Raw genomic sequence first — 56,081 nt, 5'->3', positions numbered from 1 at the left:
GGTGGTGCCAGAGGATGGGCCAGGCGAAGCGGCACTCGTTGCTGGCGCTGCGGTGCAGCAGGCTCAGGTGCAGCTCGCCCGCATCGACGGGCAGCTGAATGTGTTCGCCGTGCCGCGTGGTGGCGAGCCGCCAGGCATCGGTCTCGCGCAGCAGCGCATTGAAGAAGCAGCTGGCGGCCGGATCGGTCTCGGCGGAGGAGCAGGGGCTGGCGGGTGTCGTCATCGAGCAACCTCTTTGATATTAATCTGAAGACAAATGATAATAATTAGCATTAACTTTTGTGGCAAGGGCTTTCCGGTGAGGGCACCTCGGGTCAGTCGTTCGACGGGGGGGTGGAGGGGGCCGGGACCGGCCGCGCGAAGTGCGTCCTGGCCGCGGGCACGAGCAGCAGCAAGAGCAGGGCCGCGACCAGGGTCAGCATGAGCAGGCGCGAGGGGGCCACCAGGCTCACCACCAGGGTCGCCGCCCCGTAGCCCAGGGTATGGGACATGGCGAGCATGCCGGCGCTGGCGCCCGGGGCGCCGCCGCGGGTGGCGGCATCGGTATAGCCGGGGACGGCCATGGCGGTGCCGATGCTGGCGACCAGCACGCCCGCGGCGAAGCCCGGCATGCCATCCGCCTGGACCAGCAGGGCGTAGCCGGCCACCAGGCACAGGGCGCCGAGGAACAGCAGGGCGTAGCCGCCGAGCCGCTGATGGCGTGTCACGCCGAGCTGGATGGCCAGGGCGCCCAGGGCGCCGAGCGACAGCAGCACGCCCATCAGGTGGCCGGCACGGGTGGCCTCGATGTCGAGCCGGGCCTGCAGGGCATCGGGCAGTCCCAGTTGCATCAGGGAGACCGACATCGCCAGCAGCAGGGCCATGGCCAGGCAGGGAAGACGCTCGAGGAGCGGCTGGGCCGGCGGCGCCGTCCGCTGGCCGGCCGCCGACACTCGGGGATGCGGCACGCCGCACACCAGGCCCAGGGCCAGCAGGCCACCGCCCAGCATGACGCCGAAGGGCGCATAGGCGGAGAGGCTCAGGCTGGCCGCGGCGAGCAGCGGGCCGAGCAGGCGGCCGGCGCTGAGACCGGCGCTGACGGCCGCCAGGGCGCGCAGGCGCTCCTCGCCCCCGTGCAGCGCCAGGGACCATTGCTGGCAGGCCGGCACCATGCCCGACACGGTCAGGCCATAGAGTACCCGGGCGATGACCAGCAGCGGCAGCAGCCAGCCCTCGGCAAGCGAGCCGCGAGCCGCGGCCCAGAGGGCGATACCGATCAGGGTGAAGCTGGCCAGATAGCCCGACAGGGCCTGGATCACCACCAGGCGCGGTCCGTGGCGATCGGCGACGCGTCCCCAGAAGGGGCTGCCGACCAGGAACAGCATCGATCCCAGCAGGATCAGGCCGGCCCACTGTGACAGCGGCAGGCCGAAGCGCTCCACCAGGACCGGCAGCGCGACCAGCAGGCCGTTCTGGCCGAGCCCGAGCAGGGCCGCGCAGGCGCTGATTCGCCACAGGGAAGGGAAACGCATGGATCACCTCTTATTCATTGATATTGAGAATTATTCTTATATAAGGAGGTGTTGTCAAGCCGCGGCGGTGTAGCGCGCTGGTGGGGGCGAGCGTGGCGGCGCGAGCAGGCGCGCAAGAAAACGCCCACCGCAAGGGTGGGCGCAGGACGATCGAAGCGAGCGCGTCGGTGGATCAGTAGTTGAGCGACCAGTTCAGGGTGTAGGTGCGGCCGCGTCCCTGGTAGTCGTAGAGGTATTCCGGCCCGTAGTAGGGGGAATAGAACATCGCCGCGCGCTGCCCCCAGACGGTGGAGTACTGCTTGTCGAGCAGGTTCTGCACGCCGAGGCTGAACCTGCCGAACTCGGTCTGCTGGCCGAGGGTCAGGTCCACGGTGGTGAAGCCCTCGATCTTGCGCTCCTCCTCGTCTTCCAGGTCGAAGGCGCGGCTGGCCTGCAGGCGCGCCGAGCGGTCGAGGTCGGACCAGCCGACGAAGGCGGTGGCGGAGGAGAGCGAGGCGTAGCGGGCGTCGCGCTTGTCCCAGGCGCCGTCGGCATTCTTCTGCTCGGAGCGGACCAGGTGCAGGGTGCCGCCGGCCTCGAAGCCATGGTCGAAGTAGCGGGTCACGGCGCCCTCGAGGCCGTAGTCGCGCTTCTCCTCCTCGACCACGACGACGCTGAGGTCCTCGTCATTTTCCACCGCCTTGTCGGACCAGGCGTAGTAGACCGCCGCCTGGCTCATCCATTCCGCCCCGTTGTAGCGCCAGCCGAGCTCGACCTGGTCGGTCTCGATGGCGGAGAGCGGGTTCTCGTCCACGCTCACCTCGGCGCTCTTGCCGTAGTACTTGGCCGGGTCCGGCAGCTCGAAGCCCTGGCTGTACTGGAGCCAGCTCTGGTGACCGTTGCCGAAGTCATAGAGAGCGCCGGCATTGGCCAGGGTGGCGTCGTAGTCGTTGGCGCCGCCGGGGACGCCGTTGAAGTCGTCGACCTCGACGTCGACATGCTGCCGGCGCACGCCGGCGGAGAGCTGGAGGCCCTCGGTGACCTGCCACTCCCCCTGGGCGAAGGCGGCGAGGGTGTCGATCTCGTAGCCGGGATAACGCGGCTCGACGCTGGACTCTTCCTGCACCAGGCCACCGCTGGCATCGGTGGTGGCGCGGTCGAAGATCATCTGGTTGGCATCGAAGGTTTCCCGGTCGTAGTCCACGCCGTAGGTCACCGACAGTGCATCGCTGGGGGCGGCGTCGAACAGCGCCTTGAGGCCTTGCACCTCGGTGTTCTGCTTGGAGGTCCGGAACTCGTAGAAGTCGGGGGCGCTCCAGCTGGGGTCCGGATAGGGGAAGGCGTGGAAGCTGGCCTCCTCCTCGCGATGGAAGGCCTGCAGGTAGAAGTCCTGGCCCAGCAGGTCGGCATGATGGTACTGCAGGTTGGCCATCGTGCGGTCCGTGGCCGGGTCGCGGTCGGACTCGAGGCCGTCGCGGATCTCGGCGTCGTTCAGGTTGGGGCTCGAGGCATCCAGGTTCGGGAAGTAGACGCCGCGGTCGCCTTCGAAGCGCGAGCGATAGAGCTGGGCGCCGAACTTGAGGGTCTGTTGCTCGGCCAACTGGACGTCCAGGCTGCCCATGACGTCGATGCTGCGGTTGTCCTGCAGGTCGGTCTGGGCGATATCGGGGAAGATCTCGTCGCCGCTGGCGTCGAAATGGCGGCCGTTGTCCTGGTAGGCCACGGCGAGACGCCCCTTGACGAACTCGTTGCCGCCGCCGATCGACTGGGCCAGGCGATAGTCCAGGTCGTCGCCATCGTTGAACCCGGTGGTCAGCCCGGCCTCGCTGGAGAGCTGGGGGCCGTCGCCTGCTTCGGGCCGCTTGGTGATGATGTTGATGAGGCCGCCGGTGGCCCCGCCGCCGTAGAGGCTGGTGGCGCCGGAGAGCACTTCGACGCGCTCGATGTTGAAGGGATCGATGGCGTCGAACTGGCGGGAGAGGCCGCGGGAGCTGTTCAGGGAGACGCCATCGATGAGCACCTGGACACTGCGGCCGCGCATGTTCTGGCCGTAGTTGGTGCGCCCCTGGGGCGCCAGGTCCAGGGCCGGGACCAGCTTGCCCAGGGCGGTCTTCAGGTCGGCGCCGGTACGGATCTGCTCGTGCAACTGCTCGCGGTCGATGACCCAGACCGCGCCGGGAATCTGGCTGATCTCGGTGGGGGCCCGGGAGCCGACCACCACCATGGTGTCCTGGACGTCCGGCTCCTGGGTTCCCTGGGCGAGTGCCGGGCCGGCCAGGGCGCCGGCCAGCACCGAGAGGCTGGCGGTGAGATGGCGTGAGTTCATGATGTCCCTTGATGAATGATGCGGTATTGGATGTATTAGCGGCGCCCGAGTGTAATGAAAGATGACACAAATGAGAAGTATTTTGATTTAGATGCAGCGATAGCGTGGCGCCTGGCGTGACACCAAGGGATCGCCGCCGACGCCGTGAGCGCCGCCGGGCGTCGCGTTCGACGGGCGTGGGCCAGGCCCGCGACGGCTGGTTGCCGCCCGATGCAGCGGACGAGAGGGGGATAAGGGCCGAAGGTGGAAGGATGCCGGGGCGTCAGCGGTCGATCAGGGTGGCCTCGAGGCTGACCGGCACCTCGTCGCCGATCTGCTCGTAGCCGAGCAGCAGGATCACGGTGCGCAGGGTCGGGTTGGCCATCAGCTCGCGGCCGTCCACGGCGATGCGCTCGGCATTGGCCACCCGGATGCGATCCGCCGCCACGCGGGTGAAGCGCAGCGCCAGCGGCTCCTGGCGGCGGACGCCCTCGGCGTCGACGCGAAAGGACAACGTCTCGGTCAGCGACTCGCCCACCGCCAGGCCATCGAGGCGCGCCGGCGGCAGCCGGGTGACCAGGGTCGCCAGGGGCCGTTCGGTCATGCCGTCGAGCCAGGGCGGCAGGGGGCCCAGGCGCTCCAGCACATCGGTCTGGTCGAGCCGCAGCGGCAGGCGCAGGGTGCCATCGGCATCGATGCTGCCCGAGAGCTCACGCACCTGGTGGCGGTGGGGCACCGGCCCGGTGGGGGTGATCTCGATCACGGTGGCCTCGAGCCGTGAGCGTGACGGCTCCAGCTGCCAGGCCGCCTGGGCGGGCAGGGCCACCAGCCCGGACAGCGCCAGTGCCAGTGACGCCACTCGCCAGGCGAGGCGGCGGGATCGTGCAGTTTGTGTGATCATCGGGGGGGATGCTCCCGGCGGGCATGTTAGCGTGATGGTCTCGAGAGTAATCAATGCCGGAGGCAATCGCGATGCGTAGCGCCAGGATCCTGCAACAAGGCACCATCCACTGTTTCCCCGCCGGCCTGCGCGACGAGCGGGGCGAGATCGTCAACGCCGAGATCTCCGCCGTGCTCTACGACGGCGAGCGGCTACTGCTGGCCAGCGACAAGCCGGTCCCCGGCGAGGAGCGCTCCGCGGTGTTCGCCCTGCCGCTGACGCCCGAGGGCCCGGATGACACGCGGCTGGAATACCTGACCGCCGCGCGGCTGCGGCAGGCGGTGAAGTACGAGGACTTCGCGCTGACCACCGACGGCCGGCACGTGCTGGCGGTGACCGGCTTCGATCGCATCGACGACCAGAGCCATGCCCTGAACGACTACAACCACCTGCTGATCTGGCCGCTCGGCAGGCCCGACGAGGTACAGGTGGTGGACCCCGATCCCCGCGACGGCGTGGAGGGCTCGCTGGAGCTGCGCCGCAAGCTCGATGCCGCCATCGGCTTTCCCTACTACAAGATCGAGGGCCTCGCCGCGGTGCCCGGCGACCACGGCGATGGCCTGCTGCTGTTCGGCGTGCGCGAGCAGGGCAACGCCCATGACGACTTCCATTACGTCTCCCGGGTGGTGGGCGCCCACTACCAGATCACCGAGGGCGGCAACATCGAGTTCATCGATGCTCTCCGCGAGTACTTCCGCTTCGACCCGGATGCCCGGGAGGGCGTGCGCTTCGCCTGCGGGCTCTCGAGTCTCGAGTACGATCCCTATCACGCCCGGCTCTACCTGCTGACCAGCTTCGAGATGGAAACGCACGGCGAGGAACACATCGGCGGCTACCTCTGGGTGATGAGCCTGGAGGACTTCCGCGCCGGCAAGGCCCCGGCGATGGTGACCACGCCGGTGGGCACGGCGCTGGAGTTCGAGCACAAGGCCGAGGGCCTGGCCGTGCTGGACCGGGAGCGCTTGTTCGTGGCCTACGACAACGACCGCCACCTGGCCCTGGGCAGCGTGGACGAGCGTGACGAGCGCCACGCCTGCGAGGCGCCCTACACCATCCTCCGCATCGACTGAGCGCCGCGCCGCTGGCCTCGGCCAGCGGCTTTCGCTATCATACGCCCGCGCTTCCGGGCCTATAGCTCAGTTGGTTAGAGCAGGGGACTCATAATAGAGGGTGCCAATAGGTCGCAGCGAAAGAAAACTAGAGAAATTACAATCGCTTACATGCATGACCAGTGGTTCGGCAAGCTGCCATGTAAGACACATGTAAGCGTTTTGCAAGGTTCGGGCCTATAGCTCAGTTGGTTAGAGCAGAGAACTCATAATTCTTTGGTCGCTGGTTCGAGTCCAGCTGGGCCCACCAGACAAAGCCCCAGGCCATTCGGTCTGGGGCTTTTCTGTGCGCTAGCCCTTGCAGTGTAGCGCGTCACATATTTTGCCATCCGAAGACGATCGGTGTGTGTGTGGCACCTAAGGCCTGGTGGGTCACCATCCTCCACCAAAGGTGGAGTCTGTAGTCACCGCAAAGTCGGGCATCTCCTTGACCTCAGCTACGTTCTTACAGGTCTGGCAGAAGTACCTATACTCATCCTCCTGGAGGATCGAGAGCCGACCATCCTGGCGGCACACGGCACAGATGGCATGAGCTGGCTCATCCTCGGTGACGTGCTCTTCCTTGAGCGTGTGGACGAAGTGCCCCATCGGTGTCTTGGAGAGGCGGTAGCGCTCGAACTGTTCCTCCTTGGCTAGCTTCTCCTTCAAGTGCCTGTTCTCTTCGACCAGTTCCTGCTGCTGCACCAGCAGCGAGACCAGGTCTGACTGGGCCGTGGCCAGCTTCTCCATGACCTCGCTCATCGCGGCATTGAACTGGGCCTGGTCATTGACGTCCTTGGCGGCCCTTGCAGCTTCGATGGCTGCCCTGACGGCTGTGACAGCTGCTCCTACTTCCATTTCACCCTCCGGCTTCGGGTCTGGTGTCTGACCATCCTACCGAAAGCGGGCGAGGTTGCTTACCACTTGACCTTGACATAGAATCGCAGGACCGTGCATAAAATTTGACCTTCATGCATGAGCGATGTAGTCTGTGCATGAAATCGGTGAGATGAGAGGTGGGGCATGGCTTTTCGAGCGGATGAAGCGGCAGCAAGAGAGTTTGAGAACCTAAAGACTTATTTTGCATCTAGTAGGAACTTGGATGAACCTCAAAGGAAACGCGCCATAGAGGAGCTGTCAGAGATCGTTTTTGAATACGGTCCTGTAGTGGAAAGTTACCCTACTTGGCATCCATTAGTCTCTAATCACGATAGCTGCGATGACCCAATTACACATCCAGGCAGATCTTGTGGTTATAGAGGCCTCGACCATACCCGATATTTTGCAAACGCATTCATCACTTGTCCCTATGGTGATGGTCAAGAAGTCATAGACTCTGTTAATGAGTTGCCATCACACCCTTTAGCCATTTTCAGCGCAGAGAGGCTGGATTTTCAGCTATACCATCCCAATGCCACTCCTGTATTGGTCAAGTGCCATTGGCAAAAGCATTTTGAGGGCGATAGAACAATCCCGCTTTCCATCGCCATGCCCCTACTCTTGGAGAAAGAGCTTCCTTGTTGGAGGAATGCTCAAGTCGCCGAAACATGGGAGACCATGCGTCCCTATTTCCTTGGTAGGCCTCATGGCAGCCGCTCATCGCTGTTCGTTAACCAAGAGACCGGGCAAGGGATCAAGAAAGTGTGGAATGCAGTGATCTACACAGGCATGTACGGTCCGATCAAGATCTGACGAGCAGCCCGCTAGGGCTTGAGAGCTGGCCAACGCACACCTTAGCGGCGGTGGCCAATCGATCGTCGCCTGCGCCGCCGCTGCGGGCCGCATACAACAACGCCCAGTGGCAAGGGAGCCAGCTGGGCGCTGAGGGCCAGGGCACGGCGCGGAGTGATCGTCGCTCTGGCTGGTTCCGTTTGATTTTCGTGCAACGGTTTCCTATGGCACGGCCCCTGACCGGGTTATCTGCTTCCCGCTGAAAAGAGTCGGCTGGTATCCGCTTCGTCATACTGAGGTGGGCAGTCCTTCTTGATATTTGCCTTGAGCTCGGCCTGCATGTTGGTGGCAATAGCTCCCCATTCATCAAGAGCCAGTAGGCTCGGGAACAGCGCGACCACCTTCCTTTGGCCACGCTGCTGTTCCAGAGCCTCAAGGCGCTTGAGGGTTGCCGTTGAGGCTCGCATGCGCATCAGTGATCGGTCTCCTTAGTCTGAAGGCGTTCTGCCACGATGCCCAGTGCTGATACTCGGGTCTCATGACGCGGATGATTGGCGCCGATGAAGGCTAGCGGCTGCTCGACGTAGAAGCGAACTTCCTGCGCCGGTACTTGGCATTCGATCACTTCAGCCTGGACTCTTGGATCAAGGTGCGGGCTAAGGATTGGGCGGATGTTGGATTCTGGTCCAGCGGGCACCACACGTATCACGCCATCCCCCCGCTGAACGAAGTAGACAGTGTTGGTTGGCCCTTTGTTGTGCTGCCAGTGGAGCTGGCCCTTGTCTCGGAAGAATGTGGTCAACGTCGCTTCCGGCCAAGGGCAATTTTTTAAGTAGGGTGGCTTGAATCGCTCCATGCCTTTAATGGGAATGTTGAAAGACGCTATTTCCTGTTTATTGGCCTGCATATCGATTCCTCCAGTTAACTGATTGAGCTTTACTTCCACTTCCTCGATGTATCCCAGATAGGGGAGGCGTCCATCATCCCCATGTGCGAGGAGCATCTGTTCCACTGCATTATGGATCAGAGATTCTAAATAGATGGGGTCAGTACCCGATGGAGGTGGGAGGCAGTGGGCCGGGATGGGTCTGCATGATATATTCATCAGTGGCTCTCCAAGGCTTTAAGTCGCGCCTCGATGTCATCCATCTGGCGAATAGCCCCTAGGGCTCCAATGACCTCGATGATCCGTTTGGCGTTGTCAGGGGCTATCTCGCCCTCTGCGGTAGCTGCCAGCACTTGCTCGACCTGTTGCGCGAGAGGGGCTGAGGTGTCGAGGTTGAACTGCACCTTTTCCGCCTGCGCGGCCAGCGTGGGCATGACCCGTGCCAGTATCAGTGAGGCTGCCTGAAGGTCGCCTTCCTTGGCCTTCTCAATGACCACGGTGGCAATCTCCTGAGCATCATTCAGAAGCGCCTGTGTCACCTTGTGACGCTTATCAACGATACCTTTTGGCCTACCCTTTGGGTTCGGACTTTTCATGCCCTTGTGCCAGCCAGGATTTCCCGTCTTTGGAGCATCTGGATCGGGTTTCCAGTCTTTCGCCCATTCAGGCTGCGCGTTAGAAGTCATCATCGATACCTTTGATTACATCATCTAGTGATCACTATTCTTGAGGTGCAAACTCTTTCATCACCAGCGCCGCCTCTGCTTCGTTGCTCGCGGCCTGAAGGCGCTCTACATCGGAACGGCTGGCCCCGACAGCTTTCTCCAACTCCTTGACGAATATGGGATGGGCTCTCTCAAGCTTGTCGAGAGTTGCCTTCATCACTTCGATGCGGGAAGAGAGTTCGGGTGATTGATGTGAATGGTAGCGACGGGTGAAATGTTCATGCTCCACGCCTGTCATGCCTGACAGATAGGATGGTGCTCCCAGCACGCTCTTGAGCGTCCTCTGGTCGCCACGTTTCAAAGCTTCACTGAGGAAGTTCATCCGGTCCCCCTGGGACATGTTTTTGACGTGGGCTCGAATTTCAGTAGCCACATTGCCGATGCCCGCGAATTCCTCAACAGGCTGGGTCAGTTCCCGCTCGGTGTGCTGGATGGCGGCATTCAACTTGTTCCAGCTCGACTCGAACGTCTTCTGGAGACGGGCGGAATACTTTTCTGCGAGCTGAGCAGTCATCAATACCTTGGCACGGTTCGTTCGACTTTCATCAAGTTGGAGCTTCTTTCTCGCCTCATGAACTGCATCTACTGACTGGTAAGCTTCATCTAGGGCAGTGACTGCATGGGAGACGTATCCCCTTGCTTCTTCATACCCTTCAATGCGGGTGATATTAAATGGGTGAAGGGTCGGGGATACATTCGTCTTCGCTTCGATGTTGGCGGCCATTTGAGTGCTCCTTTTAGGTGCGAAAAGTTACATGGGCAGTACAAGCATGCGCGAGAACAAAAGACATCTACAAATATTTTATTTAAAAACAAGTGTCTATCAGTCAAAAACAAATGAAGCCCATATAACTACCCGTTTCTGGTTCTGTGTCAGCGCAACTAGTGGGATGTGGCCACAGCAAAAGGTGTTAAATATGTTTAAAGGAAGTGTTAAATAGAGCGAAGCCGATTTTTATAGAGTAAATACAGCCGCTTGTGTGAATTTCTCGAATAAAATTAAAAATTAAAAGGCCCATAACACAAACTTTCTATATTCCTGTTCAGATAATGTGCAGTACAAGAAAAGGGGTATATTTTAATTTTTAATTTTTTATTTTTACCCATACCCTTTGCATAACAACTAATTATCAGCCACGAGTCATTAAAACCAGCTTTTACACAGTAAAAAAATCGCTGTGTCTCGCTGTGCTGGCCCGTGGGCCGATTTGCAGGGTCACTGCCGCACAGCTACTGGTCCGCACTCGATCGCGGCCCACACCGCTGCTGCGGGCCGCGTAGCTGGCGACCTGCTCCCTGTGGTCAGGGCGTTCCTACCCCGCACTCACGAAAGCGGGGCCATATCGGCCCCGCCGACCATCATGAACATCACTCGATGCTCAACACTCGGAAGCATCTACCGTGGAAGCCATAGCTCTCAACTGCTGCCGGTTTTGCTAGTTCCATCAAGTTCCCGTTGTCGATCAGGTTTTTGATTGTCGCGTCAAGTGCTGCCACGTGTCCCTGAGGGTGTGAGTTGAAGGCCTGGTTGTTTATGCCAATTCGATTTTGAAGGTAGAAGCGTGGCAAAACCCCCTGTTCAATCATTCGTGGGTCGACCTTATAGCTTGGGGACACCTTGCCCTTTATGTAGTCGGTCATGATCTTTTTGACCTTGAGGGTCCGGGCGTCGTCGTTCTTTCCTACATCTCCTGACTCCTTGCGCTCTACGAAAGCTGCAATATCGCGTCTAATCACCCCAATGGCCCACTCAGCGTGGTCATTGAAGATCATTGGTCGCTCGGGGTTATCCGCTATTGCAAGCAGGCTGGCGATCTTGAACGCCTTGAGGGCTGCGCGGTTGTAAACCTGTCGCTCCGACTCGTCTTCGATGTTGTGAAGCATCGTCCCGCACTCGGTCTCGAACCTCTCTAGACGATCCTTCGTCGAGTCACTTCCGTACTCAACTTGAATGCGTCTCTCTGGAGTGTGGACCGTGCCCTGGTAGGGTAGGGCACGGCGAATTATGGCTCGCCATTTTTCAAGGTGATCAGGGGTGAGACGATAGGGGCTGCGATCACGGTTAGGTTGCTGCCAGTCCCCGTCATAGGTGATGATGTTGAACCTAGACAGTGTTCCATCTTCCATCATGTCCGGTGTGAGTGCTTCGGTAAAAGTTCCAGGTGTCGTCTCACCGAGAAAAGAAAGGGCGGGCCATTTAACTTTCGGGAGGTTTTTCTCATTGTTGCTATATTCGATGCCATCCATCATGTCTTTAGAGTAAGCCCTAGTCATCACATTACGAAGTTCTTGCATTGGGGCGTCTTTCAGGCTCGACATACGACGTAACTTCTTGCCGAACTCACCTTGCAAGTTGAGGAATCCCGGCGTAGCAAGGATGCGCTTCTGGAGTGCAGGTCCGCTAGCAAAGTCTACCGGCTGAACGAAGTAGCTTGCCTCTGGTATTTCGCTTAGCTCGATCATAGCCGGGATGCCTTCGTGTATAGCTTCTTTCCCGACACCACTCTTGGCCACGAGGATGATGTAGAGGGCGCAGTCTTTCCCGGTCGGGATTTCAAAGGCCCTGCCACATACCCCAGCTAGAAGGCCCAGCGAGGCAGCAACGGCGATCTCAGAGGCCGGCTGGTAGCTCCCCTGCAAGATGGCGTCGGCTAACACACCGGCAAATCCAGGAGGTGGGTTTTCTAGCCTGTAAGTTTGACGACAAGACGCAAGGCATCCACCTATGTCCTGCTGATCGTGTTCGGCTTGTTCTGCGTGGTCAAAGTTAGCCAATAGGGTAGCCACAGTGACGTACATATCAGCGACTACAGCGGCCCACTCCTTGGGTGTGCGTTGCCTATGCAGCTCTTCAACTTCAGCCTCCGTACGCTTGCGGAAATTATCTAGCTTTTCCTCGGCGAGCTGCCCTATAGTGTTAGCGCTTGGCATTTAACTTGCTCCTGTCGAGCAAAGGGCCGCTGGGACAAGCCACCGTGATGCGGTAGCATCGCGCTCTCAGCGGTCCTTTTTCTTGAACTGTTTACAGCGCAGTTACTCGACGCGTCATTAATGACGGAAAAGGGTTGGCGCACTTCCAAAAAATCAACATGGCGCGAGGTATTACACATACCTTGCGCTAGTAGCTCTGGAACCCTTGATGGCTGGTGCCAGTGCGGGTCTGCTTCTCCAGAAACTCCAGCAAGTCAGCCTCAGCGTATCGGACGTTTTTCCCGATCTTTCTGAACCGGGGGCCACGCTTGAGGTAGCGCCATTGATTGACTGTATTGGGAGATAGACCGAGGAATTCAGCGGCCTGCTGTGTGGTTAGCAGCTTCATGGCAAGACTCCGATCTTGCCTGCCATTGGATATCAGGAAGGGTGGCAGGCGGATGCTTGCCGTCGAGATTTATTATGGTCACTCGGCCAGACGGGTTCGGCCTGTGTCCGGTGTCCTGGGAGGCTGGTTACTCTTGCTCCACCGGCTTTCGTCGCAGGTTCTTCTTTATCAGGCGCTCTGCGCAGCCCCTACCGCTATGGCACTACGCTAGCTTTATACTTGCTCATGTGCAAGCGGCTTTTCGCAGAAAGCTCATAGCTATCAGTTGGTTATGAACAGGCGTTGCATTATCGCAACGCCTGTTCATTTCCCAGTCAGGCCTTCATCGGAACCACGTTCTCGCCCTGCGCCGCTGCACGCGCCACGCTGCCTTGCCTGGTGATCCATTCGCCGATCTTCTGGGCGGCAGGCATTAGAAGGGATGGGTCCGGGTTGTTCTCGTAGTTGATGCCGTGGATATCGCTGGCCAGGTGGTTTGATAGCTGCCGGCGCTGGTCCGAGTCCACGCCAACGACCTGCGCCACATCCAAGAAGGTCCGCCTGAGGGCATGTGGGTGGATGTGCTCGCCTGCGATCTCTGAGACCTTGGTGAGCAGTGCCCGAGGATCTTTCATGTATCCGGCCTTGCCGCGCATGGCAGGGAACACGTGGTCATTTCCCTTTAGCCTTGCCTCGAATCGCCGCGTCAGCACAGCATGCAGGGCATCGCTGATCGGTAGGGTGACGGGGTTATGGTTCTTCGTCTCCGCAAGGTGGAATGTCGGAATGTCAGCATCGAGCTTGACTCGATCCCAGATCAGCATGCTCGCCTCTGAGACTCGAGCCCCTGTCAGCAGCATGAAAGCGATGAGGTCGGCGCTGGTGCAGGTAGTGGCCCTATGGTGGTCAGGGTTGCCGTACTCCTCCAGCATCGCCCACACCGCGCCAATCTTGGTCTTGGGGATGCGGGAGTCTCGTGCCTTCTCGGGGTTCCACTGCACCAGCCCGCCTTTCCTGATGGCCATGGAGACGGGGTTCACCGGCAGAATTGTATAGGTGCCATCAGCAGCCGCATGCTTTTCACGCGCCCAGTTCAGCAGTGCCTTGAGATAGCGGAAGGATTGGTTCGTCTGTATGGGAGCGGCCTTCGAGAGCTCGCGGAACTTCAGCACGACGTCATCCCGGCTGATTGTGGCCACAGGCTTGTCTGCCCAGTCCGCGAAGGTGTGCTCGACACAGTAGCGATAATCCGCCTTGGTACTGGGACGAAGAGGGCCGTTCGAAGTCTTCTTGTGCGTCACATAGTCCTCCATGACCTGCCGAAGGGTTTCACCTTGAGCCAGGTCCTCTTGCTGACGCTTTTTCTTCTCAACGAGCGGGTCTATCCCCTTGCGCATCATGGCCCGGACCTTCGCGGCTTCCTCCCTCGCCTCGGTGTGGGGCATCTCGGCTATGGGGGCGAGCGTGAAGCGCCGAGACTTGTTGTTGACGCGCCCCTGCACGATCCAGCTCCGAGAGCCAGCTGAGGTGATGCGCAGCCCAAGGCCGGGTGTCTTGTCCCAGTAGATGACCTGCCCGCTCTCCGGAGTCGGGAACTTTGTCTCTGAGGCGGCGGCGGTGTTGGTGATGCTGTACTTCTTGGCGCTCATGCTGCTGCCCTCCCGTGGTTGGCCACGTGGGCAGTGAATCCAGATAGAATGCTCATATCGGCGTTGCTCCTGCTAGTCGGCACGTCGATCACGCGGTCGGGGCTGTTGGCGCAGCCGCCGGCCGCTCTCGTTTGCGTACACGCCACGCCATGTAAGCGTCATGTACGCGTTTTTAGTATAATGACGAACTAGCACAGATTACTATGTATAAATGCAATGCCTTGATATGTATGGGATCACAGGCTTACATGGAAGGGGGTGTGACGTAGTATAAGGGCAGCCCGGCTAACTCATAATCCCTTGGTCGCTGGTTCGAGTCCAGCTGGGCCCCCATACAGCAAGACGTGTTTCTAGGCTTTACCTGGAGTTACACTCTTTAGAGATTCTTTCTGACCTATGTAACATTTGAAAAAGCATGTTGCGGGTACAGTTGGGAAGATTGAATCACCATGCCTTGATTTAGGCATGGCGGTTGTCGGATTTTTAGTAAGCGATCCATAAACCCCATCTGTATCGGCCCCACTCAGGCCGGTAGGGTGTCCTTCCACTGCCAGGGCAACAGGGAGTTGAGATCGTCTTCCTCGCCGAGAGTCGGCAGCGTCTCGAACACGAACTGCAGGTACTCGTAGGGCGAGAGGCCATTGGCCTTGGCCGTCTCGATCAGGCTGTAGATGGCCGCGCTGGCCTGGGCGCCGCTCGGCGTGTGGCTGAACAGCCAGTTCTTCCGGCCCACCACGAAGGGGCGGATGGCGTTCTCGGCCGGGTTGTTGTCCAGCGGGATCCAGCCGTCATCGAGGCAGCGCGTCAGGCGGCCCCACTGGCTATCCAGGTAGTGCAGCGCCTTGCCCAGCGCGCTCTTCGGCAGCACCTGAGCCAGCGACTTGTCGAGCCAGGTGCGCAGTTGGGTGATCAAGGGGCGGCTCTTTTGCTCGCGCAGCGCCTGCCGCGCCTCCGGTTCCAGGGCCTTGGCTTGCTTCTCCACGGCGTAGAGCTTGCGGATCTGGTTGAGTGCCCAGTCGGCCTTGCCGGTCTTGCCCTTGGGCTGCACCTTCCGGGCCTCGACGAACTTGCGGCGCGCATGCGCCCAGCAGCCGGCATGGTTGATGCCGTTGCGGCGCACTACCTCGGCATAGCCCTCGTAGCCATCGGTGATCAGGCGACCGGCATAATCGCCCAGCAGGCGGACGGGTACCCGACCGGCTCGGCTGGCGTCATAGTCGAACAGCACCACCTGTTGGCCCGGTGGCCCGCCACGCTGCAGCCACATGTAGGAGGTGGCGCTGGCCGACCGATCTTCCTCGGCATTGACCTGCAGGGTGGTCTCATCCATGTGGATCAGCGGGGCCTGCAGCAGGTGCTGACGCAGGGCCTCGACCAGCGGCATCAACCGATCGCCCACCTGTACCATCCAGCGCGCCAGGGTCTGACGCGGGATCTCGGCACCATGGCGGGCGAAGATCTGGCTCTGCCGGTAGAGCGGCAAGGCATCCTGGTACTTGGCGGTGGCCACGTAGGCGAGCAGTGTGGCGCTGGCATTGCTCTTGGGCAGCAGCTTGGCCGGCGCCGGGGCGACCTGGACGCCCTCTTCGCAGGCCGGGCAGGCATACTTGTAGCGCACATGGCGGATTACCTCGACTCGCGCCGGCACCACGTGGAGTTCTTCGCTGATCTCCTCGCCGATGACCTTGAGCGCGGTGCCGTCCTCGGCGCAGTGACGCGAGTCTTCGGGCAACTCGTGCACGACGTCGACGCGGGGCAGCTCGGACGGCAGCGCGACGCGACCACCGCGGGTGCGGCGTTTGGCCGGCTGGCGAGCCTCGACAGCGGATGCTTCCGTGGCCGGCTCATCGGCGGCAGCGGCGTCCTCCTCATCCACGGCTACTTCGGCCTCGTTGATGAGGAGATCCCCTTGCTCGATACGGTACTTCTCGGTGGAGGGGCCGAACTGGCGTTCGATGGCCAGACGGAATTGCTCGAACAGCGCCGCCTTGGCGGCTTCCCACTCGGCCTCCTTCTTGGCCATCAAGGCCTGCAGGCGGTCATTCTCCGCCTCGGCGGCGGCCAGCTTGCGTTGCAGCTGATCGACCGTATCGGCGGTGTGGGAAGCGGTGGATGTCATGCCGACATGTTACCGAATCTCCCCTTGCAAGGGGAGTGATATGGCTACCCAACCGATTGAAAATCCAAGGTCTTGTGCGGCTGCATGGCGCTGAGATCGTAGCCATCGAGGAGCCAGTTCAGCTCCTGGCCCGAGAGCGTGACCGTGTCGTTCTCCAACTGGTCGGGCCACTTGAAGCGCTCGCGCTCCAGGCGCTTGTACCAGACCACGAAGCCGTTGCGCTCCCAGAACAGCAGCTTCACCTTGTCGCGCTGACGGTTGCCGAACACGAACACCGCCTCCTCGAAGGGGTTGAGTTCCATGGCCTCCTGGACCAGCAGAGCCAATCCATCGATCTGCTTGCGCATGTCGACCGGCTCGCGGCACAGATAGACCCGCAGCCCGGTGTCCGGCCGGATCATCGAGCCACCTCCACGGCGACGAAGCGCTTCGGTCGATGACGCGGCGGCACCGACACGCCCTGCACCACCAGACGTTGCTCCCAGGCCAACAGCGCCGCCAGGTCCAGCCCTTGTCCCTCGGCATACTCGCTCAGCGCCAATTGCCGGGACGAGGCATGAAACAGGTGGCCCAGCCAGTAGGCCTGTGTCGAGGTCAGCTCGGTCATGGTGCCCTCCTTCATGATGGGAGGCACCAGTCTGGCCGACACCGATCAACTCAAGAAGATGGGGTTCGTGGATCGCTTACGATTTTTACGAGTGTCTTTATTCAGTATACTCTGCAACTGTTGACTTTAGCTGGTCACGGTGCTGGAAGAGGTCTCTGACAGACTGGATGTCGATCCTTTCTTCTTTTTTTTCGGTAAAGAATCCGACACGCTTAACGCTCTTGGTGTTGAAGTGGAATCGACAGATGGGTTTGCGATTATTGTCGTCGAGCAGGACTGCGCAATAGGACTTGGCGTCTCTCATGACTACACGGCTAACATCCAGTTCTTCGGCTAGAATCGATCTTACGATGTTATAAGCATCGACTTCCTCTTGGGTGGTAATGATGCCATCATCTTCCGGTTGTAGATCTTCGGTGTCAGTACCTCCCACAGAGGAAATCTGTGTTGCATCGATATCGTTGCTGGCTAGTGCTCCCTTTAGACGATGAGCAACCTGCTCCTTGATGTACAGTTTTCCGGCTTCTTTGATAATCGGCGTGAACTCCTCAATGACCTGCCGTGTCTGACGTCCTTCGTAGATATTGCCAATGATGAACTTGACGAACTCCTCAGGAACTTCCCCAAGGACTTTGCCAATTGATTGTTTGGCTAGGTTCGTATACTTGAGTCGGTTAGCTGTGCCGAGGATGGCGTCTACATCAAAGTTGGGTTTAGTGAATTTCTTCAACTCATCAATATCTTGCTCGTTGAAATCAGCCAAGTCGAAGGTAAAGAAGGGGCGGTTGTCGAGCTTGTTCTCGGAATCAAGGTCTGAGTAGAACCGGTATTCGAACCCATTCGTCAGGATGGCAAACTTGGCGTCTGTGCAAGCGAAATATCGATAGAGCTGATTGTACTGGACGTTGGAGAGATTAGTGCCCAATGGCTTGCATTCCATCAGAATCGAAAGGTTACCATCAGCCCGGATTGCATAATCCACTTTCTCCCCTTTTTTGGTACCCACGTCGGCGGTGAATTCCGGGATTACTTCCCGAGTGTCGAAAGGGTCATACCCAAGTGAATTGATGAAGGGCATGACTAGGGCTGTCTTGGTCGCCTCTTCGCTTTGGATGTGATCAAGTTGCTCTTCGCCACGACGGGCAATGCTTGACAGTTTCTCGCTCAGCTCCATGCTGCCTCCCTGCATTCATTGCAGTTGTTATACGAAATAACCTTAGACTAGACCTACTCTTGGGTTGACGCCAAAGACCTTAAGTCACAGGTAATAAACGGTGGGCCGTTACGTGCTCGCACCTACAGCAAGGATCAAGGTTGAGGCCGTCAAGGCGCGCATGGCCTAGGCCGCCGTGACCCTGCCGTTGTATCCGAGCATGAACTCACAGTGCTCCACCAGGACATGAGCAGGGGCGGCATCAGTAACGAGCCGCTTGGAGAGGCGGGGTTGTCTGTCGCTGGAGGGAGTCGCCTTGTGGCACGCGCAAGTCTTGGTCCACCGGTTGTCGGGCAGCCACGCCTATCCGGCCGATCTACCGGCCACAATAGGAGCCGACTGAGGGTATCGGCGTCGATTCGGCGGCTTTCTGAGCCGCTATGATTCCTGATGGGCAGAACAGGGGGATGTCCGCTCCCGGCTGGGCACCAGGCATGGTGACGACGACCATGATCAAGTGCATCTGGCATGGCTGGACCACGTACGACAATGCCGATCGGTACGATCGCCGGCTGTAGGCGGCCCGGTCACGCGCGAACGCCGGTTGGCCACTCGGTTTTGGTATACGGTTGGCAAGACGGCACCGCGCACCCGACTGGCTGGCGGTCGTCCCCGCCTTCAGGCGGCATCGATTGAGGCGGGCGTCGCCTCGGAGGGCGTTCGAAGCGTTTTGCATCGGCCGCAGGACTAAGGCGCGCCGCCGGCGACCCTGCCGACGGGACAACCTGATTTGATGCTTAGCGTTACGCATGGCGGTCGCGCTGGCGGTTCGGCGGTTCGCCGGGTCGCTGCGCAGTGGCCAGCGCGCCGCCAATCTCATGAGCCTGATCCAGTCAGCCAGGCTGAATGGCCATGAGCCCTGGACCTACCTGAAAGGTGGGCTGACTCGGCTGCCGACGCGGAAGGCGAGCCAGATCCACGAACGCCTACCCCGGCGGTGGCAGCAGCGCGATCGATCACTCGCAAGAGGTGATCGGCGGACGGTCACGTCGCTTCCCTGCCGTTAGGCCGTAGCCCACGCAGTCCACTAATATGAGTTCGGGCAACGGACGGAGGCAGGCTGATGGACGATCAATCTCGCCAGCAGGGGGAACATGAGGACTCGCCCGGTGGCTCAGGGCCCGGCGGGCGATCCGCCAGGATGACCTGGGGCCTGCGCGCCTTCGGGTTGCTCATGGCGCTGGTGGTCTGGCTGGCCATGGGGTTCGCCGAGGGGCTGTCGCCGGACGCGCGCTGGGTGGCGACGATCGCCACCCTGATGGCGGTCTGGTGGATGACGGAGGCGATCCCGCTCTCGGCTACGTCTCTTTTGCCGATCGTGTTGATCCCGATGCTGACCGAGCGGACCGTCGGCGAGGCCACGGCGCCCTATGCCAGCTCCATCGTGTTCCTGTTCCTCGGCGGCTTCCTGATCGCCATCGCCATGGAGAAGTGGAACCTCCACCGTCGCATCGCGCTGCTGACGCTGGCCCGAGTCGGGGTCGAGCCTAAGCGGATCGTGCTCGGCATGATGCTCGCCACGGGCTTCCTGTCGATGTGGGTCTCGAACACCGCCACGACGCTGATGATGCTGCCGATCGGGCTCTCCGTGCTGCGCCTGGTGGCGGAGCGTAGCGGCGAGTCCCCGGAAGCCGTCTCCCCCGGCCATGACCCCGCCGGCCACGCGCACGACCACCACCGGGCCGGCCATGTCGATTTCATCTTCGATGAGAACATCCAGCGGTTCGGTATCTGCCTGCTCCTGGCGATCGCCTGGTCGGCGAGCATGGGCGGCCTCGGTACCCTGCTCGGTAGCCCGCCGAATGCCATCGTCGCCGGCTACGCCGCCGACGAGCTGGGCCGCACCATCGGCTTCCTCGAGTGGATGATGCTCGGCGTGCCGCTGGGCCTCACCTTCATCCTGGTGGGCTGGGTGCTGATGACCCGTGTGCTCTACCGGTTCAAGGTCGCGGAGATTCCCGGTGGCAAGGAGATGATCGACGGCGAGATCCACAAGCTCGGCCCGCTCAGTCAGGGCGAGAAGATGGTGATGATCGTCTTCGGCTCGGCGGCGTTCCTGTGGGTCGTGCCCGGACTGCTCGCCAACCTCCCGTGGGTGGGCGAGCGGCTGGGGCCGCTGGGCGAGCTCAACGACACCGCCATCGCCATCGCCGCCGGCATCGCGATGTTCATCCTGCCCGCGCGAGGCCGGAGCGAGATGGTGCTGAACTGGCAGGATGCCGAGGACGGGCTGCCCTGGGGCGTATTGCTGCTGTTCGGCGGTGGCCTGAGTCTCGCCGGGGCGGTCGCAGGCACCGGCCTGGACAGCTGGTTCGGCGAGCAGATCACCGGGCTGCAGGTGCTGCCGATCGTGCTGCTGGTCGCCGCCGTGATCACGATCGTGCTGTTCCTCACCGAGGTGACCAGCAACACGGCGACGGCCGCGACCTTCATCCCCGTGCTCGGCGGCGTCGCCGTCGGCATCGGCGCCGATGCGATGACGCTGCTGATCCCGGCGGCCTTCGCCGCGACCTGCGCCTTCATGCTGCCGGTCGGCACGCCGCCGAACGCCATCGTCTTCGGCACCGGCGCGGTCACCATCGGCCAGATGGCGCGCGGTGGCTTCGTGCTCAACGTCATCGGGATCGCCTTGATCACCCTCTTCTGCTACATGCTCGGCGGTGTCGCGCTCGGGTTGCAGTTCTGATCCCGCCACGCCGACGACGCTTGAGCGGTCGAGGTTGCCGGCTCGGGCCCGACGGATCAGCGCGTCAGGTAGTCGGCCAGGGTCAGGACGATGAGAAACCCCAGCCAGAGCACGCCGCCGGTGGCATAGACCCTCAGCAGGCCGCCGGCGGAGCGGAGGCCCATGAACAGGGTGATGATCAGCGCGATCATGCACAGGGCGCCCGCCAGCACGATCATCGAGGCCAGCAGGCCGTCGAACAGCGCCGCGGCGGCGACGATGACGCCCAGCAGCGCCAGCAGCGCGACCCAGGTGAGTAGGTAGGGGCGAAAGTCGTTCATAGGCGCAACAGGTACAGGAGTGTGAAGACGACCACCCACAGGACGTCGACGAAGGCCCAGTAGAGTCCGCTGATCTGGACCTGTCGCGCGATGCGAGGCGGGTCGCGCCAACGCCAGGTCAGTATCGCGAGGACGCCGAGAATGCAGAGTCCGACCAGCATGTGGAAGGCATGCAGGCCGGTCAGGGCGAAGTAGAAGTTGAAGAACAGTTCGGCCTGCTGGGGATGCTTTCCGGGATACTCGAACGGCAGCCCGAGCACGGGCATCAGTCGCTCCATGTATTCGTGGTGCCACTCGTAGGCCTTGATCGCGAGGAACGCTGCACCCAGCGCCAGGGTGGCGAGCAGCATGGCGAGGGCGGCGCGCCGCCGCGCGGCATTGACCAGCTGCTCGGCCAGCGCCATGGTCAGGCCGCTGGTCAGCAGCAGGGCGGTGTTGAGCGTGCCGAGTGCCAGGTCGAGGTGGCCGGCGGCCTCGGCGAAGGCCTCCCCGTGAATCACCCGGAAGACCACGAAGCCGGCGAAGACGCCGCCGAAGAGCAGCAGCTCGGTGGCCAGGAACAGCCACATGCCGAACAGGTTGGCCTCGCGCTGCTGGTCGATGTCATCGAACTGGTCGGCGACCCGGCCCGATTCAGTCGGCGGTGGGGTCGTAGGCATAGGCCGGCTCCGTGACGCGTGGTGTCCGAGGAAAGTTGTGCTTGAGGGGCGGCGAATCGACCGTCCACTCGAGGCCCGTTGCCCTCCAGGGGTTGCCGCCCGCCACGGCGCCGAAGCGCAGCGACCAGCTCAGGTACAGCAAGGGCAACAGATAGCCGATGGCCAGCACCCCCGCCCCCAGCGTCGACATCACGTTGAGCAGTTCGAAGTCGGCCGGATACTCGTGGTAGCGCCGCGGCATGCCCTGGTAGCCGAGCAGGAACTGCGGGAAGAAGGTCAGGTTGAAGCCGATGAACAGCGCCAGGGCGGCGACCTTCGACCACAGCTCGGAATACATGCGCCCGGTGAGCTTCGGCCACCAGAAGTGCAGGCCGCCGAGATAGCTGGTGACCATGCCGCCGACCATGATGTAGTGGAAGTGGGCGGTGACGAAGTAGGTGTCATGGACGTGAACGTCGATGGCGATGGAGGCCAGGATGATGCCGGTCAGCCCGCCGATGGTGAACAGGCCGACGAAGGACAGCGCATAGATCATCGGGGCGGAAAAGATGATGCGTGCCTTGTAGAGCGTGGCCGTCCAGTTGAAGGCCTTGATGGCCGAGGGCAGGGCGACCAGGAAGGTGAAGAACGAGAACATCAGGCCGGCATAGAGGCTCTGGCCGGCGACGAACATGTGGTGCCCCCAGACCACGAAGCCGAACACGGCGATCGACATGATCGAGATGACCATGCCTTGGTAGCCGAAGACCGGCTTGCGCGAGAAGCAGGCGATGATCTCGGAGACCACGCCCATGCCCGGCAGGATCATGATGTAGACGGCCGGGTGCGAGTAGAACCAGAACAGGTGCTGGAAGAGCAGGGGGTCGCCTCCCAGCGCCGGGTCGAAGATGCCGATGCCGAACAGGCGCTCCACGCTGATCAGCATCAGCACGCAGGACAGCACCGGGGTCGCCAGCACCATGATCAGGCTGGTGGCGTAGTTGGCCCAGACGAACAGCGGCAGGCGGAACCAGGTCAGCCCCGGCGCCCGCATCTTGTGGGTGGTCACGATGAAGTTCAGGCCGGTGAGGATCGACGAGAAGCCGACGATGAACACGCCCATCACCGCGGCGATCACCGCGCTGTTGCTGAACAGCGTCGAGTAGGGGGTATAGAAGGTCCAGCCGGTATCGACGCCGCCGCCGATGACCGCGGCCAGCGTGAAGAGGCCGCCGAGAGTATAGACGTACCAGGACAGCAGGTTGAGCCGGGGGAAGGCCAGGTCGCGGGCCCCGAGCATCATCGGCAGCAGGAAGTTGCCGAGGGTGGCGGGTATCGATGGAATCAGGAAGAACCACACCATCACGATGCCATGCAGCGAGAACAGCCGGTTATAGGTGTCGGCACTCACCAGGTCACCGGGTGGGGTGATCAACTCGAGCCGGATCAGCAGGGCGGCGAGCCCACCGAGGAAGAAGAAGGCGGTGATCGATACCAGGTAGAGCCAGGCGATGCGCTTGTGATCGGTGGTCAGCAGCCAGCCACGCAGGCCCCAGTCCTCCTTGAGGTAGTGCTCGCTGGGCCAGCGAGGGTCCGTGGAGACGCTCATGGCAGTGCCCCTCCCTGGGTCGGGTCCTGGGCAGGGCTGGTTGCCCGCTCCTGCGCGTCGAGCGACTTGATGTAGGCGATGAGCTGCAGGACCTCCTCTTCGCTGATCTGGCCGGCGTAGCTCGGCATGATCGGGTCGAAGCCGGCCACCACATGCTTCTGCGGCTGCATGATCGAGTCGCGCAGGTAGGCCTCGTCAGCGATCAAGGTGCCACCGCCGGCCAATGGCACCGCACGGCCGAAGACGCCGGCCAGGCTGGGGGCCCGCACGCCCTGCTTGCCCAGATGGCAGCCACTGCAGCCGTAGCTCTGGAACAGGTCGGCCCCGCTCACCGCCGGTGACTCGCTGTCGCCTTGCCGGGTCAGCCAGCGCTGATAGTCCGCCGGCTCCATGACCACCAGCTTGCCGCGCATCTGCGCGTGGTAGCTGCCGCAATATTCGGCGCAGAAGAGGCGATACTCGCCCGGCTTGTCGGCGGTGAACCACGCCTCGCGGTAGGTGCCGGGCAGCACGTCGCGCTTGAGGCGCAAGGCCGGCAGGTAGAAGCTGTGGATGACGTCCTGCGAGGTCACCCGCAGGTGAATGGTCTCGCCGGCCGGCACGTGAATCGTGTTGATCTCCCGGGTGCCGTCCGGGTGCTGCACCTTCCACATCCATTGCTTGCCGACCACGTTGAGGGTCATCGCCGCTGGAGGGCCGCGGAACATCTCCAGGTACAGGCTGCCCGCCCAGCCGAACAGGCCCATGAAGATCACCAGCATGACCGCCAGTACGCCGAGTTCGAGACGTTGATCGGCCGCCTTGCCGAATCGGGCCCGGCGGTCGACCCGGCTACCGGCGCGATAGCGATAGCCGAAAATCGCGATCAGCGCGAACACCGCCAGGGTCAGCAGGCCGCAGACCACCACCAGCGCGATGAACAGTGCGTCGATCTCGCCGGCGAACGCCGAGGCCTGCTCGGGCATCAGCGTGAGGCCCTTGGACACCTCGGGTAGATAGGCGCTTTCGGAACTCATGACCGCTCCCTTCGCCGCATCCAGATCACCGCTCCCAGCAGGGCCAGGGCGGACCCGCCCCCCGCCACCCGCAACAGGTTCATCACCGCCAGGCTGTAGCGACCCGTCTCGGGGTCATAGCGGTAGCAGCGCAGCAGTACTCGATCCACGGGGGTGCCGATCTCGCCCTGGCCGGCCTCGGTCAGGGCGAGGCGCAAGTCCGGCGTGTCAGGGCGAACCCCGAACAGGTACTGGCTGATGGTGCCGCCCGGTGCCACGACCACGAGCCCCGCGGGGTGAGCGTACTGGCCGGTGGTGTCATCGTAGGCGTAGCGAAAGCCGATCGACTCGGCGAGGGCCTCGATCGCCGGTTGCCGGCCACTCAGCAGCTGCCAGCCGTCGACGGCCTCGCCGTGACGCCGGTGCAGTTCCCGTTCGATGCGCCGGGCGTCCCGGGGGCCCTCGTCGGGAGCGATGCTGACCACGGCGACACGGTAGGCGTCGCGGTCGAACGGCAGGCCCTCGGTCGCCGTCGCGAGGCGGTCGAGCAGCATCGGGCACAGTTGCGGGCAGTGGTACCAGGCCATGGCCAACACCAGCGGCTTGTCACGCGTCAGCGTGTCGAGCGTGACGATGTCGCCCTGTGCATCGCGAAAGCGCAGGGCGCCGGGTAATGGCGCGCCGACGTGTTGCTGGTAATCGACCTTGCCGATCATCGCCTGCTGCGTCTCGGGCGTCGGAGTGGCCGGGGCAAGCGAGGGGCTCAGCCCCCACAGCAGCAGGCAGAGGCCGCCGAGCAGGGCGCCAGCCCTGGCCGCTCCGGGGAGTGGGAGCCGTCGGCTCATGGGGTGTCCCCCTCGCCAGGGGCGTCGGAGGGTGGTGCCAGCCATTCGGTGGCGGCATCCGGGGAGGGATGGGGTGGCTCGCGCCGATCGCTGACCGGCCCGCGGGTGTCCGGCAGGCCGCGCTCGACGAGCAACGCCATGGCGCGCTCGATGGGCAGGCGCACGATGCCCGCCTCGCGGTCGACCCAGCCATAGTGGGTCAGCTCGCGCGTCATGCGGGCTTCGAACGCGGCCAGGTCGCGCTGCGGAATCGCCTGCAGGCGAGGCGCGGGTGTCTCCACCGGGCGGTCTGCCGTAAAAGGAGTGGCCGGTGACGGAGGCGGCGCCCAGACGGTGCTCATCAGCCCTCCGATGATGCCCAGGCCCAGCGGGACGAAGAGCACCATGAGCACGATCACGCGCAGCGGTAGGCACGCCGGGACGTCGCGCGTCTCGTGATGTGGCTCAGTGTCGCTCATGACGAACCTCCCGTGGGGCCAGGGGCCGGGCCATGACGCGCGACACGCCCAGATAGCCCAGGCCGCCCACCGCGATCAGTGCCGCCGGGCCCAGCCAGGCCTGGTGGTCGAGCCTGGCCGAGAAGGCCGGCCAGATCAGCCACTGCATGTGCAGCACATGCCCGACCAGACAGACTGCCGCAGCGATCCGGAGCCAGCGCGCGTGTCGCTTGAGCGCCGACGACAGCAGCATGACGAAGGGCACGAACAGGAACAGCGCGAACGCCAGCCGCCCAAGCGCCTGCCACCCCGTGGTGCTGCGCTTCAGGTACCAGCCGATTTCATGGGGCAGGTTGCCGGACCAGATGATGATCAATTGCGAGAAGGCCATGAAGGCCCAGCCGAGCAGCATGGCCAGCCACAGGTTGGCGATATCGCCGCGAATGGCCGGGCGTAGCGCCGGCGCCTCCAGCAGCAGGCCGAGGGCCATGGCCGAGGAAACGGCAATCGTCATCAGCTCGAGGCCGAAGACGTCCGAATAGAAGGTCGGCTCCAGGGACATGAACCAGTCGAAGCCGAAGAAGGTGACGGCCAGCACCCACAGGATCGCCCCCGGCGCGGCGATCTTGCCCTGCCGCTGGGGAGGGCGGCAGAGCCACCAGGCCAGGCCGCCCCAGATCAGCGCGTAGATCAGGTTGCGGGCAACGAAGAAGGGCGCATTGAGATACAGCCGCTTGTGCTGCACGACCTCGGGCAGCGTCTCCAGCGGCGCCATCCACGGCATCAACGCGCCCATGCCGACCAGAGGCACGAGCATGACCAGCAGGAACAGGGGGGTGGTCGATGCCAGGGCCTGCCAGAGGTGGCGACTGGCGTCCCCCCAGGCGCCGCCGGTGAGGCCATGGATCAGCAACACGGCCTGGGCGCCGAGGGGCAGCATCCCCCAGGTCAGGCAGGCCGCGAGCCACGCCTGAACGAGGACGCGCGCATCGAGGACGATCCCCAGCAGGCACACGGCGAGCGCCGCGGCGACGATGAAGACGACAGGGCGCCTCATGGTGTCTGCTCCGCCCGGCGGTCGCCCGTCAGTTGCGGGCGCTCGTCGTCGGGCACGTCGTCGAGGCGGGCGTGGCGCGCCAGTTGCAATGCCCGGATGTAGGCCGCAATGGCCCAGCGGTCCTCGGGCGGGACCCGATCCCGATACGCATACATCACGCCGAAGCCGTCGCTGATGACGGCATAGAAATGGCGCAACGGCGCCTGGCGCAGGCGTTCGTCATGCAGGCTCGGCGGCGCGGGTAAGCCGCGTTGCACGACCATGCCGTCGCCGGTACCGGTGCGGGCATGGCAGGGCGAGCAGAAGATGTCATAGCGCGCCTGGCCGCGCTCGAGCAATTCGGCGGTCAGTGGCATGGGCAAGGTCTCCGGCACCGGCGCGAGGGACGCGTCGCGGGCCACGGTGCCGGCCACCGGCTCGCGGGCGGCCTGGTCGTTGGGCCAGCCGGGAGCCGCCTCGTAGGTCTCGTACTTGGCCTGGTCCTCCATGCGCGGCTGATCGCAGGCGGCGAGACCCAAGGCAAGCAGCGTGGCCAGCAGGGGCTTGGGGGCGGCGACTAGCATCGCGGCACCTCCTCGATCTCGCAGGCCTGCAGGGTGTACAGGCGCTCGGAGAGTCGCCGACGGGCTTCGTCGCTGTCGTCGTCCGGGGGGAGCAGCAGGAAGAAGGCGTCATCGCTGGCGCGCAGGAAGCTCTCGGCCTCGAAGGCCGGATGATAGGGCTGCGGCAGGCGGTTGCCGACGACCATGGCAATGACGGCGCCGAGGACCGCGGCGAGCAATCCCAGGGCGACCACCACCGGCACGAAGGCCGGCCAGCCATGCAGCGGCTTGCCTCCCACCACGTAGGGGTAAGCGATGACGGCGCTGTACCACTGCATGAAGTAGCCCGCCGTCACCACGCCCAGCGTCAGCAGCAGGGCGGCGAGCGCCACCCCGCGCGAACGAAATCCCAGGGCTTCGGCAACCCCTTCCACCGGGTAGGGGCTGAAGGCCTCGATCCGGCGATGCCCGTCGCGTCGCAGCGCGGTCAGCGCCGCCAGCAGCGTCTCGGCGCTCTCGAAACGGGCCAGCAGCGCTATCGTCGCCGCGCGGCGTTGCTCAGCCATCGTCGCGCTCCTCGCGCTGGCGCGCGATCAACGCACGCATGTCATGCATCGATATCAGCGGCATGAGGCGCACGAAGAGCAGCAGCAGGAGCCCGAACAGGCCCAGCGAACCGAGATAGGCCGCCCAGTCCCAGACCGTGGGCCAATTGACGTCCCAGTTGGCCGGCTGGTAGTCGGCGTGCGTCGAGGTGAACACGATCTGGAAGCGTTCCAGCCACATGCCGAGATTGCTGGTCAGCGCCAGGCACAGCATGGCCGGGCCGTGGCGCCGTACCCTCCTGAACCACAGTAGCTGTACCAGCACCACGTTGCAGACGATCATGCTCCACCAGGCCGGTGCGTAGGGCCCCGTCCAGCGATCGACGTACACATGGCGGTAGTAGTCCTCGCCGGAGTACCAGGCGGTGAACATCTCTTGCGTGTAGGCGTAGGCGACGATCAGCCCGAAGAACAGCATCATGCGTCCCAGGTAGTCGAGGTGCGTGTCGGTCACCAGGTCGCGCAGGCCGAACAGGCTACGCAGCAGCACGGCCAGCAAGGCCACCGTGGAGAATCCCGAGAACAGGGCGCCGGCGACGAAATAGGGCGGGAAGATGGTGAAGTGGTAGCCCGGCACGATGGAGACCGAGAGATCCAGCGAGATGATGCCGGTCACCGTGACCACGATGGGCGTGGCCAGCGCGGCGAGAATCAGCGTGGCCTTCTCGTAGCGGGCCCAGTGGGTCGCCGAGCCGCGCCAGCCGAGGGCGAGGATGGCATAACCATACTGGCCGACGCGGCGCGTCGCCCGGTCGCGCAGCGTGGCCAGGTCCGGCAGCAGGCTCATGTACAGGAACAGCGCGGTGAACAGCAGGTACATGGTGATGGCGAAGAAATCCCACACCAGCGGGCTGCGCCACTGGGGCCAGAGGTCCATGGTGTCGGGATACGGCAGGAGGTAGTAGAAGAGCTCCGGCCGGCCCAGATGCAGCAACGGATACATGCCGGCGCAGACGATGGCGAACATCGCCATCGCCTCGGCGAAGCGGTTGATCGAGGCACGCCACGGCTGGCGCGTGAGCAGCAGCACCGCCGAGATCAGCGTGCCGGCGTGGGCGATACCGATCCACCAGATGGTGTTGACGATCGGCAGGCCCCAGGCGACCGGGATATTGAGCCCGAAGATGCCCACGCCGTGGGAAAACAGCACACTCATCGTCACCAGCAGCATCAGCGTCAACAGGCTGCAGATCACCAGGGCGATCCACCATCCCGGCGGCGAGGGCCGATGCAGCACCAGGTCACTGATGCGCCGGGTGAGGTTGGCGTGGGTCAGCCCGGCCGGTAGCAGGGAGCGGTGTCGGGGGGTCATGCCTGATGCCCTCCCTTCGTGGCGACCGGTGGTGTGTAGTGGCCGACGCTCGGGTCGGGGCCGGGCCTGGCGGGGGTTTCCGGCTCCCCTGGCGACGCCAGTGCCGGATTGGGATGGGTGACCGCGGCGAGATAGCGGGTACGCGGGCGCACATTGAGGTTTTCCAGCAGGCCGTAACTCAGGGGATGCTCGCTGAGTCGCCTCACGGCGCTGTCCTGTCGGTTGAGGTCGCCGAACACGATGGCGCGGGTGGGACAGGTCTGCTGGCAGGCGGTCTGCAGCTCGCCGTCGGCGAGTGGGCGGTTTTCGAGTTCGGCATCGAGGGTCTTGCGGCGAATGCGCTGCACGCAGTAGGTGCACTTCTCCATGACGCCTTCCGCGCGCAGCGTGACCTCGGGGTTGTGGGCCGCCGCCGGCAACGGGTAGGAGGCCTGTTCGCCGGTGTACTGGAACCAGTTGAAGCGGCGCACCTTGTAGGGGCAGTTCTGCGAGCAGTAGCGCGTGCCCACGCAGCGGTTGTAGATCATGGCATTGAGCCCGTCGGCGGTGTGCTGGGTCGCGCCCACCGGGCACACGTATTCGCAGGGCGCGTTCTCGCAGTGCATGCAGGTCACTGGCTGGAAGACCAGGCGAGGATCGTCGAGGGGGCCCTCGAAATAGCGATCGACGCGGATCCAGTGCATCTCGCGCCCGCGAGATACCTCCTCGGGACCGACGATGGGGATGTTGTTTTCCGCCTGGCAGGCGGTGACGCAGGCATTGCAGCCGATACACGCCGAGAGGTCGATCACCATGCCCCAGGCATGCGGCGACTGCCGTTCGGCGGGCCAGGGCTCGGGATACAGCGACGCATGGGGGATCTCTCGCTGGGCGAAGGTGGGGTCGTGGCGATAGGTCTCGAGAGACGCGGCACGAATCAGGTCGCGTCCCTCCATGGCGTGATGATTCTGGGTCGTCGCCAGCACCCGTCGGCGCCCCGTCGCCTCCAGGCGGGCCGGCATGACCCAGGGGGAAGCGGCCTGCTGGAGCCGGTAGGCGTCGCTGCCGATGCCTTCGGCGACCCGGCCGGCGGCGCGGCGGCCATGGCCGAGCGTCAAGGCCAGGCCGTCGTCCGGCATGCCGGGAAGGACGTAGGCCGGTACGTCGAGATGGCGCCCCGCGACGCTCAGGCGCACCTCATCGCCCTCCGCTAGCGCTCGTGCCTCGGCCAGGGCCGGAGCGATCAGCAGGGCATTGCCCCAGGTCAACTTGGTCAGCGGGTTCGGCAGTTCCTGCAGCCAGCCGTTGTTGGCATGCTCGCCGTCGCGGAGCGCGGGGTCGGGACGCAGTTGCAGGACAAGCCCGGCGTCGACCCTGTCACCCACGGCGAGCCCGGCGTGCCATCGTTCTCGTGGCGTGACGCGCTGCGCCTGCGGTGCACTGCCCGCGATCAGGCCGTCGTGCAGCCATTGCCGCCAGCGAGGCTCGAAACGCTCGGTGGGTGTCGTTCCCTGCCAGAACCCCTGTAGCAGGGCGCGCGGATCATCGTCGACGCCGGCAAGCAGCGCACGATAGAACTGCAGGGGGGTACGACCGTCATGCAGTGGGCGAATCACCGGCTGCAACAGGCCGACCGTGCCGTCGTGGGCCCGGGCGTCGCCCCAGCTTTCCAGCGGATGGGTCGCGGGGATGTGCCAATGCACCAGGCGAGCGGTTTCATCGAAGGTCGTGCCGAAATGGCAGCGCCAGGGGACGCGCTGGCAGGCCTCGGCAAAGGCGAGCTCGCCGGGCGCGCTGTAGGCGGGGTTGGTGCCCATGATCACCAGGCTGTCGATCTCGCCGGCCTGCATGGCGTCGACCAGGGGCACCAGCGGCTCGGCGCGATGGCTGGCATCGACGGGTTCGATGGCCTGGACGGTGGTGGCGTAGGCTCCCAACCGGTGGTTGATGGCCTGGACGATGGCATGCAGCGCCGCGGGCTGCTGGTCGCCGGCGACTACCGCCACATGGGGAGCGTGGCGCGCGAGGTCGTCGGCGACGGCGCTCAACCAGGCCTCGTCGATGGCGGGGTGGTCGGTCGCGAGGCCGTCGATCCCCAGGCGCGTGGCCAACTGGCGAGTCAGTGCCTCGACACGATCGGCGCGCAAGCGCAGGCGATGGTCGGCGCGACAGCCGGTGATGCTGGGCGTGGCCTCGGCGGCATACAGGCGGGTCAGGGCGGCAGCATCGTCACGCGGTCGCCGGCCCGCCATCAGATCGTGGGCGTAACGCAGGAAGCCCGGCTGGGCCTGCAGCAGGTCGGCATCGAGCGCGACCACGATACGGGCGCGATCGAGGCGATAGACCGGTTCCAGCGCCCTGCCGAACAGCTGCCGCATCCCGTCAGGGACGCCGCTACGGTCGATGGCGACATGCCGGAACCAGCGTGTGCGGGGCCAGCGTGCCAGCAGCGCCTCCACCTGGGCCAGTTCGCTGGGCGACGTCAACGGCCCGGTGACGAGGGCCAGTCGCTCGCCTCGATCGGCGTCCCAGGCCATGCGCTGGCGTCGCAGGTCGGAGAGGAAGTCGCGGAAGGGGGCGACATGGCCGCGCTGCTTGACGGCGCCGGCGCGGTCGGGGTCGTAGAGCGAGAGTATCGAGGCCTGCGAGACGCTGTCGCAGGCGCCGAGTGTCGAGGGGTGGTCGGGATTGCCTTCCACCTTGACCGGGCGCCCTTCATGGACCTGCGCCAACACGCCATGGGCGTAGCCGTCGATCGGGATACTGGTCGCGTACTGCCGTGGAATCCCCGGCGTCAGGCCTTCGGGCATGTCGACATAGGGAACGATCTCCTCGCTGGGGGAGCTATCGCACCCCGTCAGCCCTGCCAGGGCGAGGCTGGCGGCCATCAGCTTGAGGACCCGGCGACGCGCTACCGGTGCCTCCCACAGGGCGTGCCAGCGGGGAAACTCATCGGCAAGGAAGGCATCGAATTCCGGGCGCTCGGCCAATTCCTCGAGGCTGCGCCAGTAGTGCACGCCGCGGCGCTGGGCGAGTTCATCGCGTAGCGACTGCCAGATGCCGGCATTCATCGATGGCATGTGGCACACTCCAGCAGGGTATCGGGATGAATGCGATAGCGCTTGATCAAGCGCTCGCCGGCGATGCCGTCGCGGCGCGGCGAATAGCCCATGGCCGTGATCTTCTCGGGGGGCCGCAGGTGGGGCGACGGATTGCGATGGCAATCCAGGCACCACTGCATGGTCAACGGCTTGGCCTGAAAGGTCATCGGCATTCTATCGACGCGTCCATGGCAGGACTCGCAACCGACGCCGTTGTTGACGTGGGCGCGATGGCTGAAATAGGTGTAATCGGGCAGGTCGTGGACCCTGGTCCAGCGCAGCGGGGTCCGGTTCGCCAGGCTCTGGCGTACCGGGGAGAGCATCTCGGCGTTGAGCCACTCCTGCGAATGGCAGGTCATGCAGGTGAGGGTTGGTGGGAGGCCGGCGACGTCCGATGTCTCGGCGCCGCTGTGGCAATAGCGGCAGTCGAGTCCCAAGCCGCCGACATGATGCTGGTGGCTGAAGGGGACCGGTTGTGCGGGAGCGTAACCGACATCCGTCTGATAGGGAGAGCGATAGACGACATAGGCGAATACGGAGATCGCCATCAGCAGTGCCAGGATCCCCACCAAGATGACGACGGCCAGTGAATTCGCTCGGCGACGAAACAAGGGCGCCATCTTGTTTCCTTCGGGTGGTTTATCGTTGTCCATGTCGTCCACCGCGATGGATGGCGACACCTTCCACTATAGGAAGAGGATTTCGACGCCCACTAAATAACGTTCAGTTATTTTTTTATTCTTTTTATGTTTCCGGAAGGGCGGTCATAAAGTTTTTATTTCGGCCAGGCGGCGAGGAGTGGCAGCGCCGCCGTGTACGGGAAGCCGTGTCCGGCCGTTACCCGATCCCCGCCAGGATGACCACCGCGCCGTAGGCCGCCACGCCGGCCACGACCGGCCAGCCGAGCGAGCGCAGGCGATACCAGACGGCCAGGGTCGCCAGTACGCCGATGGCCGTGGCCAGCCAGGAGGTGGCGTCGGGCTGGCGCGGTACCAGCGAGACGCCGAGCACGGCGGCGACCATCATCGGGCCGAGGACGGCGAGCCACTGGGGCATCGCGTCCGAACCCGGCTCGCCGTCGAGCTTCCTGAGCCGCCGTTGCATCCACAGCAGCGGGACCAGACGCAGCAGCAGGGTGCCGAGGGCCGCGGCCAGCACGGCCAGCCAGAGGGCGCTACTCATCGCCGCCTCCCTTGCGAGGTGTCGGGAATGTCACCACGTAGAAGCACAGGGCCCCGCAGGCGGCCGCCAGGGGGATGCCGAGGTTGGTGGCGCCGGCCAGGGTACAGAGCATGGCCAGGACGATGCCGACGCCCAATGCCAGGCTCCAGCGCCGGCAGGTGAAGCGCGGGACCACCAGCACCAGGAACAGCGCCGGCAGGGCGAAGGGCAGGATCTCGCCGAGCAGCGGCCACTGGGCCATCAGCCAGTCGCCGGCGATGGCGCCCAGGGCCGTGCCGGCGACCCAGCTCGCCCAGGCCAGCAGGGCGGCGCCGGTGAACCAGCCGAGCCGCGCCGACTCGGCGAGCTGCGGCAGGCGATGATGGGCCAGGGCGAAGACCTGATCGGTCAAGGTGTGCATCAGCCAGGGCCACCAGCGGCTCGAGGTCAGCCAGGGCGCCAGGTTGGGAGCATAGACCACATGGCGCAGGTTGATCAGCAGCGTCATGACGACCACCAGCCAGAGGGGCGCGCCGCCGGCGATCATGCCGACGAACAGGAACTGCGAGGCCCCGGCGTAGAACAGCCCCGAGATGATCACCGCCTCCCAGGGGCTGAACCCCGCCTGGATGGCGACCAGGCCGAAGGAGATCGCCACCGGCACGTAGCCGCCCAGCAGCGGTATGGCCTCGCGCACGCCCGTCAGCCAGGGGCGAGGCTGCGATGAGGTGGCCTGCAGGCTCATGGGGGGGTGTCTCCCTCGGCGTAGATGACGGTGAGCAGCAGCGTCGCCCAGCTCTCCCCGGTGCGGTAGAGGTGCGGGCGGTCGGCCGCGAAGGCGTGGGTGTCGCCGGCGCGCAGCACTCGGGTCTCGCCCTCCGGCCCCGCCTCCAGCTGGCCGCTGACCAGGGTCAGCGATTCCCGGGCGCCCGGGGTATGGGCCTCGGCATGGCGGATGGTATGGGGCGCGCAGCGCATCCAGTAGGCGTCCACCTGCGGGCGCTCCTTGCCCTGGTCGATCAGCCGTACCTGCACCCCGTCCTCGCCCAGGGGCACGGTGATCGGCGCCACCAGGGTGCCGAAGGGCACGTTCAGCTGCACCGCCAGTCGCCAGATGGTATCCAGCGTCGGGTTGCCGTTGCCCTGCTCGAGGCGCGACAGGTTCGACTTGGCGATGCCGGCGGCGGACGCCAACTGCGACAACGACAGGCCCTTCTTCTGTCGCAGCCGTTGCAGGTGCTGGCCCAGGGTGCCGAGCGAGAGGCGGTCCATGTGAGGGGCTCCATGCCGTTCGAGTAGAGTTGTTCGATATAAGGAACGTTCTATAAAAGGAACGGGCAGTTGTCAAGGCGGGCTGGTCACGCGGCAGGCGGCCGATCCCCGGGGCGCCCATGAAAGCAGGCTTGCTCGGCCGGGGCATGGCGTGGCGGTACGCGCATCGGGAACATCGCACGGCTCAGCGGCGGCTGTGGCGGACCACCTCGCCGTTGCAGAGGGTGGCGCGATGGCGGCCGTCCACGAAGGGCGGGTCGTCCCAGCGTAGCGTCTTGCAGGTCTCGCCGTCGGCATGGGTGACACGTCCGACGTGGTCGGGCGTGCCGAGGATGGTGAGTGCCTGGTTCTCCGACATGCCCGCCACGAGATGGCCTCGGCCATGGGCGCGGGCCTTGGCGTTGCGTCGGTCCAGGGCCGAGAGATAGTCACGGGTGCTGCGTCCTTCCGAGCGGGCGGGCGGCGGGGCGGCCCCTGGCAGGCTCGGGAAGGCCGACAGGTCCGGGGCCGGGTAGGTGGTGATGGCGTCATCCTCGTGGAGCCTCTCGCCGCGAGGGCAGGGGGACGCCTGATAACGGGGGCCCCCGTCGTCGTCACACCGGTAGACCTGGCCCTGGGCGCTCAGCGGCAGGCCGGCCACCAACAACGCCACCCATGGCCATTTCATGCCGGCCGCCGTCACGACGGGGCACCCGGCCGGCCCTCGGCCCCGCGTCGGCAGGCCATTCCCCACCGGCTTCTCGCCTCCCTCCCCATCCTGATCCCGTCCATCGGCGTTGCCTCCCCGTTGCCTTCCAGCCTAGGCCAGGGCATCGCCGGGCAATGTAGGGGCCTTCCTACATTCAAGTAGGACGACGACCCGAGGTTCGAAGGCCGTGTCCCGCTTTCGGGTGTCGTTAGAGGGCGACAGCCGTGCCTCGGAGAAACGGCTCCGATGGGCCGGGGCATCGCCCTCGGCCGAACCTTGATCGCCCCTTGCAGTCGCAGGGCACCAGGAACCCGCTTGTTCGATCGGGCACTGGTGCTTCGGGCGGCCATGGGCTTGACTGAGCGAGGAGAGGTTCTGGAGGATATCTGCCTGGGAGCACGGAGGTTCCCGTATCGTCTCATCAGCCTGATACCCGCTTCGGCCTTGCGCCGGTCACCCGAGGGCGAGCTCGGCCGATGTTCCTGTCCACACGGCGAGCGTGACGATGGTCGAGTCCTCGGCCAATGCTAAGGAGTGTGAAAGTGCAAGCATCCGTAAGATTGTCCCCGCCTACCCCAGGGCCTGGCCGACGAGTTCGCCCCTGGCTGTTGGCGGGCCTGCTCGGCGCCCTCGGTGGTCTGGCCTCACCGACCCTTCTGGCCTTCGGCTTCGAGGACGTGGCACAGAAGGCCAAATCCCTGTCCGAGTCGGCCTATGAAGCGCCCGAAACGAACCTGCCCGACGCGCTGCGCGAGCTCGAGTACGAGGACTACGCCAAGATCCAGTTCCGTCGCGACCAGGCGCTGTGGAGCAATGAGGACCTGCCCTTCCAGCTGACCTTCTTCCACGAGGGCATGCACTTCGACAGTGCCGTCAAGGTCAATACCGTGGTCGACAACGAGGTCCACGAGGTGAGCTTCGACCCGCAGCGCTTCGATTACGGTGACCTGTCGATTCCCAAGGAGCAGCTCGAGGGCCTCGGCTTCTCCGGCTTCAAGATCGTCAACGCCCTCAACCGCAATGACGTCATGGACGAGCTCATGGTCTTCCAGGGGGCCAGCTACTTCCGGGCGCTCGGTCGACACCAGCAGTACGGCCTGTCGGGCCGGGGCCTGGCCGTCGACACCGCGCTGCAGAGCGGCGAGGAGTTTCCCGCCTTTCGCGAGTTCTGGGTGGTGAAGCCCACCCCGGAGAGCCAGTACCTGACGGTGTTCGCGCTGCTCGACTCGCCGAGCCTGGCCGGCGCCTATCGCTTCGTGCTGCGCCCGGGCGACGACACCGTGGTGGACGTCAAGTCACGCCTGTTCCTGCGTCGCAAGGTCGAGAAGCTGGGCATCGCCCCGCTGACCAGCATGTACCTGTTCGGCCCCGGCCAGCCCTCGGAGAGCCTCAACTACCGGCCCGCCATCCATGACTCGAACGGCCTGTTGATCCACGATGCCACCAATGGCTGGACCTGGCGGCCGCTGGCCAACCCGGACAAGCTGATGGTCGACAAGGCTCCCGTCGAGTCCCTCAAGGGGTTCGGCCTGCTGCAGCGCAGCCACGACTTCAGCGACTACGAGGATCTGGTCGATCGCTACGACCGTCGCCCGAGCGCCTGGATCGAGCCGCAGGGCGACTGGGGCGCCGGCGAGGTCGAGCTGATCCAGATCCCCACTCCCAACGAGACCAACGACAACATCGTGGCGTTCTGGAAGCCCGAGTCGTTGCCGCCGCGCGGCGAGCCGCTGAACCTCAGCTACCGGATGTTCTGGACGACCACCGAGGCCAAGTTCCTCGACCCCGACCTGGCGTGGGTCGACGAGACGCGCCGCTCGCAGGGCGAGGTGCGCGGCAACGACCTGGTGCGTGAGCCGGACGGCTCCATCGCCTTCGTGCTCGATTTCCAGGGGCCGGCCCTGGAGTCCTATCCCGGCGACAAGGGGCTCGAGGTGGAGGCCAGCGTCGGCAACAACGGCGAACTGGTCGCCAGCCGGGCCGTGCCCAACCAGGCCGAGGGCGGCTGGCGCGTCTTCCTGCGGGTCAAGCGCGGGGACGAGGACCGGCCGGTGGATATCCGCGCGACCCTGAAGGACGGCGACGAGGTCCTGTCGGAAACCTGGTACTACCGGGTCCCGGCCAATGGTTGAGCGTAGCGTCCCCCACGATCGGGCCGCCGAGTACCTGGAGCGCCTGGCCTTCGAGGCCGAGTCGCCCCAGGCGCGCCGCGAGCTGATGGCCGGCGAGCTCGATGCCGAGGGCCTGGCGGCCCTGCACGAGGGCCTCGGCCAGCAGTCGGCACCGGAGGAGGATCCCGCCGCGGTGTCGGTGGGTCCACGGTTGGCGCTGGGCTATCCGTCGCCGCCGCTGGCTCCGTCGCCGCCGCTAGCGACCGATGCCGGGGGCATCACCCGGCTAGCGACGACGCCGCCGCTGGCGCGTACCCCCCTGGCCCCGGAGCCCTGGGCCAGGGGGGCGCTGGTGCGCTGGTCGCGCCGCCTGTGGCGCGGGATGACCGGTGCCGCCAATAACGCCGCTCCCGCGCGACACGGCCGCATGTCGCGCTGGCGGCGGGTCGGTCGGTTGCGGCGGCTGGTGCTGCTGGTGCTGACGGTCGGCCAGAGCCTGGTGGCCGCCGAATACATGCGCACGGTGCTGCCCTATCAGGGGACCCAGCCCCTGGAGATCGCCATCCTGGCGCTGTTCGTGTTGCTGTTCAGCTGGGTATCGGCGGGCTTCTGGACGGCCCTGATGGGCTTCTTCCAGCTGCTGCGCGGGCGCGACCGCCATGTCATCAATGCCCGCGAGGTGGCCGATGACGCGCCGCTCGATCCCGGCGCCCGGACCGCCCTGGTGGTGCCGATCTGCAACGAGGACGTGCCCCGGGTGTTCGCCGGCGTGCGGGCCACCCTGGAGTCGCTGCGCGATACCGGGCAGGAGGCGGCCTTCGACCTCTTCATCCTCAGCGACACCAACGACCCCGACGTGGCGATCGCCGAGACCCACGCCTGGTTGGCGCTATGCCGGGAGCTGGGGGCGTTCGAGCGGGTCTTCTACCGTCGCCGTCAGCGCCGGGTCAAGCGCAAGAGCGGCAACCTGGATGACTTCTGCCGCCGCTGGGGGCGCAATTATCGCTACATGCTGGTGCTGGACGCCGACAGCGTGATGAGTGGCAGCTGCCTGACCCGGCTGGTGCGGTTGATGGAGGCCAACCCCGAGGCCGGGATCATCCAGACCGCGCCGAAGGCGTCCGGCCGCCACAACCTCTACGCGCGGATGCAGCAGTTCGCGACCCGGGTCTACGGGCCGCTGTTCACCGCGGGGCTGCATTTCTGGCAGCTGGGGGAATCGCACTACTGGGGGCACAACGCCATCATCCGCATGGAGCCCTTCATGCGCCACTGCCTGCTGGCGCCGCTGCCCGGCAAGGGATCGCTGTCCGGCGAGATCCTCTCCCACGACTTCGTCGAGGCCGCGTTGATGCGCCGCGCCGGCTGGGGGGTGTGGATCGCCTACAACCTGGCCGGCAGCTACGAGGAGATGCCGCCCAACCTGCTCGACGAGCTCAACCGGGACCGTCGCTGGTGCCACGGCAACCTGATGAACTTCCGGCTGTTCCTGGCCCGGGGCATCCACCCCGTGCACCGCGCGGTGTTCCTCACCGGGGTGATGTCCTACCTCTCCGCGCCGCTGTGGTGCCTGTTCCTGATCCTCTCCACGGCCCTGCTGGCGGTGCATACCCTGGGCACCCCCCAGTACTTCCCCGAGCCGGGGATGATGTTCCCGGTCTGGCCGCAGTGGAACCCGGGCCTGGCGGTGGGCCTGTTCACCGCCACGGCGACCCTGCTGTTCCTGCCCAAGGTGCTCAGCGTGATCCTCATCAGCTGGCAGGGCGCCCGGGAGTTCGGCGGCGCCGGCAAGGTCTGGCTGAGCATGGTGGTGGAGTCGCTCTTCTCCATGCTGATGGCCCCGGTGCGCATGCTCTTCCATACCCGCTTCGTGCTCGCGGCCCTGCTGGGGCGGGGCATCCAGTGGCGCTCGCCGTCCCGCGACAACAGCGACACGACCTGGGGAGACGCCGTGCGCAACCACGGCGTCCAGACCCTCATCGGCGCCGCCTGGGCGGCCGGGGTCTACTACCTCGAGCCGACCTTCCTGTGGTGGCTGGCGCCGATCGTCGGGGCGCTGATGGTGTCCATCCCCGTCTCGGTGTTCTCCAGCCGGGTGTCGCTGGGCCTGCGCAGCCAGCGGGCGCGGCTGTTCCGGATCCCCGAGGAGACCCGTCCACCCAGGGTGCTGCGACGCATGGTACGCCACCTGAAGCGGATGACCCGCCGGCCCGCCCCGCCGACCTTCACCCAGACGGTGGTCGACCCGGTGGCCAATGCGCTGGGCTGTGCGCTGGCCACCAGCCGCCATGGCCGCTCGGCGCTGCTGCAGCGGCGCCGCGAGGAGCGGGTGGCCGAGGCGGTGAGCAGCGACCCCCGGCGGCTGCCCCCGGCCGAGCGGCTGCGCCTGCTCGACGACCCGGTGCTGCTGTCGATGCTGCACTTCCGGGTGTGGGCCGAGCCGGCCGCCCATCCCGCCTGGCGTGAGCTGGGGCTGCCCAGGGTGCCGAGCCTGAAGGTGCCGGGGCGGGGCCGGGAGGCAAGCGGTGAGCCAGGCCTTCCCAGGGCGCCGAGCCTGACGGTGCCGGGGCCGGCCCGGGAGGCGAGCGGATGAGTGGCTCGACCGCCGACCGGTCGCGTGACTCGGCGTCACGCGACCGGGGCCAGGCCCCGACCAAGGAGCGCTTCATCGGCCTGGAGTGGCTGCGCTTCGTGCTGGGTCTGTACATCGTCATCTTCCACACCCTGCACAACTACCCGTCGATCTCGGGCTGGTCGCACTACATCACGGATATCGGGTTCTTCTCGACCAGTTCCTTCTTCGTCCTCTCGGGCTTCCTGCTGGCGCACGTCTACCTGGATCACCATCAGTCGCTGCGTGAGCCGGCGCGCAGCTTCTGGATCAAGCGGTTCGCCAACCTCTACCCGATCCATATCGGCGCACTGCTGCTGGCCATGCTGGTATCGACCGCGGTGGGCCAGCTGGCCATCACCCCGGAGGACGCCGCCGCCTCGATCCGCTTCGTGATCTACGACGTCAACAACGACCTGGGGCAGACCGATCCCGAGGCCCTGCGCCATTACATGAGCGACCCCGAGTTGGCGGTCAACCTGGCGCTCAACGTCACCCTGCTGCATGCCTGGAATCCCCTCTACCTGACCTTCAACCCGCCGTCCTGGTCGATCTCGGCGCTGATGGGCTTCTACCTGGTCTTCCCCTGGGCGGCGCCGCGGCTGTTCCGGGTGCGCCATGCCGGCCGGGCCCTGGCGCTAACCAACCTGCTCTACCTGCTGCCGCCCCTGGTGGTCATCGCCCTGACCGACTACGGCATGCCCGAGACGGGCATCCTGCACCGCAATCCCCTGATCCGGCTGCCCGAGTTCATCGCCGGGATCCTGCTGTGCGTGCTGTACTCGCGCTGGCGGCAAGCCGGCTACCGGCCCGGCCGGGGCCCGTGCCTGGCGATGGCGCTGTGGGTGGTCGGCTCGGTGGTCGTGGCGGTGTGGCTGCTGGGCCAGGGCCACGCCTGGTACTACCTGCTGCACAACGGCCTGCTGCTGCCGGCGCAGCTCATGCTGATCCTGCTGATGACCCGGGTGCGCTCGCCCGCGGACCCGCGGCTGCAAAAGCTGGCCAGGCGCCTGGGCGGCGCCTCCTTGCCGATGTTCGCACTGCACGTGCCGCTCTACGTGATCTTCACCCGGGCCGAGCGGGTCCTCGCCGGCGAGCCCTCGCGCTGCCTCGGTGATCTTCGCGGTTGCCTGGAGGCCGCCGGGGACAGCTCGCTGATGATGTACCCGGTCTTCCTGCTGGTCACCGTGGTGTTCTGCGTGATGTTCCAGGAGCGCTTCGTGCTGCGGGTCCGCGAGCACCTGCAGCGCCATCTGATGGGCAGGCTGGTCCCCCCGGCACGCCAGCAGGGGTAGGGCGTGTCATCGGTCGGTGCCCGGCGTCCGCCCCGCAAGCTCCGAGGCGAGACGGGGACTTCGGGCGTCGGCGTCCCGGGGCCATTGCTCGGCCAGCGGCACGTCGGCCGAGGCGGTCGATCACGCCGAGAGGCGCGCCGCCACGGCGTCGAGGAAGCCTTGCATGTCCACCACCGTCTCGGTGGCCGGGTCGGTGGTCTTGCCCTTGAGGTCGCCGGTGACGATGCCGTCGCCGACGGTGCCGATCAGTGCCTCCTTGAGACGGCCGGCATAGTCGGCCAGCGCCGTGTTGGCCTCGCGCTCCGCCAGGGTCTCCAGGGCATTGGCCACGGCGTAGATCAGCGCCGAGGAGTTGAAGTGCGCCTCCTTGCCGTCGCTCTCCAGGTACTTGAGGTAGAGGTCGTGGGCGGTGCCGTGGGGCGCCTCGAACAGCATGGTGCCGTTCTTGCTCTCGATGATCGAGCTGGCGGTGGCCAGGCTGCCGCCGAGGGCCGCGGAGATGTCCGAGAAGATGTCGCCGTCCAGGTTCTGCGCCGGGTAGAGGGCGTTGCGGGGCGGGTCGGTGATCATCTTGATCAGCTGGCGGGAGGGTCGCATGATCATGAAGGAGGGCGGCGGGGTGTCGGCCTTGGCCAGTTCGCGGCGCGCCTCGGTGATGACGTCGCTGAACACCTCGTCGTAGTCCATGTACTCGCGCTTGAGGCCGAAGTAGACCTCCTTGTCCTTGCGCGAGGCGTCGCGGAACACCTGCAGCACCCAGTCCTTGATCGCCGCGCGGTCGTTGGACATCAGCAGGATGGGGTCGCCCTGCTTGACGCGGCGGGCATGCTTCTCGTCGCCGTCGACCACCACCTTGAGGATGCCGTCCTCGGTGGCGGGCATGTTGTAGCTGCCGTACTGGTCACCGCCACCGGCGCTCATCCGCGAGATCGACACCTGGGCCTTGCGCTCGGGAATGCCGTAGCGCTTGAGCTGCTCCACCAGCTTGTAGAGCTTGCGGCCGGTGTTGTTGTCCGGCACGCCCCACAGGGCCCGCTGCGGCGGATTGGCCACGAGGCGCGCGGCCTGGGCATCGATCAGCTCGTAGTGGTAGGCGAGGCCCAGTGACTCGGCCTGCTGCTGGTAGTGGGCGTGGTAGATGTCCTCGATGGCGGCGCGCATCACGCCGTCGTAGCCGGCGATCACGGTGTCCTTGAGGCCCAGGTAGATGTCGCGTTTCTCGTCGAGGGCACGCTGGAAGAAGCGATGCGCCCAGGCCCTGACGGTGTCGATGTCGTTGGTGGCCAGCAGCCAGGGGTCGCCCTTGTTCACCTCGCGGCGATGCAGCTCCACCGGGTCGCCGCTTTGGCCCACGAACATCAGCTTGACCACGCCGGTGGCGCTGGACAGCGTGTTGTAGCTGTCCTTGATGCCGCCGCCGTCCATGGTCTCGACCTCGATGTCGCGGTCGATCCACTGCGGCGTGTCGACCTTGAGGTTGCGGAACTCGATGTCCTCGCGGGTGATGTTGCCGCCGATGCCCTTGCGGATCGCGCCGTTGGGCGACTTGGTGGCCAGCGGATGCAGGCTGTCGGCCTCCAGCTCGGGGTGCTCGGCGAGCAGGGCGTCGCGCTGCTCGCGGTTGACCGTCATGCCGGCGTTCTTCACGCCCACGCCGTGGCGGTTGAGGGCCTCGATGGCGTCGATCACCGCCTGGCCGTTGGTGACCAGCCGGTTCTCGGCGGTCAGGTCGATCTCGACCAGGTCGATGTCCAGCCGTGAGGTCACGAAGGTCTCGAGGAGCCTCTCGAAGGCCACCTGGGCCATCTCGTCGCCATGCAGGATGACCAGGGGGGCTGCCACCTGGATCTTGTCGCTCATCATTGCTTCCCGTATTGCACTAGTGGCATTCAGCCGGCCTCACCATCCGGATGAGGCCCGGACCTCGGCCCTGGCGACGTCGTCACGGCGGCGTCGGGCTCCATGAGAGTAACCTGTCATTGTACACGCTCTGTCGGGAAGGCGGGCTCGGGCGGCCGTCAACGGGTTCGTGGTTCGATGTCGGCCGAGGCGTGCGTGCGCACGCGCCGGGCCAGGTCGGTGACATGGGGATCCTCGACGCCAAGCGCCTCCAGGGCCTCGGCCAGGTTGAGCAGATAGTCCCGGTTGGGGCCGCTCGGGCCATGGGCCTCGGCGATCTGGCGGGCCATGGCGGTGGGCTCGGCTTCGCCCAGGAAGGCGGCGTTGTCCTCGGTGGCGATGTAGGTCAGGCCCTGGGCGGTGTCACCGTCGGCGAAGTGCAGGGTGGTGATCTCGCGCAGGTAGCCGTTCTTCTCGCGCACGTCCAGCGGGTGCAGGGTCTCGGGGGTGATGCGGTAGGCCATGCCGTGGCAGACGGCGCCGGGGCATGGCAGCAGGGTGGCGACCCGCCCGGGGGCCTCCGGGGTGCCGCGATGGTCGTGGGAGCCCTGCCAGAAGCGGCGGACCCAACCGTGGATATGGGCGGGGCGGCGCTCCAGGTAGGGAAAGCCGGCCTTCCAGATCAGCGAGCCGTAGCCGAACAGCCAGATCGCCTCGTGATCGTCGAAGTGGGTCATGCGTCGGTTGAGTGCGGTGGTGTCGTGGACCATGTGTCGTGCCCGGGTGGCTGCGCGTGCCCGAGAGGGGCAGGAAAACATCCATGATGCGATGTCCGGGCCGGCTTGTCGAAGGCCCGAGGTGGGGCGCCCCCTCTTGTATACAAGGCCGGATGGCGTAAGATGGATTTCCACGTTTGCCATATTCCGCTATCGAGGAGCGCCTCATGAGCTTTCGAGTCTACCTGTCCGGCGAGATCCACACCGACTGGCGTGAGGAGATCCAGCGCGGTGCCGAGGCCGCCGGCCTGGACATCGTCTTCACCGCGCCGGTCACCGACCACGAGGCCAGCTATGCGGCCGGCGACCACCTGGGGCCGGCGAGCGAGGGCTTCTGGCGCGACCACAAGTCGTCCAAGGTCAATGCCATCCGCACCAAGACGCTGATCGAGCAGAGCGACCTGGTGGTGGTGCGCTTCGGCGACCAGTACAAGCAGTGGAACGCGGCCTTCGATGCCGGCTACTGCGCCGCCCTGGGCAAGCCCTACGTGACCCTGCACGGTGAGCAGATCGTGCATCCACTCAAGGAAGTGGACGCCGCGGCCATGGCCTGGGCGACCACCCCGGCCCAGGTGGTGGAGATCCTCGAGTACGTTACCCGCGGCTGATCTCTCCGCCCCGGGGCTGGTGTCGACCCGCCCCGGCGGCTACGCTGCCTTGGATCCGACAACCCCCTGATTCAAGGAGCTTCCCCGCCATGACCGTGATGATTCTCGGCCTCGTGATCTTCCTCGGCGTGCACTCGGTGCGCATCGTCGCCGACGACTGGCGGCGTGAGCGCATCGCTCAGTGGGGGGAAGGACGCTGGAAGGCGCTCTATTCCCTGATCTCGCTGGTGGGCCTGGGGCTGGCGATCTGGGGCTTCGGCCAGATGCGCCTGGACCCGCTGGTCGTCTGGACGCCGCCGCCGGCCATGCGCCACCTGGTGGCGCTGCTGATGATCCCGGCGTTCCTCCTGCTGGTGGCGGCCTATGTGCCGCGCAACCACCTCAAGGCGAAGCTCGGGCATCCGATGATCCTCGGCGTGAAGGTATGGGCGCTGGCCCATCTGCTGGCCAACGGCCGGCTGGGGGATATCGTCTTCTTCGGCGCCTTCCTGCTGTGGGCGGTGCTCGACTTCCGCGTCGCCCGGCGTCGTCCGTCGCCGGCCCCCGTCACTCCTGCGAGGCGTGCCACCGTCACCAGCCTGGTGATCGGCATGGTGGCCTACGTCGTCTTCGCCTTCTGGCTGCATGGGCCATTGATCGGCGTGCCGGCCTGAGGATCCCGTGACCACGGAAACGCTGTTGATGTGGCTCGCCACCGGTCGCGGCCTGAGCCGCGCCGTCTCCGTTCAGCTCTTGTCCGGCGGCGGGGGAAACGCCACGTCGAAGCCGCGGGCGTCGAGCTGGGCGATCCGGCTGGGGCGGCCCTGGTCATCCAGCTCCACCAGGCCGATGCCGGCGCCGTTCCACAGCCGCTCGCCGGCCCGGGCCCGCTCCGGGTCGCGGGGGCGGATGCGCATGCGACGCCGCTTGGTGAACCAGTTGAGCGGCGAGCGCGGCGCATAGAGCCAGCGGTTGGCCCGGTCGAACCAGTCCAGCAGGGTGTCGGGGAAGGCGTTCTTGATGCCGCTGGAGGTGATCTGCCAGAGCTGCGGACCCCGGCGACGCTGGCGGATGCGGATGTCGTAGGCGAAGGAATAGTGCACGTCGCCGGAGAGAATCACGTAGTGGCCCGGGGTGCGCGAGTGGCGGAAGATGTTGAGCATCACGCCGGCCGCCCCGCGGTGAGCCATCCAGTTCTCGGCATCCACCAGCAGCGGCTTGCCGGCCAGGGTGAAGAGTTTCTGGATGGTCTCGATCAGCTTGACGCCGAACATCGGCGCCGGCGAGACGATGATCACCGAGGGCGCGTCCAGCAGTTCCTGCTGGAATTCCGAGAGCGCCTCCCAGTCCATCAACCCGGAAGGCCGACGGGGGTTGCGCTCGCTGCGCCAGCGTCGGGTGCGGGTATCCAGCACCACCAGCTTGGGCGGGCCCGGTACCTGGAACTCCCAGCCCTCGAAGCGCAGCAGGTGCCGGATACAGGCGTCCTGTGTCTCGGCGGGCAGCCAGCCCTGCGGTGCGGCGTCCTCCAGCAGGGTGCTCACCTCGTCCAGCGGCCCGGCCAGACGGTCGGGGTCGTTGCCCCAGCCCTGGCAGACCAGGTAGCCCAGCAGGGCGTTGCCGATGATGCGCCGCGAGAAGGGGTGTTCGTAGGCGGTCTGCTCCCAGTCCGCGGTGAGGTTCCAGTCGTCGGTGATGTCGTGGTCGTCGAAGATCATCAGCGACGGCAGGTGGGCGAGCAGCCGGGCGGCGGCGGGCAGGCCCTCGACGAAGCGCTCGATGACCGCCTGCTCCGCCGCGAAGGTCTCGGTCTTCTCGGCGTCCAGGGACGGCGCCGTCACTTCCACCAGGCGCCAGGGCATGGGCGACCATACCAGCAGGTACATGGCGATGATCTCGCCGAAGGTCATCAGGTGGTTGTGGGCGTTGGCCGAGGTGAAGACCGGCTTCTTGACCCCGCCGAAGAAGCGCTCCCGCAGGTCGGCGCTGCTGGTCACGTCGGGCAGCAGCGCCTCGCGTTGGTAGTAGGTCGACTCGGCCGCGTAGAGCGCCTGGCTGTCGGCCACGGTGGCCCCCTCCAGGGACTCGTCGAACAGCCCCAGTCGCCGGATCAGCGCATGGATCGCCACCAGCAGGGGGCCGGCCACGTCGTCGGCGTAGATCTGGTCGCCGGTCATCAGCAGCCAGGCCGGCCATTCCTCGGGCGTGTCATGGCGCTCGGCGAGCCAGGCATCGGCGCGCACCAGGCCGTCCGGGCCGTCATGGTGGGGGCGCCGACAGGAGCCGTGCAGCAGCCGGTGATGCCCCTCACAGAGCACGAAGGCCGGTCGCCGGGCGCCCTCGTGGAGCAGGTGCGGCGCCCAGTCGGCGATGCCGGCGTCGCCCCGCTCGCCGACGATGCGCAGGTCATAGGCGATGCGCACGCCCAGGGGCAAGGGGGTCTCCAGGGCCAGGTCGATCAGGTGCAGGTGGGCATGCCGGCCGAGCGGCAGGCGCCGCACGCGAGCGTCGTTGAGGGTCAGCCGCCGCGGCCCATGGCCCTCGGGGTGCAGGAGTAGCTTGAGGGTCAGCGGCCGGGAGGCCACCAGCCAGATCAGCAGGCGGTCCGGCGTCAGCCGACGCAGCAGGGGGCCGGCCAGCACATCGGGCAGCGACGCATGGAGGGTATCGGGAGACGTCATTGTCGGGGCGTTTCCTGGTCGGGCGACGTGGAGGGCGGGGCCGGCGTGCCCCGCTTGGCGCCATGGTAGCCGACAATCCGCCTGCGACGTGAGTCGCCGTCCGGCGACGCGAATCGGGAGCGCCTACCAGTGGCGGGGATAGCGGCGGTGGCGGGCCAGGTTGTTGACCAGGATGGCCACCAGCACCATCACCGCGCAGCCCAGGCCCACCGGCATCAGCGGGAACCACCAGCCCAGGGCATGGATGTCGGGGCCGCCGATCACCGCGACCAGGGCGGCGGCGGCGCCGGGAGGATGCACCGTGTGGGTCAGCTGCATCGCCAGCACCGCCAGCGACACCGCCAGGGCGACGGCCAGGGGCGTCGCCCCCAGCAGCTGGTAGCAGGCCACGCCCAGCAGGGCCGAGAGCAGGCTGCCGACCAGCACGTTGCGCGGCTGCGCGAAGGGGCTCTCCGGCGCGGCGTAGATCAGCACCGAGGTGGCGCCGAAGGAGCCGACGATCAGCAGCTGCTGGGAGAGCCAGTGGTCACCGAGGAAGGTCACCGCGCTCATGCCGGTGAAGGCGCCCAGCCACGACCAGCTGGCATCGCGCCAGTCCACGGCGCCCCGCCGGGCCCGGGTGCCGCGCATCTTGGCGAAATACGTTTTCATTATAAAAAATATCTTTGGTGCATCTTCAGGGGGATAAGGATTCTGACAAGGTCGGTGGGTCGGTGCAACGGCTCGCCGGCGTTTTCTGCCTCGCCCCGGGGCTGGCACGGGACACCCGGCGCCGTGGTAGCCTGACTCCCGGGCAGGCTGCGGGAGCGAGTCCAGTGGGACACGATCATGGCGATCACCATCATCCGCAAGACAGCCAGCGGCGCCTGGCCTGGGCCATCCTGCTCACCGGCGGCTTCATGGTGGCCGAGGTGGTGGGGGGAATCCTCTCCGGCTCCCTGGCCCTGCTCGCCGATGCCGGGCATATGCTCACCGATACCGCGGCCCTGGCACTGGCCTGGTTCGCCGCGCGCATCAGCCGGCGTCCCGCCGATGCCCGGCGCACCTTCGGCTACCACCGGGTGCAGATCCTGGCCGCCTTCGTCAATGGCCTGACCCTGATCGCCATCGTCGTCTGGATCACCGTCGAGGCCATCCGCCGCCTGCTCTCGCCGCTGGAGGTGGCGGGGGGCACCATGCTGGCGATCGCCGGCCTGGGGCTGGTGATCAACCTGGTGGTGTTCCTGATCCTCCACCTGGGCGACCGCGACAACCTCAATATGCGAGGCGCCGCGCTGCACGTGCTCGGCGACCTGCTGGGCTCGGTGGCGGCGATCGTCGCCGCCCTGGTGATCCTGGCCACGGGCTGGGTGCCCATCGACCCGCTGCTCTCGCTGCTGGTGGCGGCGCTGATCCTGCGCAGTGCCTGGCGGCTGACCCGGGAGTCGGGACATATCCTGCTGGAGGGCACGCCGGCCGAGGTGGACGTGGGCCGCATCGCGCAGGAGATCCCCGAGCGCCTGGCGGCGGTGCGCGACGTGCATCACGTGCATGCCTGGTCGCTGACCCCGGGGCGCCACCTGCTGTCGCTGCACGCCGCCATCGAGGAGGATGCCGACCGGGAGCAGACCCTGGTGGCGATCAAGGCGGTGCTGCTCGAGCGCTTCGACATCGAGCATGCCACCATCCAGCTCGAGTCCGGCGACCGCTGTACCGACCGCGGCGCCTGCGAGCACGGCGAGCCGCCCCGCGCCCGCGACTGAGCCGGGGCTACCAGAGTCCCAGGTGCTCGGTGAGGATGGTGGTGCCGATCCCGATCAGGATCACCCCGCCCAGCACTTCCACCCGCTGGCCGATCAGCACGCCGAGGCGGCGGCCGAGCATCACCCCGAGGGTCGCCATCAGGGTGGTCGCCAGGCCGATCGCCAGGGCGGTGAGGAAGATATTCGTCTCCATGAAGGCCAGCCCGATGCCCACGGTCAGGGCGTCGATGCTGGTGATCATCGCGGTGGCGGCCACCAGCCACCAGGCATGCCCACGCGGCGCGGCAGTGGCCTCGTCCGGGTCGGGCGTCGACAGCCCTCCCCGGATCATGCGGATGCCCAGGGCGAGCAGCAGGATGAACACCACCCAGTGGTCCCAGGCCTGGATATAGTGGGAAGCGCCGCGGCCGATGGCCCAGCCGAGCAGCGGGGTCAGGCCTTCGACCACGCCGAAGATCAGGCCGGTGCGCAGGGCCTCGCGAAAGCGGGGATGGTCGATCACCGTGCCCTTGCCGACGGCGGCGGCGAAGGCATCGGTGGACATGGAGAAGGCCAGCAGGGTCGTGGAAAGCAGGGTCATCGGTCCGAGATCCAGGCCGGGCGATTCACCACGACGGCACGACACGCCCGGCCACGGGCGTCGTACCGTCGATGGTCTCGCCAACCCGAGGGTGCACCTGCCACGGCATCTGGCCGACTATGTTGACAGGCGCTCTCGCACGCGCGGTGCGAGCCGGCTACTCCCCAACGAGGGTAGGGTGGTCATGGCGCGGGGTGATAGCCCAGGGCCATGCCAACGATCGGCAAATCCTATCACCTTGGTGTGGGCCGCGCATCTCCAGCCAGGGCTATCGCCTGGACAGAATGCTTCTCATCTATGAGCGCCCACACAGGTTGGCGGGCGTTGAGGGGTTTCGTGGGCGCAATTGATTGCGCGATCCGTCGCGAAGCGGCGGTGGGCGGTGGGGGCATGCCTGGGGCGCCTGGCGGCGGCATCGCGCTCTGACGAGCGCCCACAGGGTGGTGGCAGGACCCATCGAGGATTGCGGTTCGGCATTAAGGCTGCCTTAAGGTGACCGAGCCAAGGATGGGAAGCGGGGCACGGATGCGAATCGAACGTCCGGCCCGCTCACCCAGAAGGAGTAGTGAAGATGACAACCCTGACATCCTCCCCCGACCGCCTGGAGACCCTCGGCGACCACCCGTTCATCGTCTCGCCGGCGCACACGCGCCTGTCTCCCGACAGCCCGGCGCTGACGGTGCTGACCGATTTCTCCCGAACGCCGCCGCTGACCATCCCGGCGGATACCCTCATGACCGATGCCCGCAAGGGGATGCAGTACGGCGGCGTGCGCCTGTTGCTGGTCGTCGACGAGCTGAAACGCTGCCTGGGGGTGCTCACCGCCCGGGAGGCGATCGGCGGACGGCGTACCACCCTGGCCATGCAGAATCGCAACATCCCCCGTGACGAGGTGACCGTTGCCATGGTGCAGAATCCCTGTCAGGAACTGAAGTCGATGCCGCTGGAGCAACTGGCCAACCTGACGATCGGTGAGCTGGTACATGACCTCTCTGCCTTCGGCGATCAGCATTTGCTGGTCACCGAGCGGGATCGTCGCCAGGGGCTGCGGATCCGCGGCGTGGTCTCGGCCGCCGACATCGGCCGGGCGCTGGGCACCGACATGTCGACCGTCCCCGAGGCGAGAAGCTTCGCCGATATCTGCCGCGTGGTGCTGGGCCACGAGCTGTGAGATCCCTGCCATGGCCGAGTGGTGCCTGCGCTTGGCCATGGCCTGCGGTCGGCCTCGACCAAGGCAGCAGTGACAGCCCGCCGAGGGCGCGCGACGCTGGATGCCGGCGTCGACAAGGAGGCGGTCCCCGTGAGCATCGTCGCGACCTTCGATTACATCATCGTGGGCGCCGGCACCGCCGGCTGCCTGCTCGCCAACCGCTTGAGCGCCGACCCGGCCAACCGGGTGCTGCTGATCGAGGCGGGAGGTCGCGACACCTATCACTGGATCCATATCCCGGTGGGTTACCTGTACTGCATCGACAACCCGCGTACCGACTGGCGGTTCCGCACCGAGCCCGATCCCGGGCTGAACGGCCGCTCGCTGATCTATCCGCGTGGCAAGACGCTCGGGGGCTGCTCGAGCATCAACGGCATGCTCTACCTGCGCGGCCAGGCCCGCGACTACGATGGCTGGGCCGAGCTGACCGGCGACGACGCCTGGCGCTGGGACAACTGCCTGCCCGACTTCATGCGCCACGAGGATCACTACCGTCTCGACGACGGGGGCGATGCCGACGCCGCCCACCGGGACTATCACGGCCACGGCGGCGAATGGCGCATCGAGAAGCAGCGCCTCAAGTGGCAGGTGCTCGATGACTTCGCCACCGCCGCCGTGGAGGCCGGCATCCCGCGGACCCTGGATTTCAACCGCGGCGACAACGAGGGAGTCGACTACTTCGAGGTCAACCAGCGCTCGGGCTGGCGCTGGAACACCGCCAAGGCCTTCCTGCGCGGCGTCGAGAAACGCCCCAACCTGACCCTCTGGCTTTCCACCCAGGTGCTGGGGCTGATACTGGAACGAAAAGGCGAGACGGGCGAAGGTGGCGAGCCGCGCTGCCGCGGCGTGAAGGCCTGGCGGGCCGGCGAGGAGCTCGTGGCCCGGGCGGCCCGTGAGGTGATCCTCTCCGCGGGCGCGATCGGCTCACCGCAGCTGCTGCAGCTGTCGGGCATTGGCCCGGCGGATCTGCTGGCCGAACATGACATTCCCGTGGTGGCCGCCCTGCCCGGCGTGGGCGAGAACCTGCAGGATCACCTGCAGATCCGCTCGGTGTATCGGGTGAACGGCGCCAAGACCTTGAATACCATGGCCAACACGCTGGTGGGCAAGGCCAGGATCGGCCTCGAGTATCTGCTCAGGCGCTCCGGGCCCATGAGCATGGCGCCCTCCCAGCTGTGCGCCTTCACGCGCAGTTCCGAGGCCTACGAGCATCCCAACCTCGAGTATCACGTCCAGCCGCTGAGCCTGGAGGCCTTCGGCCAGCCGCTGCACGATTTCCCGGCGATCACCGCGAGCGTGTGCAACCTCAATCCGACCAGCCGCGGCACGGTGCGCATCAAGAGCCGCGATCCGCGCCAGCCGCCGGCCATCGTCCCCCACTACCTGAGCACGCCGGAGGATCGTCGGGTCGCCGTGGAGTCGCTGCGGGTCACCCGTCGCATCGCCGGCCAGCCGGCCTTCGCCAGCTACGCGCTCGAGGAGGTCAAGCCGGGGGTGGAGTACCAGAGCGACGACGACCTCGTGCGACTCGCCGGCGATATCGGCACCACCATCTTCCATCCGGTGGGCACCGCGAAGATGGGGCGCGACGATGACCCCATGGCGGTGGTGGACTCGCGGCTTCGCGTCAGGGGCGTCCGGGGGCTGAGAGTCGTCGATGCCAGCATCATGCCCACCATCACCAGCGGCAACACCAACTCGCCGACGCTGATGATCGCCGAGAAGGCGGCGGGGTGGATCCTCGGCCCGTCGTCATGATGCTGTCATCTGTCGAAAATAGTGTTTGACCTGCGCCCTCCAAGGGCGCATGCTGCTCGCAGTTGGTTAGCAAGTCGCAAATCGCAAGTGGTCATCGAAAAGCTCAATAGCGTCGGTCGCCCGGTGAAAGTTTCTTGTTTTACCCACTGCAACTCGGGTATCTCCCCGGCTACACATCACGCTATTCGAGGAATTCGATAATGGCTACCGGTACCGTCAAGTGGTTCAACGACACCAAAGGCTTCGGCTTCATCTCTCCGGACGACAACGGTGACGACCTGTTCGCTCACTTCTCCGAGATCCAAGCCGAGGGCTTCAAGTCCCTGCAGGACGGTCAGAAGGTCTCCTTCGACGTCACCCAGGGCAAGAAAGGCCTCCAGGCTTCCAACATCAAGGTCATCGATTAATCCTCGATCGTCATTGATGTGCCGCCCTCGGGCGGCAGGACGGGGCCCGCGAAAGCGGGCCCCGTTTCGTTGTGGGCGTGGTTCATAAATTCCTTTTTCGTATAAGTGAATTTCTAAAAATAACTTTTTAGAATATACCCGGGCCGTCACAATGGGTCGGTTTCGACTCCCTGCTGGAATGCCCATGTCTCCGGACGCCTGGATCTCTCTCATCGTCGTCGCCGCCGTCTTTCCGCTGATGGCCCTGACGCGTGTCGGCCCCGACATGGTGCTGATGGGGGCCTTGATCCTGCTGGTCAGCCTGGGCGTCGTCGATCCCCAGCAGGCCATGGGCGGCTTTTCCAGCAGCGGCCTGTTCACCGTGGCCTTCATGTACGTGCTGGTGGCCAGCATCCGCGAGACCGGCGGCATCGACCTGATCATCCGCTACGTGCTGGGGCGCCCCCGCGGCGAGCGCCGCGCCCTGGCGCGACTGATCCTGCCGGTGGCGCCCCTGAGCGGCTTCCTCAACAACACCCCGGTGGTGGCCGCCTTCATCCCGGCCGTGCTCAGCTGGAGCCGGCGGCTGCGGCTGCCGGCCCATCGGCTGCTGATGCCGCTGAGCTTCGCCTCCATCCTCGGCGGCACCATCACCCTGCTGGGCACCAGCACCAACCTGGTGGTCCATGGCCTGCTGATCGAGCGTTATCCCGAGCTGGCCATGGGGCTCTTCGATATCGCCTGGGTGGGCGTGCCGGTGGCCGTGGTGGGGCTGACCTACCTGTTGCTGGTCGGCCAGCGCCTGCTCCCGCCTCGCCAGGGGGCCGCCGAGGTCTTCGAGAACCCCCGGGAGTTCACCATCGAGATGGAGGTCGATCCGGCCGGGCCGCTGGTCGACAGGAGCGTCGAGGAGGCCGGGCTGCGCCACCTGGAGGAGCTGTTCCTGGTGGAGATCGAGCGCGACGGCAACGTGGTCAGCGTGGTCGGCCCGGGGGAGCGCCTCAAGGGGCGCGACCGGCTGGTGTTTGCCGGCACCTCCGCCGGGGCGGTGGAACTGCAGCAGATCCGCGGGCTGATCCCCTCGCTCCACGGCGAGTCCAGCCTGCAGAAGGACTTCAAGGAGCGACGCCTGGTCGAGGCGGTGGTCTCCGACCAGTGCCAGTTCATCGGCCGGCGTATCCGTGACGGCCACTTCCGCACCCTGTATGGCGCGGCGGTGCTGGCGGTGTGCCGTGGCGGCGAGCGGGTGGCCGGCAACCTCGGCCAGATTCGCCTGCAGCCCGCCGACGTGCTGCTGCTCGAGGCCCGCCCGCCGTTCATCGAGCGCCACCGGCAGTCCCGGGACTTTCTGCTGATCAGCCAGGTCAACGGCGCGGCGCGCCCCGCCCACGAGCGCGCCTGGCTGGCCTGGAGCATCCTGGCGGGGGTGGTCCTGCTCGCCACCACCGGGGTGATGAGCATGATGAATGCCGCCATGCTCGGCGCCGCCGCCTCGGTGTTCTCCGGTTGCTGCTCGATCAGCGCCGCCAAGCGTGGCCTGGACACCCAGGTGCTGCTGACCATCGCCGCCTCCTTCGGCCTGGGGGCGGCCCTGGAAGGCTCGGGCGCCGCCGCCACGCTGGCCGGGGCGGCGATGGGCCTGGTCGACGGCAATCCCTGGTGGCTGCTGATCGGCAGCTACCTGGTGGTGGCCCTGCTCACCGAACTGGTCACCAACAATGCCGCCGCGGTGATCACCTTCCCGGTGGTGATGGCCGGGGCCGAGAGTCTGGGCGTCAGTCCCATGCCCTTCGTGGTGGCGGTGATGTTCGCCGCCTCGGCGAGCTTCCTGACGCCGATCGGCTACCAGACCAACCTGATGGTCTACGGGCCCGGCGGCTACCGGGTCAGCGACTACCTGCGGGTCGGGGCGCCGCTCAACCTGCTGAGCGCGGTGGTGGCGATGGTCCTGATCCCCCTGGTCTGGCCCTTCTAGGTCGCCGTGGCCGGCGCTTTGCGCTAGGGTGGCGCTTTTGCCCCGGGAGACCAATCCATGAGCGAACCCGACGAGTTGATCATCGAGCCCCGCGGCGGCAAGCCCGCCGATGCCTGTGTCTTCATCCTCCACGGCCTCGGTGCCGATGGCCATGACTTCGAGCCCCTGGTGCCGGCGCTGTCGCTGCCCGAGGGGGCGAGCGTGCGCTTCATCCTGCCCCATGCCCCGCGACTGGCGGTGACCATCAACGGCGGCATGGTGATGCCGGCCTGGTACGACATCAAGGAGATGAGCCTCGAGCGCCGGGTGGACGAGGCCCAGCTCAAGGCCTCCGCGGCGCGCATCCAGGCGCTGGTCCACGAGCAGATCCGGCATGGCATCCCCGCCGAGCGCATCATCCTGGCCGGCTTCTCCCAGGGTGGGGCGGTGGCCTACGAGGCGGCCCTGACCTTTCCCGAGCGTCTCGGCGGCCTGCTGGCCATGTCCACCTACCTCGGCACCGCCGAGAGCCTCGAGCCGACCCCGGCCAACCGCGAGCTGCCCATCGAGATCCATCACGGTCATCTCGACCCGGTGGTGCCCGAGGCCCTGGGCCGGGCCGCCCACGACCGGCTCTCGGCCATGGGCTACCCGGTCCACTATCGCCAATACCCCATGGCCCATGCGGTCTGTCCCCAGCAGGTCGCCGACATCGGCCACTGGCTGTCCGAGCGGCTGGCTCGCTGATACCGAGGGAGAGACACGGCATGGATGCATCGCGGGGTGACACCGCCCGTCGGGAGGACAGGCAGGCCTGCCTGCGCAGCGCTCGCCCCAACTTCCTGGTGCTGGCGCCGCTGTGTGCTGGCCTGGCGGTGCTCACGGCCCGCCTCGAGGGCGCGCCGCTGGCCAGGGTGGACACCCTGCTGGTGTTGCTGGCCGCGCTGCTGGCCCATGCCGCGGTGAACCTCCTCAACGAGCACCATGACTTCGCCAGCGGCCTGGATGCCACCACCCGGCGCACGCCCTTCTCCGGGGGCAGTGGTGCCCTGCCGGGCCGGCCGGCGGCGGCCCCGCTGGTGTGGCGTGCCGCCGTCGCCTGCCTAGCCGGGGTGGTGGTCATCGGCAGCTGGTTCCTGTGGCGCTCGGGTCCGTGGCTGCTGCCCTATGGCCTGCTGGGCCTGGGGTTGGTGGTGGCCTATACCGGGGTGCTGACGCATCGCCCACTGCTGTGCCTGCTGGCCCCGGGCCTGGGCTTCGGTGTCCTGATGGTGGTGGGCGCACACCAGGCCCTGACCGGCCATCCCTCGTCC

At 65.7% G+C, this 56,081-nt stretch carries 52 protein-coding genes, 1 tRNA gene, 1 pseudogene and 1 riboswitch (2 of these 55 running past the window's edge); of the genes and pseudogenes, 17 read left to right on the top strand and 37 right to left on the bottom strand.

Features of this window, described 5'->3' with window-relative positions; translation table 11 throughout:
* The 4 genes from FHR97_RS09000 to FHR97_RS08985 form a co-directional block, all read right to left on the bottom strand.
* Positions 1-223: the 5' portion of an IucA/IucC family protein gene (locus FHR97_RS09000; RefSeq protein ID WP_183383467.1), read on the bottom strand. Its footprint begins 1,532 nt before the window's first position; the window shows 223 of its 1,755 coding nt (coding positions 1-223); its start codon is at positions 221-223; its stop codon lies off the left edge, out of view.
* Between the two features lie 91 nt (positions 224-314).
* Positions 315-1,511 (bottom strand): MFS transporter, encoded by a 1,197-nt coding sequence (locus FHR97_RS08995; RefSeq protein WP_183383466.1) that lies wholly within the window; start codon positions 1,509-1,511, stop codon positions 315-317.
* Positions 1,512-1,683: 172 nt separating this feature from the next.
* Positions 1,684-3,816: a TonB-dependent receptor gene (locus FHR97_RS08990; protein ID WP_183383465.1), complete on the bottom strand. Its 2,133-nt coding sequence runs from the start codon at positions 3,814-3,816 to the stop codon at positions 1,684-1,686.
* Positions 3,817-4,078: 262 nt separating this feature from the next.
* Positions 4,079-4,696 carry a hypothetical protein gene (locus tag FHR97_RS08985; protein WP_246403878.1) on the bottom strand — a complete coding sequence of 206 codons (618 nt, stop codon included), beginning with the start codon at positions 4,694-4,696 and terminating at the stop codon, positions 4,079-4,081.
* A 71-nt stretch (positions 4,697-4,767) separates the two neighbouring features.
* Between FHR97_RS08985 and FHR97_RS08980 the strand changes: the two genes are divergently transcribed.
* Together FHR97_RS08980 and FHR97_RS08975 are read left to right on the top strand one after the other, a co-directional pair.
* Positions 4,768-5,805, top strand: coding sequence for a hypothetical protein (locus tag FHR97_RS08980; protein ID WP_183383464.1), 1,038 nt, complete (start codon positions 4,768-4,770; stop codon positions 5,803-5,805).
* A gap of 212 nt (positions 5,806-6,017) precedes the next feature.
* A tRNA-Ile gene (locus FHR97_RS08975) sits at positions 6,018-6,094 on the top strand.
* Between the two features lie 122 nt (positions 6,095-6,216).
* On the opposite strand, the gene FHR97_RS08970 is transcribed toward FHR97_RS08975, so the two are convergent.
* Positions 6,217-6,681, bottom strand: a complete 465-nt coding sequence (locus FHR97_RS08970) for a hypothetical protein (RefSeq protein WP_183383463.1) — start codon at positions 6,679-6,681, stop codon at positions 6,217-6,219.
* A 165-nt stretch (positions 6,682-6,846) separates the two neighbouring features.
* Between FHR97_RS08970 and FHR97_RS08965 the strand changes: the two genes are divergently transcribed.
* On the top strand, positions 6,847-7,515 hold the full coding sequence (locus FHR97_RS08965) for a hypothetical protein (RefSeq protein ID WP_183383462.1): 669 nt from the start codon (positions 6,847-6,849) through the stop codon (positions 7,513-7,515).
* A gap of 224 nt (positions 7,516-7,739) precedes the next feature.
* Here FHR97_RS08965 and FHR97_RS08960 read toward each other — a convergent pair whose 3' ends face one another.
* The 11 genes from FHR97_RS08960 to FHR97_RS08910 all read right to left on the bottom strand — a co-directional run bounded on the left by FHR97_RS08960 (position 7,740) and on the right by FHR97_RS08910 (position 17,952).
* A complete protein-coding gene (locus FHR97_RS08960; RefSeq protein ID WP_183383461.1) occupies positions 7,740-7,967 on the bottom strand; it encodes a hypothetical protein in 228 nt (75 codons plus the stop codon).
* A complete protein-coding gene (locus FHR97_RS08955; RefSeq protein WP_183383460.1) occupies positions 7,967-8,599 on the bottom strand; it encodes a hypothetical protein in 633 nt (210 codons plus the stop codon). The genes FHR97_RS08960 and FHR97_RS08955 overlap by 1 nt, the downstream gene beginning before the upstream one ends.
* Complete coding sequence (locus tag FHR97_RS08950; protein ID WP_221187742.1) at positions 8,599-9,069, bottom strand: DUF5681 domain-containing protein; 471 nt, start codon at positions 9,067-9,069, stop codon at positions 8,599-8,601. The genes FHR97_RS08955 and FHR97_RS08950 overlap by 1 nt, the downstream gene beginning before the upstream one ends.
* Before the next feature lie 31 nt (positions 9,070-9,100).
* On the bottom strand, positions 9,101-9,829 hold the full coding sequence (locus tag FHR97_RS08945) for a hypothetical protein (protein ID WP_183383459.1): 729 nt from the start codon (positions 9,827-9,829) through the stop codon (positions 9,101-9,103).
* Positions 9,830-10,473: 644 nt separating this feature from the next.
* On the bottom strand, positions 10,474-12,036 hold the full coding sequence (locus FHR97_RS08940; protein WP_183383458.1) for a DUF3987 domain-containing protein: 1,563 nt from the start codon (positions 12,034-12,036) through the stop codon (positions 10,474-10,476).
* A 187-nt stretch (positions 12,037-12,223) separates the two neighbouring features.
* The gene (locus FHR97_RS08935; protein ID WP_183383457.1) at positions 12,224-12,424 is read right to left on the bottom strand and encodes a helix-turn-helix domain-containing protein; all 201 of its coding nucleotides are present in this window, start codon (positions 12,422-12,424) and stop codon (positions 12,224-12,226) included.
* Positions 12,425-12,738: 314 nt separating this feature from the next.
* Complete coding sequence (locus FHR97_RS08930; protein ID WP_183383456.1) at positions 12,739-14,052, bottom strand: tyrosine-type recombinase/integrase; 1,314 nt, start codon at positions 14,050-14,052, stop codon at positions 12,739-12,741.
* A 523-nt stretch (positions 14,053-14,575) separates the two neighbouring features.
* Positions 14,576-16,171 carry an IS66 family transposase gene (gene tnpC / locus FHR97_RS08925; protein WP_183383455.1) on the bottom strand — a complete coding sequence of 532 codons (1,596 nt, stop codon included), beginning with the start codon at positions 16,169-16,171 and terminating at the stop codon, positions 14,576-14,578.
* A gap of 44 nt (positions 16,172-16,215) precedes the next feature.
* A complete protein-coding gene (gene tnpB, locus FHR97_RS08920) occupies positions 16,216-16,572 on the bottom strand; it encodes an IS66 family insertion sequence element accessory protein TnpB (protein WP_183383454.1) in 357 nt (118 codons plus the stop codon).
* Complete coding sequence (locus tag FHR97_RS08915; protein ID WP_183383453.1) at positions 16,569-16,778, bottom strand: hypothetical protein; 210 nt, start codon at positions 16,776-16,778, stop codon at positions 16,569-16,571. The genes tnpB and FHR97_RS08915 overlap by 4 nt, the downstream gene beginning before the upstream one ends.
* 97 nt (positions 16,779-16,875) lie before the next feature.
* Complete coding sequence (locus FHR97_RS08910) at positions 16,876-17,952, bottom strand: type I restriction endonuclease (RefSeq protein WP_183383452.1); 1,077 nt, start codon at positions 17,950-17,952, stop codon at positions 16,876-16,878.
* Between the two features lie 815 nt (positions 17,953-18,767).
* On the opposite strand from FHR97_RS08910, the pseudogene FHR97_RS08905 reads away from it, so the two are divergent.
* Positions 18,768-18,998 (top strand): annotated as a pseudogene (locus tag FHR97_RS08905) (transposase domain-containing protein); the annotation flags it as partial.
* A gap of 56 nt (positions 18,999-19,054) precedes the next feature.
* A complete protein-coding gene (locus FHR97_RS08900) occupies positions 19,055-20,677 on the top strand; it encodes an SLC13 family permease (protein WP_183383451.1) in 1,623 nt (540 codons plus the stop codon).
* 56 nt (positions 20,678-20,733) lie between these two features.
* Here the strand turns inward: FHR97_RS08900 and FHR97_RS08895 are convergent, their stop codons facing one another.
* The 16 genes from FHR97_RS08895 to FHR97_RS08820 form a co-directional block, all read right to left on the bottom strand.
* On the bottom strand, positions 20,734-20,997 hold the full coding sequence (locus FHR97_RS08895; protein ID WP_183383450.1) for a cytochrome C oxidase subunit IV family protein: 264 nt from the start codon (positions 20,995-20,997) through the stop codon (positions 20,734-20,736).
* Positions 20,994-21,656, bottom strand: a complete 663-nt coding sequence (locus FHR97_RS08890) for a cytochrome c oxidase subunit 3 (protein ID WP_183383449.1) — start codon at positions 21,654-21,656, stop codon at positions 20,994-20,996. The genes FHR97_RS08895 and FHR97_RS08890 overlap by 4 nt, the downstream gene beginning before the upstream one ends.
* Positions 21,631-23,244, bottom strand: a complete 1,614-nt coding sequence (locus tag FHR97_RS08885; protein WP_183383448.1) for a cytochrome c oxidase subunit I — start codon at positions 23,242-23,244, stop codon at positions 21,631-21,633. Before FHR97_RS08885 ends, FHR97_RS08890 begins: the two co-directional genes overlap by 26 nt.
* Positions 23,241-24,260, bottom strand: coding sequence for a cytochrome c oxidase subunit II (coxB, locus tag FHR97_RS08880; RefSeq protein WP_183383447.1), 1,020 nt, complete (start codon positions 24,258-24,260; stop codon positions 23,241-23,243). The genes FHR97_RS08885 and coxB overlap by 4 nt, the downstream gene beginning before the upstream one ends.
* The gene (locus FHR97_RS08875; protein WP_183383446.1) at positions 24,257-25,084 is read right to left on the bottom strand and encodes an SCO family protein; all 828 of its coding nucleotides are present in this window, start codon (positions 25,082-25,084) and stop codon (positions 24,257-24,259) included. The genes coxB and FHR97_RS08875 overlap by 4 nt, the downstream gene beginning before the upstream one ends.
* Positions 25,081-25,542, bottom strand: a complete 462-nt coding sequence (locus FHR97_RS08870; protein WP_183383445.1) for a hypothetical protein — start codon at positions 25,540-25,542, stop codon at positions 25,081-25,083. Before FHR97_RS08870 ends, FHR97_RS08875 begins: the two co-directional genes overlap by 4 nt.
* Positions 25,529-26,578, bottom strand: a complete 1,050-nt coding sequence (locus FHR97_RS08865) for a hypothetical protein (RefSeq protein WP_183383444.1) — start codon at positions 26,576-26,578, stop codon at positions 25,529-25,531. The genes FHR97_RS08870 and FHR97_RS08865 overlap by 14 nt, the downstream gene beginning before the upstream one ends.
* Positions 26,575-27,141 (bottom strand): c-type cytochrome, encoded by a 567-nt coding sequence (locus tag FHR97_RS08860; RefSeq protein WP_183383443.1) that lies wholly within the window; start codon positions 27,139-27,141, stop codon positions 26,575-26,577. The genes FHR97_RS08865 and FHR97_RS08860 overlap by 4 nt, the downstream gene beginning before the upstream one ends.
* Positions 27,135-27,686 carry a DUF3341 domain-containing protein gene (locus FHR97_RS08855; protein ID WP_183383442.1) on the bottom strand — a complete coding sequence of 184 codons (552 nt, stop codon included), beginning with the start codon at positions 27,684-27,686 and terminating at the stop codon, positions 27,135-27,137. The genes FHR97_RS08860 and FHR97_RS08855 overlap by 7 nt, the downstream gene beginning before the upstream one ends.
* Complete coding sequence (gene nrfD, locus FHR97_RS08850) at positions 27,679-29,037, bottom strand: NrfD/PsrC family molybdoenzyme membrane anchor subunit (RefSeq protein WP_183383441.1); 1,359 nt, start codon at positions 29,035-29,037, stop codon at positions 27,679-27,681. Before nrfD ends, FHR97_RS08855 begins: the two co-directional genes overlap by 8 nt.
* Positions 29,034-32,096: a TAT-variant-translocated molybdopterin oxidoreductase gene (locus tag FHR97_RS08845; RefSeq protein WP_183383440.1), complete on the bottom strand. Its 3,063-nt coding sequence runs from the start codon at positions 32,094-32,096 to the stop codon at positions 29,034-29,036. Before FHR97_RS08845 ends, nrfD begins: the two co-directional genes overlap by 4 nt.
* Positions 32,084-32,737 (bottom strand): cytochrome c3 family protein, encoded by a 654-nt coding sequence (locus tag FHR97_RS08840; RefSeq protein ID WP_183383439.1) that lies wholly within the window; start codon positions 32,735-32,737, stop codon positions 32,084-32,086. Before FHR97_RS08840 ends, FHR97_RS08845 begins: the two co-directional genes overlap by 13 nt.
* A gap of 217 nt (positions 32,738-32,954) precedes the next feature.
* Positions 32,955-33,299, bottom strand: coding sequence for an AzlD domain-containing protein (locus FHR97_RS08835; protein WP_183383438.1), 345 nt, complete (start codon positions 33,297-33,299; stop codon positions 32,955-32,957).
* The gene (locus tag FHR97_RS08830) at positions 33,292-34,023 is read right to left on the bottom strand and encodes an AzlC family ABC transporter permease (RefSeq protein ID WP_183383437.1); all 732 of its coding nucleotides are present in this window, start codon (positions 34,021-34,023) and stop codon (positions 33,292-33,294) included. Before FHR97_RS08830 ends, FHR97_RS08835 begins: the two co-directional genes overlap by 8 nt.
* The gene (locus FHR97_RS08825) at positions 34,020-34,550 is read right to left on the bottom strand and encodes a helix-turn-helix domain-containing protein (RefSeq protein ID WP_183383436.1); all 531 of its coding nucleotides are present in this window, start codon (positions 34,548-34,550) and stop codon (positions 34,020-34,022) included. The genes FHR97_RS08830 and FHR97_RS08825 overlap by 4 nt, the downstream gene beginning before the upstream one ends.
* A 184-nt stretch (positions 34,551-34,734) precedes the next feature.
* A complete protein-coding gene (locus tag FHR97_RS08820) occupies positions 34,735-35,217 on the bottom strand; it encodes a DUF4124 domain-containing protein (RefSeq protein ID WP_183383435.1) in 483 nt (160 codons plus the stop codon).
* A gap of 629 nt (positions 35,218-35,846) precedes the next feature.
* On the opposite strand from FHR97_RS08820, the gene FHR97_RS08815 reads away from it, so the two are divergent.
* From FHR97_RS08815 to FHR97_RS08805, 3 genes are read left to right on the top strand one after another with little or no spacing between them, the layout of a single operon-like run.
* On the top strand, positions 35,847-37,370 hold the full coding sequence (locus tag FHR97_RS08815; RefSeq protein ID WP_246403876.1) for a glucan biosynthesis protein G: 1,524 nt from the start codon (positions 35,847-35,849) through the stop codon (positions 37,368-37,370).
* Entirely contained in the window at positions 37,363-39,942 is a 2,580-nt protein-coding gene (mdoH, locus tag FHR97_RS08810; RefSeq protein ID WP_183383433.1) for a glucans biosynthesis glucosyltransferase MdoH, read from the top strand. Before FHR97_RS08815 ends, mdoH begins: the two co-directional genes overlap by 8 nt.
* Positions 39,939-41,255 carry an acyltransferase family protein gene (locus FHR97_RS08805; protein ID WP_183383432.1) on the top strand — a complete coding sequence of 439 codons (1,317 nt, stop codon included), beginning with the start codon at positions 39,939-39,941 and terminating at the stop codon, positions 41,253-41,255. The genes mdoH and FHR97_RS08805 overlap by 4 nt, the downstream gene beginning before the upstream one ends.
* Positions 41,256-41,375: 120 nt before the next feature.
* Here FHR97_RS08805 and FHR97_RS08800 read toward each other — a convergent pair whose 3' ends face one another.
* Together FHR97_RS08800 and FHR97_RS08795 are read right to left on the bottom strand one after the other, a co-directional pair.
* Positions 41,376-43,115 (bottom strand): isocitrate/isopropylmalate family dehydrogenase, encoded by a 1,740-nt coding sequence (locus FHR97_RS08800; RefSeq protein WP_183383431.1) that lies wholly within the window; start codon positions 43,113-43,115, stop codon positions 41,376-41,378.
* A gap of 158 nt (positions 43,116-43,273) precedes the next feature.
* Positions 43,274-43,864: a gamma-glutamylcyclotransferase gene (locus FHR97_RS08795; RefSeq protein WP_183383430.1), complete on the bottom strand. Its 591-nt coding sequence runs from the start codon at positions 43,862-43,864 to the stop codon at positions 43,274-43,276.
* A 173-nt stretch (positions 43,865-44,037) separates the two neighbouring features.
* Between FHR97_RS08795 and FHR97_RS08790 the strand changes: the two genes are divergently transcribed.
* Both FHR97_RS08790 and FHR97_RS08785 read left to right on the top strand, forming a co-directional pair.
* Entirely contained in the window at positions 44,038-44,478 is a 441-nt protein-coding gene (locus tag FHR97_RS08790; RefSeq protein ID WP_183383429.1) for a YtoQ family protein, read from the top strand.
* Between the two features lie 89 nt (positions 44,479-44,567).
* Positions 44,568-45,131: an NnrU family protein gene (locus FHR97_RS08785; RefSeq protein WP_183383428.1), complete on the top strand. Its 564-nt coding sequence runs from the start codon at positions 44,568-44,570 to the stop codon at positions 45,129-45,131.
* A gap of 72 nt (positions 45,132-45,203) precedes the next feature.
* Here the strand turns inward: FHR97_RS08785 and FHR97_RS08780 are convergent, their stop codons facing one another.
* Together FHR97_RS08780 and FHR97_RS08775 are read right to left on the bottom strand one after the other, a co-directional pair.
* Positions 45,204-47,138, bottom strand: coding sequence for a metallophosphoesterase family protein (locus FHR97_RS08780; RefSeq protein WP_183383427.1), 1,935 nt, complete (start codon positions 47,136-47,138; stop codon positions 45,204-45,206).
* A gap of 123 nt (positions 47,139-47,261) precedes the next feature.
* The gene (locus FHR97_RS08775) at positions 47,262-47,789 is read right to left on the bottom strand and encodes an HPP family protein (RefSeq protein ID WP_183383426.1); all 528 of its coding nucleotides are present in this window, start codon (positions 47,787-47,789) and stop codon (positions 47,262-47,264) included.
* Positions 47,790-47,953: 164 nt separating this feature from the next.
* Here FHR97_RS08775 and FHR97_RS08770 point away from each other — a divergent pair, with 164 nt between their 5' ends.
* Positions 47,954-48,880, top strand: a complete 927-nt coding sequence (locus tag FHR97_RS08770) for a cation diffusion facilitator family transporter (RefSeq protein ID WP_183383425.1) — start codon at positions 47,954-47,956, stop codon at positions 48,878-48,880.
* A 7-nt stretch (positions 48,881-48,887) separates the two neighbouring features.
* On the opposite strand, the gene mntP is transcribed toward FHR97_RS08770, so the two are convergent.
* The gene (gene mntP, locus FHR97_RS08765) at positions 48,888-49,460 is read right to left on the bottom strand and encodes a manganese efflux pump MntP (protein WP_183383424.1); all 573 of its coding nucleotides are present in this window, start codon (positions 49,458-49,460) and stop codon (positions 48,888-48,890) included.
* Positions 49,461-49,503: 43 nt separating this feature from the next.
* A riboswitch (yybP-ykoY riboswitch) is annotated at positions 49,504-49,638 on the bottom strand.
* Between the two features lie 393 nt (positions 49,639-50,031).
* Here mntP and FHR97_RS08760 point away from each other — a divergent pair.
* The 6 genes from FHR97_RS08760 to FHR97_RS08735 all read left to right on the top strand — a co-directional run.
* Positions 50,032-50,631 (top strand): CBS domain-containing protein, encoded by a 600-nt coding sequence (locus tag FHR97_RS08760; protein WP_183383423.1) that lies wholly within the window; start codon positions 50,032-50,034, stop codon positions 50,629-50,631.
* Between the two features lie 135 nt (positions 50,632-50,766).
* Positions 50,767-52,428 (top strand): GMC family oxidoreductase, encoded by a 1,662-nt coding sequence (locus FHR97_RS08755; RefSeq protein ID WP_425486080.1) that lies wholly within the window; start codon positions 50,767-50,769, stop codon positions 52,426-52,428.
* Between the two features lie 200 nt (positions 52,429-52,628).
* The gene (locus FHR97_RS08750; RefSeq protein ID WP_126484220.1) at positions 52,629-52,835 is read left to right on the top strand and encodes a cold-shock protein; all 207 of its coding nucleotides are present in this window, start codon (positions 52,629-52,631) and stop codon (positions 52,833-52,835) included.
* Between the two features lie 184 nt (positions 52,836-53,019).
* On the top strand, positions 53,020-54,789 hold the full coding sequence (locus FHR97_RS08745) for an SLC13 family permease (protein ID WP_183383421.1): 1,770 nt from the start codon (positions 53,020-53,022) through the stop codon (positions 54,787-54,789).
* Between the two features lie 57 nt (positions 54,790-54,846).
* Entirely contained in the window at positions 54,847-55,515 is a 669-nt protein-coding gene (locus FHR97_RS08740) for an alpha/beta hydrolase (RefSeq protein ID WP_183383420.1), read from the top strand.
* Positions 55,516-55,535: 20 nt separating this feature from the next.
* A protein-coding gene (locus FHR97_RS08735) for a prenyltransferase (protein WP_183383419.1) crosses the window boundary here: on the top strand, positions 55,536-56,081 show its 5' portion. The gene runs 384 nt beyond the window's last position; only the first 546 of its 930 coding nucleotides appear in the window; it begins with the start codon at positions 55,536-55,538; its stop codon lies beyond the right edge, outside the window.

It is taken from the genome of Halomonas stenophila, from assembly GCF_014192275.1.
GTDB lineage: Bacteria > Pseudomonadota > Gammaproteobacteria > Pseudomonadales > Halomonadaceae > Halomonas > Halomonas stenophila.
Note: the sequence above shows the minus strand (reverse complement) of the source record. Positions and strands in the feature narration are given on the sequence as shown.

Coding starts and splice junctions, on each gene's coding strand:
- FHR97_RS08995 (WP_183383466.1), bottom strand. CDS start 1,511: ATGCGTTTCCCTTCCCTGTGGCGAATCAGCGCCTGCGCGGCCCTGCTC.
- FHR97_RS08990 (WP_183383465.1), bottom strand. CDS start 3,816: ATGAACTCACGCCATCTCACCGCCAGCCTCTCGGTGCTGGCCGGCGCC.
- FHR97_RS08985 (WP_246403878.1), bottom strand. CDS start 4,696: ATGATCACACAAACTGCACGATCCCGCCGCCTCGCCTGGCGAGTGGCG.
- FHR97_RS08980 (WP_183383464.1), top strand. CDS start 4,768: ATGCGTAGCGCCAGGATCCTGCAACAAGGCACCATCCACTGTTTCCCC.
- FHR97_RS08970 (WP_183383463.1), bottom strand. CDS start 6,681: ATGGAAGTAGGAGCAGCTGTCACAGCCGTCAGGGCAGCCATCGAAGCT.
- FHR97_RS08965 (WP_183383462.1), top strand. CDS start 6,847: ATGGCTTTTCGAGCGGATGAAGCGGCAGCAAGAGAGTTTGAGAACCTA.
- FHR97_RS08960 (WP_183383461.1), bottom strand. CDS start 7,967: ATGCGCATGCGAGCCTCAACGGCAACCCTCAAGCGCCTTGAGGCTCTG.
- FHR97_RS08955 (WP_183383460.1), bottom strand. CDS start 8,599: ATGAATATATCATGCAGACCCATCCCGGCCCACTGCCTCCCACCTCCA.
- FHR97_RS08950 (WP_221187742.1), bottom strand. CDS start 9,069: ATGATGACTTCTAACGCGCAGCCTGAATGGGCGAAAGACTGGAAACCC.
- FHR97_RS08945 (WP_183383459.1), bottom strand. CDS start 9,829: ATGGCCGCCAACATCGAAGCGAAGACGAATGTATCCCCGACCCTTCAC.
- FHR97_RS08940 (WP_183383458.1), bottom strand. CDS start 12,036: ATGCCAAGCGCTAACACTATAGGGCAGCTCGCCGAGGAAAAGCTAGAT.
- FHR97_RS08935 (WP_183383457.1), bottom strand. CDS start 12,424: ATGAAGCTGCTAACCACACAGCAGGCCGCTGAATTCCTCGGTCTATCT.
- FHR97_RS08930 (WP_183383456.1), bottom strand. CDS start 14,052: ATGAGCGCCAAGAAGTACAGCATCACCAACACCGCCGCCGCCTCAGAG.
- tnpC (WP_183383455.1), bottom strand. CDS start 16,171: ATGACATCCACCGCTTCCCACACCGCCGATACGGTCGATCAGCTGCAA.
- tnpB (WP_183383454.1), bottom strand. CDS start 16,572: ATGATCCGGCCGGACACCGGGCTGCGGGTCTATCTGTGCCGCGAGCCG.
- FHR97_RS08915 (WP_183383453.1), bottom strand. CDS start 16,778: ATGACCGAGCTGACCTCGACACAGGCCTACTGGCTGGGCCACCTGTTT.
- FHR97_RS08910 (WP_183383452.1), bottom strand. CDS start 17,952: ATGGAGCTGAGCGAGAAACTGTCAAGCATTGCCCGTCGTGGCGAAGAG.
- FHR97_RS08900 (WP_183383451.1), top strand. CDS start 19,055: ATGGACGATCAATCTCGCCAGCAGGGGGAACATGAGGACTCGCCCGGT.
- FHR97_RS08895 (WP_183383450.1), bottom strand. CDS start 20,997: ATGAACGACTTTCGCCCCTACCTACTCACCTGGGTCGCGCTGCTGGCG.
- FHR97_RS08890 (WP_183383449.1), bottom strand. CDS start 21,656: ATGCCTACGACCCCACCGCCGACTGAATCGGGCCGGGTCGCCGACCAG.
- FHR97_RS08885 (WP_183383448.1), bottom strand. CDS start 23,244: ATGAGCGTCTCCACGGACCCTCGCTGGCCCAGCGAGCACTACCTCAAG.
- coxB (WP_183383447.1), bottom strand. CDS start 24,260: ATGAGTTCCGAAAGCGCCTATCTACCCGAGGTGTCCAAGGGCCTCACG.
- FHR97_RS08875 (WP_183383446.1), bottom strand. CDS start 25,084: ATGAGCCGACGGCTCCCACTCCCCGGAGCGGCCAGGGCTGGCGCCCTG.
- FHR97_RS08870 (WP_183383445.1), bottom strand. CDS start 25,542: ATGAGCGACACTGAGCCACATCACGAGACGCGCGACGTCCCGGCGTGC.
- FHR97_RS08865 (WP_183383444.1), bottom strand. CDS start 26,578: ATGAGGCGCCCTGTCGTCTTCATCGTCGCCGCGGCGCTCGCCGTGTGC.
- FHR97_RS08860 (WP_183383443.1), bottom strand. CDS start 27,141: ATGCTAGTCGCCGCCCCCAAGCCCCTGCTGGCCACGCTGCTTGCCTTG.
- FHR97_RS08855 (WP_183383442.1), bottom strand. CDS start 27,686: ATGGCTGAGCAACGCCGCGCGGCGACGATAGCGCTGCTGGCCCGTTTC.
- nrfD (WP_183383441.1), bottom strand. CDS start 29,037: ATGACCCCCCGACACCGCTCCCTGCTACCGGCCGGGCTGACCCACGCC.
- FHR97_RS08845 (WP_183383440.1), bottom strand. CDS start 32,096: ATGCCATCGATGAATGCCGGCATCTGGCAGTCGCTACGCGATGAACTC.
- FHR97_RS08840 (WP_183383439.1), bottom strand. CDS start 32,737: ATGGCGCCCTTGTTTCGTCGCCGAGCGAATTCACTGGCCGTCGTCATC.
- FHR97_RS08835 (WP_183383438.1), bottom strand. CDS start 33,299: ATGAGTAGCGCCCTCTGGCTGGCCGTGCTGGCCGCGGCCCTCGGCACC.
- FHR97_RS08830 (WP_183383437.1), bottom strand. CDS start 34,023: ATGAGCCTGCAGGCCACCTCATCGCAGCCTCGCCCCTGGCTGACGGGC.
- FHR97_RS08825 (WP_183383436.1), bottom strand. CDS start 34,550: ATGGACCGCCTCTCGCTCGGCACCCTGGGCCAGCACCTGCAACGGCTG.
- FHR97_RS08820 (WP_183383435.1), bottom strand. CDS start 35,217: ATGAAATGGCCATGGGTGGCGTTGTTGGTGGCCGGCCTGCCGCTGAGC.
- mdoH (WP_183383433.1), top strand. CDS start 37,363: ATGGTTGAGCGTAGCGTCCCCCACGATCGGGCCGCCGAGTACCTGGAG.
- FHR97_RS08805 (WP_183383432.1), top strand. CDS start 39,939: ATGAGTGGCTCGACCGCCGACCGGTCGCGTGACTCGGCGTCACGCGAC.
- FHR97_RS08800 (WP_183383431.1), bottom strand. CDS start 43,115: ATGAGCGACAAGATCCAGGTGGCAGCCCCCCTGGTCATCCTGCATGGC.
- FHR97_RS08795 (WP_183383430.1), bottom strand. CDS start 43,864: ATGGTCCACGACACCACCGCACTCAACCGACGCATGACCCACTTCGAC.
- FHR97_RS08790 (WP_183383429.1), top strand. CDS start 44,038: ATGAGCTTTCGAGTCTACCTGTCCGGCGAGATCCACACCGACTGGCGT.
- FHR97_RS08785 (WP_183383428.1), top strand. CDS start 44,568: ATGACCGTGATGATTCTCGGCCTCGTGATCTTCCTCGGCGTGCACTCG.
- FHR97_RS08780 (WP_183383427.1), bottom strand. CDS start 47,138: ATGACGTCTCCCGATACCCTCCATGCGTCGCTGCCCGATGTGCTGGCC.
- FHR97_RS08775 (WP_183383426.1), bottom strand. CDS start 47,789: ATGAAAACGTATTTCGCCAAGATGCGCGGCACCCGGGCCCGGCGGGGC.
- mntP (WP_183383424.1), bottom strand. CDS start 49,460: ATGACCCTGCTTTCCACGACCCTGCTGGCCTTCTCCATGTCCACCGAT.
- FHR97_RS08760 (WP_183383423.1), top strand. CDS start 50,032: ATGACAACCCTGACATCCTCCCCCGACCGCCTGGAGACCCTCGGCGAC.
- FHR97_RS08750 (WP_126484220.1), top strand. CDS start 52,629: ATGGCTACCGGTACCGTCAAGTGGTTCAACGACACCAAAGGCTTCGGC.
- FHR97_RS08745 (WP_183383421.1), top strand. CDS start 53,020: ATGTCTCCGGACGCCTGGATCTCTCTCATCGTCGTCGCCGCCGTCTTT.
- FHR97_RS08740 (WP_183383420.1), top strand. CDS start 54,847: ATGAGCGAACCCGACGAGTTGATCATCGAGCCCCGCGGCGGCAAGCCC.